The following is a 55,135-nucleotide window of genomic DNA, read 5'->3' on the forward strand; positions in this document are numbered from 1 at the left end:
CAGCGCGCCGGCGACACCGATTTCCAGTCGCGCGGCCAGGCCCAGCAGGGCGACAAGGTCGAAGGCGAAGGCAGCTACAGCGCTTCGCGCGACTACCAGAAGAACATCAAGGAATACCTCGACAAGGCCGACGTGCAGGCCGACGGCGAAGCCGCCAAGCCGCGTTCCGAATCGGAAGCGCGCGAGCTGGAACAGGCCGAGCGCGAGGGCAAGTCGCACTCCAAGGGCGAGCGCTGAACGAACGCCGGGCGTTCGCTGCGCGAAGCCCGGCCAACGGTTTGCGGCGCAAGATCCGGCCGACGGAGGGCTGCGCCAAGCCCATCCTGCCGGGCAGACGCGCGCCGATCACCCCTCGCTGAACGCGCGCCGCGCCGCGGCGAGGGCCGCGAGCGCGAGCAGCGCCAGCAGGAGGGCGAGCCCCGGCGCGCCGGCGCCTTCCAGCGCCGAGCCGCTGGCCACCGGCCCCAGCGTCCCGCCCCACGTGTAGCCCGTGATCATCGCGGCCGCGCCGCCCGCGGTGGCGCGGCCCGCGAAGGCGTGCGCCACCTGCACCATGGTCAGCGTGTAGAGCGCGCCCCCCACGCCGCCCCACAGCAGGCCGCAGGCCCACAGCAGCCACGGCGCGCGGCCGGCGAAGGCCATGGCGATGCTCGCCAGCAGCAGGACCAGGGCCGCGCCCGTGAACACGCGCCGCAGCGCGTAGCGGTCCGCCGCCCAGCCGGCGGGATACTGGAACAGGAAGCTGCCGAAGCCGATCGCGCCGGCCACGGTGGTCGCACTGCGCAGGCTGAGCCCCGATGCCGACGCATGCGCGGCGCCCACCGCGCCCAGTCCCGCCTCGAACACGCCGCCGCAGAACGCGAGCAGCGCCAGCCACGGCACCGTGCGCAAGGCATGCAGCGTGCCGGTGTGCGGCCGCGCCACCGCATGCGGCTCGTGCGCCGGCGCCGTCACGGCCAGCAGCAGGCAGCCCGCCACCATCGCCACGGCCAGCCACAGCACCGCCGGCGCGTGCAGCCGCAGCACGCCGGGCAGGAAGGGCCCCACCGCCAGCGCGGCGCCCAGCGAGGTCTGGTACAGGCCCATGACGCGGCCGCGCATCTTCACGGGCGCCTCCTCGGCCAACAGAGCCTCGGTGGTGTTCCACAAGGCGGCCGCGCCGGTGCCGCAGACGATCGAGGCGAAGACCCATACCGCCAGGCTGTCGGAAACAGCGTAGCCCGTGATGCCGGCCAGCTGCAGCACCGAGCCGGCGCGGTACGTCGTCAGCGTGCCCCAGCGCGCCAGCACGCGGGGCATCAGCGGTATCAGCAGGCCGACCATGAGGAAGGGCAGCATCGAGAAGGTGCCGATGAAGGCCGTGCCGTGCCCGGCCTGCTGCAGCAGCACGGCGAGCACCGGCCCCACCATGGCGAAGGCGGTGACGATCAGCGTCGTGGCGGCACCCAGCCGCCATACCAGCGCGAGCTGCGACGGGGCTGCCGTCACGGCTGCTGCGCGGACAGGTCGCGCAAGTCCCGTTGCCAGGCGCGCAGCCGGCGTACCGCCTGCTCGCGCTGCGACGCGTTCGTCACCTGGTGCACGGCCGCGAAGGTGGCGCAGCCCTCCTGCAGCAGCGCCTCCTGGTAGGCGCGGTAGGCGGCGTCCGCGGGGCGCTCCAGCCGCTCGAACCAGCCGCGCAGCAGCGCCCCGCCTTCGGCCGCGGGCAGCCCCTGTGAAATGCGTGTGAGGATCTGCAGCAGGTCCTGCTGGCGCAGCTGCCAGCGGGCGAGCATCTTGTTCGGGTCCCAGCTCGTGGCGGCCAGGCGCTGGCGCAGCACCGCGCGCTGCGGCGCATCGAGCGTGCCGTAGATGGATTCCATGCGGTCCAGCATCTGTTCGTAGCGCTTGGCGAGCTGCTCGTCGGGCGCAAGGGCGATCCATTCCTTGCGGAAGCGCTCGTTGTTGCTGCGGAACTTGCGCGCCAGGTGCCGCAATTGCCGCGGCTTGAGCGTCGCGGCCAGCGCCACGGCGTCCGGTTCGGCCTGCCGCGCGAGCTCCTTCATCCGCGCCTGGGCCTCGGTGACCACGGTGCAGGCCTGCTGCGGCGTGATGTCGCCGCCCGCCATCTGCTCCATGCGCGCCAGCAGCCCGGCCACGCGCGGCAGCTCGCTGCGGCGATGCCAGGCCTGCAGCGCCGCGATCGCATCGTGCACGCGCGGCTCCTGCTCGTCGCTGAAGTCCGCGTAACCGTCGAGCCACCAGTACGCCAGGTGCGGCAGGTTCATGTAGCCCAGCTTGATCGCGCTGCAGGCGGACAGCGCCAGCGCGAGGCCGAGCGCAACGATAATTCCGCCGATGCGGTTGGAGACCAGCCGGTTCATGGACACGAAGGGTACCGAATGAAAGCAGTCGATGTGGTGGTGATGGCCGCCGGCAAGGGAACGCGGATGAAAAGCCGCACGCCCAAGGTATTGCACAAGCTGGGGGGGCGCCCCCTGGTGGCGCACGTGATCGAGACTGCGCAAGCCCTGAACGCGCGCCGCACCATCGTGATCACCGGCCACGGTGCCGAGGGCGTGGAGGCGTGGCTGCGCGAATCCGCCACGGCCGCTGGCCGTCCCGTGCCCAATTTCGTGCGGCAGGAGCCGCAGCTGGGCACCGGCCACGCCGTGCAGCAGGTGGTGCCCGTGCTGCCCGACGACGGCATCGCGCTGATCCTCAATGGCGACGTGCCGCTGGTGCGGCCGGAAACGCTGCAGGCGCTGGTGGACAAGTGCGGCGGCGAGCGGCTGGCGCTGCTGACGATCGAGATGGCGGACCCGACGGGCTACGGCCGCATCGTGCGTTCCGGCGACGCCGTGCAGGCGATCGTGGAGCACAAGGACGCCACCCATGCCCAGCGCGCGATCCGCGAGGTCTATACCGGCTTCATGGCGGTGCCCTCGCAGCGCCTGAAGCAGTGGCTCGCGCGCCTGACCAACGACAACGCCCAGGGCGAGTACTACCTGACGGACGTCGTGCAGCTCGCCGTGCAGGACGGCTGCCCCGTGGTGGCCGCGCAGGCCTCCGAGCAGGTGGAGGTCGAAGGCGTGAACAGCCCGCTGCAGCTCGCCCAGCTGGAGCGGGCGTACCAGCTGCGGCAGGCGCGCGCGCTGATGGAGCAGGGCGTGCGGCTGGCGGACCCGGCGCGCTTCGACGTGCGCGGCACGCTGGAATGCGGGCAGGACGTGGAGATCGACATCAACTGCGTGTTCGAGGGCCATGTCGTGCTGGGCGACAACGTGCGCATAGGGCCGAACTGCGTGATCGCCAACGCGCGCATCGCGGCCGGCGCGGTGCTGCAGGCCTTCACGCACATCGAGGGCGAGAGCGCGGGCGTGGAGATCGGCGAAGGCGCGCTGATCGGCCCCTTCGCGCGGCTGCGGCCCGGCGCGAAGCTGGGGCCGGAGGTGCACATCGGCAATTTCGTCGAGGTGAAGAATTCGACGATGGCGCGCGGCTCCAAGGCGAACCACCTGGCCTACCTGGGCGACTCGATCGTGGGCGAGCGCGTGAACTACGGGGCCGGCAGCATCACGGCCAATTACGACGGCGCGAACAAGCACCGCACCGTGATCGAGGCCGACGTGCACGTGGGCAGCAACTGCGTGCTGGTGGCGCCGGTGACGATCGCGGCCGGCGGCACCGTCGGCGCGGGCTCGGTCGTGAACAAGGACACCGAGCCGGGCATGCTGACGGTGGCCCGCGCGCGGCAGGTGAGCATCACGAGCTGGACGCGGCCGAAGAAGCCGGCCAAGTGACCGTCTTCCTCCCTCCCCCTCCGGCGGAGGGGTGGGGTGGGGGCGCTCCCGCGCTCACTCCCTCGCCGGCTTGCCCACCGGAATCCGCGGCCGGAACTTCGCCCTCTTCACCGAAAAGAACGCCTTCACGTTGCGCACGTTCGCATCGCTGGTGAACAGCCGCTGCGCCAGTGCCAGGTAATCCGGCATGTCGCGCGCATACACGATCAGGATGAAGTCGGGCCCGGGCGACACGCGGTAGCACTGCTGCACGGCCGCGTCGGCGATGACGCGCGCCTCGAACGCCTCCTGCTCCGCGCTGCCCTGGCGATCGAGCGACACCTCCACCACCGCTTCCAGCCCGTGGCCCAGCGTCGCGGCCAGGCGCTCCGGATTCAGGATCGCCATCTCGCGCTCGATCAGCCCTGCCTCGCGCAGGCGCTTGACACGCCGCAGGCAGGTGGCCGGGGAGATGTGGACCCGGCCCGCCAAGTCCTGGTTGCTGAGGGAACTGTCGCTTTGGAGCTGCTCTAGCAGGGCCAAATCGATGGAGTCTATGCTTGAGGATTCCAAGATACCAGGGCGAATGAAAGGAAATTTCCAGCAACTGATTTGCGGAAATTGTATTTCATTTGATCATGTATTTAGCACGCATATTGCATGCGCCTCCCCCTAAAGTCGCTCCATCCAGTCCAACAAGGTGGTCCCATGTGCGGCATCGTCGGCGCGGTCTCCGCGCGCAATATCGTCCCCATCCTCGTTCAGGGCCTGCAGCGGCTCGAATACCGCGGCTATGACTCCTGCGGCGTCGCCGTCTATGCCGACGGCCTGAAGCGCGCGCGCAGCACGGCCCGGGTCGCCGAACTGATGGAGCAGGTGGCCGGCGAGCACATCGAGGGCGGCACGGGCATCGCGCACACGCGCTGGGCGACGCACGGCGCGCCGGCGGTGCACAACGCGCACCCCCACTTCAGCCACGGGCCCGGCGAAGCCGCCGCATCGGCGCCGGGCCGCGTGGCCATCGTGCACAACGGGATCATCGAGAACCACGACGACCTGCGTGCCGCGCTCAAGGCCAGGGGCTACCGCTTCAACAGCCAGACCGACACCGAGGTGATCGTGCACCTGGTCGACAGCCTCTACGAGGGCGACCTGTTCGAGGCCGTGAAGGCGGCGGTGCAGCAGCTGCACGGCGCCTATGCGATCGCGGCCTTCTGCAAGGACGAACCGCACCGCGTGGTGGGCGCGCGGGCCGGCTCGCCGCTGGTGCTGGGCGTGGGCAAGGACGAGAACTTCCTCGCCAGCGACGCGATGGCGCTGGCCGGCGTGACCGACCAGATCGTCTACCTGGAAGAGGGCGACGTGGTCGACCTGCAGCTGGGTCGCTACTGGATCGTGGACCGCAACCACAAGCCGGTGCAGCGGCCCGTGAAGACGGTGCACGCGCACAGCGGCGCGGCCGAACTGGGCCCCTACCGCCACTTCATGCAGAAGGAGATCTTCGAGCAGCCGCGCGCGATCTCCGACACGCTGGAAGGCGTGGAGCACATCATGCCGGAGCTGTTCGGCGACAAGGCGCTGTCGGTCTTCAAGCAGATCGACCGCGTCCTGATCCTCGCCTGCGGCACCAGCTACTACAGCGGCTGCACGGCCAAGTACTGGCTGGAAAGCATCGCGCGCATCCCCACGCAGGTGGAGATCGCGAGCGAGTACCGCTACCGCGAGAGCGTGCCCGATCCGCGCACGCTGATCGTGACCATCAGCCAGTCGGGCGAGACGGCCGACACGCTGGCGGCGCTGCGTCATGCACGCGAGCTGGGCATGGAGCATTCGCTGACGGTCTGCAACGTGGGCACGTCCGCCATGGTGCGCGAATGCAAGCTGGCCTACATCACGCGCGCCGGCGTGGAGATCGGCGTGGCCTCCACCAAGGCCTTCACCACGCAGCTCGCGGGCCTGTTCCTGCTGACCCTCACGCTGGCGCAGCTGCGCGGCCACCTCACCGAGGCGGAGGAAGCCGCGCACATGAAGGCCATGCGCCACCTGCCGGCGGCGCTGTCCGCGGTGCTGGCGCTGGAGCCGCAGGTGATCGGCTGGGCCGAGCATTTCGCCAACAAGGAGCACGCGCTGTTCCTCGGGCGCGGCATGCACTACCCGATCGCGCTGGAGGGTGCGCTCAAGCTCAAGGAGATCAGCTACATCCACGCCGAGGCCTATCCGGCCGGCGAGCTGAAGCACGGGCCGCTGGCGCTGGTGACCAGCGAGATGCCGGTGGTGACGGTGGCCCCGAACGACGCGTTGCTGGAGAAGCTCAAGTCCAACATGCAGGAAGTGCGCGCGCGCGGCGGTGTGCTGTACGTGCTGGCCGATGCCGACAGCAAGATCGAGAGCAGCGAGGGCGTGAACGTGATCCGCATGCCGGAGCACTACGGCACGCTGAGCCCGCTGCTGCACGTGGTGCCTCTGCAGCTGCTGGCGTATCACACCGCCTGCGCGCGGGGGACGGATGTGGACAAGCCGCGCAACCTGGCCAAGAGCGTGACGGTCGAGTGACCACATGGCAACCCTTGTGGAGCGGCACTCGCGCTTCGGCTGGCCACTCCTGGGCCCCGAAGGCGCCGCAGGGGCTTGACGGGCGCTGCTAATTCAGGGCCGCATGGCCGGTCTCTGCCGCATGCAGGTCCTGCCGGGCGGGAATCGCCGCAAGGATGCCCCGCCTGGAGAGGAACTGGCGGGCATGGCATTTCGCGCAGTAGTAATGCCGCCGGCCCGGCACCAATCTCATCCAGGAAGATCGATCGAGTCGCACCAGCAGCCGAATGTCACACCCGCACCACGACCACCTCATCGCGCCTCCCATGTTTCGTTCAGTAACATTCTCTCCGAAACGGATGAGCGCGGGCGTGGAGGAGGGCCGTATGGGGAGGCTGCGTGAAGTATTGCGCCCCAAGGTGCTCTGCGCACTACTGTATATTCAGACAGTTATGCGAGTGAGGGTCAGACTTCGGCGCGAGGGAGGGGCACACCGGCCCCCGTACGGCCAAGGCCACACGGCCACCGGCGACCTGCACCTGACGCACCGAACTGCGGACGGTCGACGCATTCCGCTGCTGCAGCTCCTCGGCGCCGAGCGGCGCTGGCCCAGTCTCTACGAGCCTCGCCTAGTCGCCTTGTCGGCCAGGGAATTCGCCTTCATCGGCTTCGAACGCGACGGTCTGGCGTGGGTGCTGCAGCAATGGGACTGCGAGCTTCTGTAGCGCCAACCGCCAGGTGAATGCTCGCCGGCGACGGCCTCGCGGTGGTTCCATGAGGCTGGCGCTTGTGCCGGATACGCTGCCCGAAGCGCAGTGCCCTTGCCCGGGCAAGCCCTAGGGCAGCGCCCCAAGATCCAGGCATGTGCAACCGTTACCGCGGCGATCTAAGGCCCCCACGCCAGATGCGCCCGCCGCGACATGAAGAGCTGAGGGGCTCGCCCGCCACGCCGAACTTGATGCGCATCATGTTCCCGCGCCCGCCGCGGCCTAGATTGAACCCATGCCACCGCCTGCCGGACGGACCGTCGACAGCGGCAGGGTGACGGATAGTGGGCCGCGCATGAAGACGGTCCCTCCACCGAGGCATGATGCGCCGCGGTCGTCACCCGAAGTGCTGGCGGGTCTCGCCTCGAGTGGCGAGTCCGGCGGGCGGGGCACCCCCTGGTCTGGATCGAATCCGCCGCGCTCCTGCGCGCGGCGGCGAACAAGCTGCATCCGCTGACTGGCGCCGCAAGAGATGTGGCTGCGGCGAAGGCGGCTGCGCCCCGCAGGCTCAGGTCCCTTCGCGCGCAGACGGAGCTTTCGCCGTGAGCAGCGCGCGCAGCCGCAGCTCGTACAGGCGCGTGGCGCCGCGGCGATTGAGGTGGTCGCTGTCGAAGAAGAACTCCGGCGCATCGAAGCTGCCCGAGAGGTCCTGCCAGGAGGCGCCGGCGACGAAGGCGGCCCGCCCGAGCGCGGCGTCGAAGGCGGCTTCGTCGGGCAGCGCCTCGCGGTAGCTGCGTGGCACCGGCAGCTTGACGACCGTGGCGCGGGCGCCGGCGGCTGCGGCCATGCGCAGCAGCTCCTCGAGCTGCGCGAGGTAGCGCGCCTGCGCCTGCGGCTGCATGCCTTCGGGGTACAGGTAGGCGATGCGGTTGCGCACGGCACTGGCCGAGGGCCGCCAGGCCTTGTCGAACTGGTCCTCGGCCTCCCACCGGTCCGGCTGGAAGCGCTCGCGGTTGTTGATCCTGGAAAAGCCGGTCGCGTAATCGAGCCAGCCGCGCCAGCTCACGCCGTCGCGCACGACGGATCGCGCCAGCGCGCGTGCGAGTTCGGGATCCCAGGGCGTGCGCGCCAGCAGCTTGGGCTCGACCAGCCGATCCTCGTTCCAGGTGCGCGACTGGAACGCGAAGCCGTCGGCGACGTACAGCACGTTGCGGGTCGTGTGCGTGCGCAGGAACTGCCGCAGCACCAGCCGGCTGTACATGGGCCCCGCGCCCTGCGTGCCCAGGTTCAGGATCACCTGTCCCGTGTCGCGTTCCATCTGCTGGCCGAAGCCGCCGAAGTCCAGCGGCATGGCATGGGAGGAGCCGAGGATCACCCAGTCGACGTCGCGTTCGGCCACGGCGATGCGATGGAAGGGATTCGCATGCGCCCGCTCCTGCAGCAGTCGTTCCGCCGCCGCATGGAGCACGATGTACAGCACGATGGCGAGCGCAACGAAGCCCGCCGCGGCGAGGGCGAGCCGCTGCTGGGGCGAAGTCCTGGGCCTGTCCATCGTTCAGAACTGCATGTAGATGAATTCGCGCGCCTGCCAGCGCCCGAGCACGAGCAGCATGGCGATCGCCGCATAGCCCGCCGACCAGCGCAGCCACGCGGGCGCGACGCGCAGCCGCTCGAACAGCGGGCGGCGTTCGTCGATCCATTCGACGGCCAGCAGCAGCACGACCAGCGCGAGCGCCGTCGCGTGCGCCGAGGTCCACGGGTAGCGCAGGGCCAACTCGGGCAGGTCGGCTGCCGCGGCACCGATGCGCCGCAGCAGCAGCCAGCCGTCCTGCACCGACTTCGCGCGGAAGAACACCCACCCCAGCGCGATCAGGTGGAAGGTGAACACGATGCGCGCTAGCTGCCAGCCCCCGCTGGCGGCCACGCGCGGCAGGCGCGCCGCGGCGCGCTGCCACAGCGGCGCGCTGGCCAGCCCTGCCCAGCGGTAGGCGCCGTTGAGGGCCCCCCAGACGAGGAAGGTGGCACCCAGCCCGCCGTAGCCCAGGCCCGCGTGCCACACGCCGCTGGCCACGAAGACCAGCATCACGTTCAGGTAGGTCCGCGCCGTTCCGGCGCGGCTGCCGCCCAGCGGGACGTACAGGTAGTCGCGGAACCAGCGGGCCAGCGAGATGTGCCAGCGCTGCGACCAGAACTCGCCGACGCTGCGCGCGAGGTAGGGCCGCCGGAAGTTCTCCATCAATTCCAGGCCGAACAGCAGCGAGACGCCGATCGCGATGTCGCTGTAGCCGGAGAAGTCGCAGTAGATCTGGAACGAGAAGAGGTAGACGGCCGCGAGCAGTTCCACCGGCGAGGCGTACGCCACCATCCCGAAGGTGCGGTCCACCAGCGGCGCGAGGTTGTCGGCGATCACGACCTTCTTGACCAGGCCCCAGGCCAGCAACTGCGTGCCGAGCACGACCTGCCGCGGCGTGGGCCGCAGCGCCGCGCGCAGCTGCGGCAACAAGGCGGGTGCGCGTTCGATCGGACCGGCCAGCACCTTGGGGAACCACGCGAGGTACAGCGCCGTCTCGCCCGCGTTGGCACCCAGCGGCAGCGTGCGCCGCCACGCGTCCACCAGGTAGCTCACGCCCGAGAACACGTAGAAGGAGAAGCCCGCGGGCGCGGCCCAGGTGCTGTCCGGCGCGCCGTACTTGAAGGCACCCAGGGCGCCCACCAGCAGGGTGACGCCGAGCGCGAGCCCGGCACCGCGCCAGCGCGGCGCCTGCACCCGCTCGAGCAGCGCGCCGCAAGCGAACACCAGGGCGGTCACGCCGGCGAGCCACAGGAGGTGGCGCGGCTGGCTCCAGCCATAGAAGGCCCAGCTTGCGATCAGCAGCCATGCCGTGCGCGCGCGCGCCGGCAGCAGCGCGAACACCGCGAGCACGGCGGGCAGGAACAGGAAGAAGTCGAGCGAGGTGAACAGCATGGTCACCTCCGCGCGGGCTCAGTAGCTCGCGCCTCCCGCCCGCAGTTCCTTCGGCACGTCGTCGATCGGGATCGCCGCGTTCAGCACCAGGTAGTTCGCCAGGGCCTCGCGCTGATCCTTCGACAGCTTGATCTGCACGTGGCTCGGCTTGTTCATCGTGCCCAGCCAGGCTTCGCGGGTACGGTCCTGCGTGATCACCACCGTGATGATGTGGCAGCCCTGGCACTTGTCCAGCGTCATGTCGCGCCCGTCCATCGGCAGCGCCTTCTCGAGCGCGGCCTGGGCCGCGGAGGGCGCGACCTTGCCGGGCGGCAACGGCAGGTTGAAGGCCATGTAGTCGGCCAGCGTGGCGAGCTCCTTGTCGCTCAGCTTCGCCACCACCGGCATCGGGCCCGCGCGGGAACGCAGCCAGGCCTGCCATTCCTCGCGCGTGCGCTTCGCCGCGAGCAGGGCGTTGACTTCCTGCGCCGGCGGATGCGTGCCCAGCACGCGCGCCAGCAGCGTGCGGCCGCCCGGCGGGATGAAGGCGAAGACGTCTTCGGCCGCGCCGGCGGAAGCGGCGGCCCAGAGGACCGCCGCGATGCACGCGACGGGCAGGATGCGGGCTTTCATGTCAGAACCTCAGTTCGGCCGGGACTTCCTCGGCCTTCATCGGCATGTTGATTTCCGCGTAGCGGGCGAACTCCTCGCGCTCCTGCGCCGTCATGCGGATGTTGCGGTGGAAGGGCGCCAGGAACATGTTGCGCCAGCGGGTGGCGTTGCCGTCCTGGGCCAGGAAGCTGGTGAACAGCGAATGGCAGGACTGGCACTGCTCCCACGCGAGGTCGCGGCCGTCGCGCGGCAGCGCGCCCGGGTCCTGCGCCGCGGCGGGCGCCGGCATGTTCACGGCCAGGTAGGCCGCGAGCGTCGCCTGTTGCTTGTCGCCCAGTGGCTTGCCGCGGGCCGGCTCGCGCACCCATTGCAGCCACTCCTGCTCGGTGCGCCTGGCCTGCACCACCTCGCGCAACTGCGCTGCGCCCGCCGTTTCCAGCAGCAGGGCGCGGCCGCCCTTGGGCATGAAGTCGAAGGTCTCGCCGCCGGCGGCCAGCAGGACCACGGCAGCCGCCGCGATCGCCAGCGGAAGGCCGCGCAGCGGATCGTTCGTCACGGTGCTTCCCCGGCCTCGGCCTCCACGCAGCCGGTGGCGCCGGCCAGCGAGAACACCGCCACGCTCACGTGGCGGCGCGCCGCGGCGGGCTCGAAGCCGCGGCCGCGCAGGAGGTCCAGTGCGACGATGGTCGCATCGTCGTAGTACTGCTCGCCGCAGTGCGCGCACTGCAGCGCCGGGATGTCCTCCACCACCACCAGGCGGTCGTCGTGCCAGAAGGCCGACCGCGCCTGGACTTCATGGACATCGTCGGCACCGCACTGGGTGCACCGCGCAACGGATGCGGCCATCGCGTCCTCCTCAGCCCAGCATCTTCTTGGCCGCGGCCACGACGTGGCCGGCGTTCGGCCGCATCCAGAGGAACATCTCGGGCGAGGCCGGCGGCGCGGCGTCGGGGAACGCCACGCGCTTGTAGCGCGCGCCGTCCACGTTCTCGGCCACCCGCGCGATCACCTCGGCACCCGGGCACAGCGTGTAGTAGCTCTGGTCCACCGTCAGCAGGTACTTGGTCTTCCTGACCGAGTTCACCAGCGTCTCGGTGTCCATCGGCTTGATGCTGCGCAGGTCGATGACTTCCGGCTTCATGCCCTCGGCCTTGAGCTTCTGCGCGGCCTCCAGCACGTCCGGCATGCTGGCGCCCGAGCCCACGATCGTGATGTCGGAGCCCTGCTGGCGCACGATGGCCTTGCCCAGCGGCACGGTGTACTGCTCGTCGGGCACTTCCTCCATCAGCTCGCGCAGGCCGCCGGGGTACAGGTACACCACCGGGTCCGGGTCGCGCAGCGCGGAGACCATCATGCCCTTGGCGTCATAGGGCGTGGACGGCACCACGGTCTTCACGCCGGGGATGTGCGCGTAGTAGGTGTCGATCTCGTAGTCCGAATGCTGTCCCGCGAAGCCCGGCGTCTGTCCCGTCATCTCCAGGATGTAGACGATGGGCATCGACGCCTTGCCGCCCGTCATCAGGTGCAGCTTGCCGGCGTGGTTCTGGATCACCTGGAAGCACATGCAGTTGCCCTGGTAGGGGATGTAGGTGGCGGCCTTGGAGCCCGCGAGCCCCGCGCCGAGGACGGCCGAGGCCATCCAGTTCTCGTCGATGCCGGTGTTCAGCACGCGGTTGCGCGTGAACTCCGTCTCCAGGTTGATGACGGGCTTGCCCGGGTTCGACGCCACCGGCGGCGTGAGCTCGAACAGCCACAGCATGTTCTTGTCCTGCCGCATCTCGTATTGGACGGCCTCGAGGACCGAATACATCCAGCTCTTGCGTGCCATGTTCGTATCTCCTGTGTCTGGTGCGGTGGCGGATCAGCCGAACTGGCGTGGGGGCACGTCGCCCGCGGTGAACACGCGCTTGAGTGCGCCGTCCTCGCGGCAATTGGGCTGCGCGGCGGCCCACTGGAAGGCCTCGACGGCCTCCTGCTTCGCCGCGGCCTCGATCTGGTCGGCGCGCGCGCGATCGAGCACGCCCCAGGTGATCAGGATGTCGCGCGCGATGTTCACCGGGTCGCGCTGCATCCAGGCGCGCACCTCGCGCTCCGGCCGGAAGGAGGTGATCGCCAGCGGGTCGTAGCCGAAGGCGCCGAGCTGCCCGGGCTTCACGCCGGGGGCGCCCCAGTGGTTGTAGTAGCGATAGGTCTTGGCCTCGATCAGGGTCGGGCCCTGGCCGGCACGCGCGCGGTCCACCGCGATCTTCGCGGCGTTGTAGACCTGGAACACGTCCTGCCCGTCCACCACCACGCCGGGGATGCCGTACGGCACCGCCGCATCGGCGATGTCCTTGAGCGGGCAGGAATACGAGTAGTGCGCGTACTGGTGATAGAGGTTGTTCTCCAGCACGTAGATGAAGGGCAGCTTCAGCAGCGCCGCGTTGTTCAGGGTGGCGTGGAAGTGCGGGGTGGCGTAGGTGCCGTCGCCGCCGAAGTTCACCACCACCTGCCGGCTGCCGCGCGCCTTGATCGCGAGCGCCGATCCGGTGGCGATCACCGGGCCGGGGCCGATCATGCCGTCGGCGCCGATGAAGCCCACGTCCGGATCGGACAGGTGCATCTCCCCGGCATAGCCGCCGTTGAGGCCGGTCGCCTTGAACTCGTTTTCCGCCGCCATCTTCTTCATGTCGACGCCCTTGGCGATCGCATGGCCGGTGGGCCGGTGCGTGCTGTACACCAGGTCCGCCTTGAGCACGCCGCCGGCGTTGACCAGCGCGGCGCACACGCCCGCGGCCACGGCTTCCTGGCCGGCGTAGAAGTGGTTGTAGCCGCGGTAGTTCGGGTCGCTGGCCATCTTGTCGGCCATCGTCCGCTCGTGCCAGCGGATGCGCACGATGGTGCGGTACATGTCGACCAGCTTTTCGTTGGGCAGGTCCTTGGCCCAGAAGCCGCTCTCGCCTTCGGCCAGCGCGGCCTGGTTGGCCAGCGAGACGGCAGCGCCGGCCGCGGCGGCGCCCTGCAGGAAAGAGCGGCGGCGCATCGGAGCGCCCACCTCGAGCCGGCCGGCTTCGCGCGTGGCGGCACCGGCGTTCCGTGACGGGTCATTCATGGCGTGTCTCCCGTCCCGTTCGGCCGGGACGTGAACGCAAACTAGGCGATGGAGCGCAGCCCAAGTTGATGGGCATCATGATCCGCAACCGTGCCCCGGGTCACGCCGCGCCAGCCTGGCGACTGACGCACTGCAGCATCCGTGGGCTTCAGCGCCCGAGGATGCCGCGCAGGATCGCGCCCGGCGTCGGCAGCCGCGGTTGCGGCTGCGGCTGCTCCACGACGGGCGCGGGCGCCTGGGCCTCGGCTTCGCTGGCCGGCGCCGGCTGCCGCGCGCCGTTCCTCTCGGCCGGTTCCTGTCCCAGCATGGCCATGGTGTGCGACTTCACGCGCACGCGCACGGCCCACTCGGGCTCCCACGTCGCCTTCGGGTCGGCCGGCCGCGGCGGATGGGCGAAGTTGCTCTCGCCGCCGTACGCCATCATGCGCAGCATCGGCGTCGCGTCCTCGCGCGCACCGGGTGCGGCGGCGAAGATGCCCCTGGGCACGGCGCAGTTCGTCGCCTGCGCACCGAGCAGCACGTGCTCGCGCGTCCACTTCTCGATCGTGGCGTTGGGCAGGTAGTCGAACAGCCCCATGCCCGTGTCCGGCGTCTCGGCACTGGACCACATGACCATGTCGTTGCCCCTGCCGGACATCGCATGCAGGTAGTACGCCCGCGCCTGCGGGACCGGCGACCAGCTCAGGGCGATGCTGTCGCGCAGCGTGCCGCGCGACTGCAGCCGGATCGCGGGCATCACGTCCTGCGCCTCGCCGAGCGTGAACTTCATCGACGCCGGCACGCCGGCGCCCTGGATGCGGTGTTCGCCGGCCAGCGAACTCTCGCGCGCCAGCACCACCGTGTTGCGCTCGTTCGGATACAGCACGTGGTTCGCACCGATCCTGGCGCCGCGGTCGGGCGCGTGGCGGCCCGCGAAGGCGGTGGCGAATTCCGAGGGCGAGCTGCTTGCGAGATCGATCACGCGGGGCTGCCCCGCGCGCACCGTCTCGCCGCAGCCCCAGTAGATCAGGATCCGCCCCCGGGGACGCTCGACGTCCGGCGGCACCTCGCCGGGCTCGCGCTCGCCGGCCGGCGCGGCCGCTTCACGCCGCGGCGGCAGCAGGGGCAGGCTCTCGCCCATGCGCATGCCGGGCGGGATGAGCTGCTGGGCCTCGGCGCCCGGCTTCAGGCTGTTGTAGAAGGCGATGTCCAGCACCCGCGGCGGCATGACGTTCATGCCGCGTGCCAGCCCGTACGCCGTCGGTGCGCCGCCACGGCCGCCGCCGCCCATCATGCCCCCGAGCATGCCGCCCATGCCGCCCATGCCGCCCACACCCGCGGGCATGTCCATCTCGGGCATGCCGGCCATGGAGCCGGTGGACACGTCGATCCAGAGCTGCGCCTTGGGCGGCTTCACGTTCTGCGCCTGCAGCGCGGTGCTGCAGGCGGCGGCCACGATGCAGAGGGACAGGGCGCGGGTGGCAGGCATTCGCTTCGACATGGCAGGGTCCTGGGGGAGGCAGGGTTGCAGGGAAGGCTCAGCGACCGCTGCGCACGCGCGCCAGCGCGGCCAGCACTTCGTCGTCGGTGAGCTGGTGGAAGTCCGCGTAGTGCAGGCCGACGGCGCTGAAGACGGCGGGCCGCGAAAGGCAGACCAGCACGTCCACCTCCGGCGCGACATCGGCCAGTCCCTGGCGCGAGCCCACGGGCACCGCCAGCACCAGCTGCGCCGGCCGCCGCGCGCGCACTGCCCTGAGGGCGGCCCGCGCGGTGGTGCCGGTGGCCAGCCCGTCGTCCACCACGATGGCGGTGCTGCCCGCGAGCGGCAGCGGCGCACGACCGCCGAGATACACGGCGCGGCGGCGCATGATCTCGTCCAGCTCGGCGCGCGCCCGCGCCTCGACATAGGCGCGATAGGTGCCCGTCATCTCCATGGCATCGAGGTCGAGCACGGGCTCGGCGGAGCCTTCCGCCACGGCGCCCACGGCCAGCTCGGGATTGCCGCGCGCGCCGATCTTGCGCACCAGCACGAGGTCGAGCGGCGCCCGCAGCGCGAGCGCCACCTCCACGGCGACGGGCACGCCGCCGCGCGGCAGCGCCAGCACCACCGGGCGCTTCCAGGCGTGCTGCAACAGCTCCCGCGCGAGCAGCCGGCCGGCCTCGGCGCGGTTGGCGAATACGTCGTTCATGGACTCCTCCGTCGCTGCGGATGAAACCAGTCTGGGCGCCCGCCGCCGGGAGGTCTTGACGGCGGTCAAGGTCGGCCCCCAAGCGCGGGCAGCGTGCCTGCGCTCCCACGCTTGACGGCCATCAATTCAACCCCCGTACGCGCGGCTAAGTTGAAGGCCGGCCATCGAGAGGAGCGCCCGCATGCCAATGTCCCTGCGCCAGATCCTGGTCCACCTGGACCCCACCCGCGCCAGCCCGCGCCGGCTGGCGGCGGCCCGCCGGCTCGCGCAGCAGCTCGGCGCCGAGGTCGCGGCGCTGTACGCGATCACGCCCGCCTTCATCGAGCTGCCGTTCGCGCCCGAGATCGGGCCGTCGCTGGCCGCCACGCTGATGGAGCTGGACGACCAGCGGCGCGACAAGGTGCGCCAGGCCTTCGACGAGGCGATGACGCTGCCCGGTCCGCTGTCCACCTGGGCCCAGACCGACGAAGTGCCGACCCCTGCCGCGTTCGCGCAGCAGGCGTTCTATGCCGACCTGATGGTGCTCGGCCAGCGCGATGCGAGCGACGAGGCGGCGGCCTGCGTGCCGCCCGACTTCGTCGAGAGCGTGCTGCTCGAAAGCGGGCGGCCCGCGCTGGTGATTCCGCACACCGGCGAGATCCGCACGCTCGGCGAACAGGTGGCCATCGCCTGGAAGGAAACGCCGGAGGCGGCGCATGCGCTGCAGGCCGCCCTGCCGCTGCTGCGCCAGGCCGCGCGCGTGCACGTGCTGGCCTGGACCGACCACGGCCCCGCGCGCCTGGGCGGCGAGGCGCTGGACCTGGAGCGCTACCTGCGCGTACACGGCCTGCAGGCGACGTGGCACCGCGAAGGCCCGGAGCCGGCCGACCTCGGCGAGCGGCTGCTGTCGCGCGTGTGCGACCTCGGCGCCGACCTGCTGGTCATGGGCTGCTACGGACACAGCCGCGCGCGCGAATGGATGCTGGGGGGCGCCAGCCGCACGGTGCTCGCGTCGATGACCGTGCCCGTGCTGATGGCGCACTGAAGGCAAGGAGCCTGCCCAGGGTGCTCGGCGAGCCGCCCCTGCAGGGCGGCCCATGCCGGCTTACGTCGACGCGGCCTCCTCCGGCGTGCGCACGGCCAGCACCGGCACCGGCGCGAGCCGCAGCACCTGTTCGGCGCCGCTGCCCAGGAGCACGCGGCTCACGCCGCGCCGTCCGTGGGTCCCGATCACGATCAGGTCGGCATCCCAGTTGCGGGCTTCGTCCGCCACCACCTCGCCGAGGCGCTGCCCGGTGACTTCGACCAGCTTGTGGTCGGCCGGCACGCCGCTGGCCGTGGCGATCGCCGCCGCGTCCTCCAGGGTCCTGGCGCCGCCCTTGCGGGCCGCCTCCAGCACCTGGCCGCTGTATTCGAACGCGCTCAGGTAGGCGAGTTCGTCGATGGCGTGCAGCAGCCGCACGCGGCCGCTGGTCTCGCGCGCCATCTGCAGCGCCGCGACGAGCGCGCGGTTCGATGTTTCGCTGCCGTCGACCGGCACCAGAATGCGCTTGTACATGAGTCCTCCTTCACGGCCGCAGCCGCCATCTAGCCGGTGACTTCCAGCCGATCGATCACCCGGGTCACGCCCTTGGCGGCGAACGCGGTGCCCATGACGGCGTCGTGCTCGGCCAGCGAATCGACCTGCCCATGCAGGGTGACGACGCCGCCTTCCACGTCGATGGCGACGCGCCCGGCCTCGCGCTGCGCGTGCCGCACGAGCGCCGCCGTGATATCCGCGCGGATCTGCTGCGGCTTGGCGTGCGGCACCAGGGCGATCTCGTTGCTGACCCCGCGCACGCCCACCAGCGGCCGCACGGCGCTTTCCGCGCTGGCCGACTGGTAGGCCCATTCCAGCTCGCCGCGCAGCGTCACCCAGCCGTTGTCCACTTCCACCTTCACCCGTTCATCGGGCACCAGGGAATGCCAGCGCAACGCATGCAGCGCCGCCTGCGCGATCTCGGCATCGGTGCGGGCGTGCCCCGGGGCGAGCCGCACCTCCAGGCCCACCGCGATGCCGCGCACCCCCGAGACCCGGCGCACCGCGCGCTCCACGGCATGCTTCTGCGCGTAGGTCTCCACGGTGCCGCTCAAGGTGACGATGCCGTCCGCGACGGCAACGCCCACGTTGGTGGCGTTCACCGCCGGATCCCACACGAGCTCGGCGGTGACGTCGGACTTGATCTGCAGGTCGCTTTTCATGGTCTCTCCTGGGCAGGACGGTGCGCCCCCGAGGCGCCCTGGATCCAATCTAGGCGGGCCCGTCGCGGTGACCTTGACGGCCGTCATGTTGGGGCGGCGGCGGGCTCCTAGATTGAATCGGCGGTCCGCCCGCCCTGCGGCCACGCCATCGCGATCCCGGCTGCGCGGCTGGCGGGCGCTCCCCGTGCAAGGAGGCCGTTGTGGACACCATCCTCGTCGTCTGCTACTCGTACACCGGCACCACGCGGCGCCTGGCGGAACTGCTGTCGTCGCACCATGGCTGGCCCCTGGGGCAGGTCAGCGACACCGAGCCGCGCGCCGGCGGCACGGGCACGCTGCGCTGCGTGCTCGATTCGCTGCTGCGCCGGCACCCCGCGATCCGCTACGAAGGGCCCGACCCGGGCGACTACCGCACGGTGGTGCTGCTCGCGCCGGTATGGATGTACCGGCTGGCAGGCCCCATGCGCAGCTTCATCGCGCAGCATCGGGACCAGTTGCGGCACGTCGCGGTGATCTGCACGATGGCCTCCGGCGGCGGCACCAATGCGCTCGGCGAAGTCGCGCGGCTGCTGGGACAGGCACCGCTGGCGAGCGCCTGCTTCCTGCAGCGCGAGGTGGACGATGGCTCCTGCACCGGCCGGCTGCTGGCGTTCGGCGAAGCCCTGAGGCCGGGATCGGGGCGCGCGCATCTTGATGTGCCGCAAGATGGCCGAGCCCATCCTGCATAGCCTGAACACTGTCCATCGTCCCTTCGGGAGAAAGCTTCATGCGCAACCATCGCCTCGCCGGACTTGCAACGCGCCGCAGCATTGCCGCATTGTTCTGCGCGCCCCTGCTGGCGCTCACGGGCTGTGGAGGCGGCGGCGGAGACGGGGCCACGACGCCCGTCGGTCCGCCGGCGCAAGGCTCGCTGGTGATCACCGCGGCCAACGCGAAGCCGGTGGCCGCCGACGCACTGGACAACGCGACCAACATCGATGCCGCCCGCACCAGCAGCAGCTTCGTGCTGAGCGCGCAGGTGGTGCCCGGCGCCGCGGCGCCCAGCCTCGCGCTGCGCGTCGCCCAGGCGGCCGTCACGCTGGCGAACAAGCGCGCCGGTGCCGCGCCGCTGGTGCTCTCCGCGGCGATCAACGAGACGCTGGCCTGCAGCCTCGGCGGTTCCGTGACAGTCAGCGGCAACGTGGCCAGCAGCAACGGCTTCGTCGCCGGCGATTCGGTGACGCTGAATGCTTCGGGCTGCCGGGAGACGATAGCCAACGTCGCGACCACCTTGTCCGGCGGCTTCACCCTGGCGATCACGGCCGGCGGCATCAGCTCCGGTGCGGCCTTCCCGCGCCACGTGGCGATGACCATCCAGGCCTCCGGCCTCACCGTGGCTGCCGGCGGCGAGACCAGCACGAGCAGCGGCGACATGAGCCTGGACGTGACGGAGAACAGCACCGATTCCACCAGCGTGGTGCTGACCGGCAGCTCGCTGGGCAACCAGGTCACGAGCGCGAGCGGCACCCGCTCGTTCACCATGCGCTCCTACCGGCACGTGCTCGCGATCGCGGGAAACACCACCAGCGCCACGGTGACCGCCGACTTCGAGACCAGCAACAGCCGGCTCGGCACCGCCCCCGTGACCTACCACGTGAGCACGCCTTCCGCGCTCGTCACCACCAATGCCGGCGACGTCTCGGCCGGCTCGCTGCGCGTGGACGGCAGCGCCTCGGCTCTCCTGGTCACGGTGACCGGGACCAACACCTTCCAGCTGCAGGTCGATACCAACGGCGACGGCAGCTTCGACGCGAGCAGCACCGCCACGCTGGCGGACCTGCGCGCCCAGCTCTGACGGGGGCCTGCCATGAAACCCGAATGGATCCTGATCGCCAACGCAAGCCGTGCCCGCCTGTTCCAGCAGCAGGACCAAGGCGCGCCCTATGCGCTGCTGCGCTCCTTCGAACATCCGGCCAGCCGGATGCACAGCAGCGAACTGGGCGATGACGAGCGCGGCCGCGCGGGGGCCGACCAGGCCTTCGGCGCCACCGCGTACGAGTCGCGCCTCGAGCCGCAGCGCAAGGAACACCTGCGCTTCGCCGGCGAGCTGGCGGACTGCCTGGAAGACGGCGCGCAGCACGGGCTGTGCCGCAGCGTGCGCCTGTTCGCGGCGAGCCCCTTCCTGGGCGAGCTGAAGGCGCAACTCGGGGAGGGCACGCAGCGGATCCTGGCGGGCGCGCACGACCTCGACCTCTCGGCGGTCGGCCCGGCGGAGATCGGGCGCCGCATCGACAAGGCGCTCAAGCAGCCGGAGTGAAGCGGCGCCGCCGCGGCCGGGCGCGTCACGCGTCCTGCGCGATGTGCACCGTCTCGCCCTGCGCCTGGGCGTACTGCAGTGCGTAGGCGAGTTCGCCGGGCGAATCGGCCTGCACCGTGAACAGCGGCTGGCCGCGCTCGACGAAGTCGCCGCAGCGCACGTGCAGGTCGATGCCGGCGCAGCGGTCCTGCGGCGCGCCGGCGAGCTTGGCGATGCGTGCCAGCCGCCGGTTGTCGATCGAGATCACGCAGCCGCTGCGCGCGGCGGCCACCGGCTGGCTGCAGGCGGGCCGCGGCAGCTCGCGCAGGCCGCCCTGCGCCTCGCAGATGTCCTGGAACTTGCGCCAGGCACGCCCGTCGGCGAGCACCTCGCCCGCGATGCGCATCCCACTGCCGGCGGCCGCGACGCCGCCGAATTCGAGCACTTCACCGGCGAGCAGCAGCGAGCGCTGCCGCAGGTCGGCGGGCGCCTCGGGCTGCCCGCGCAGCACCGCCAGCACGTCGCGCGCCTCCAGCGCGGGACCGATGCCGCGTCCGACCGGGGCGCTGCCATCCGTCTCCAGCACGCGCAGTTGCAGGCCCAGCGCCTGCGCGGTCTGCCGCAGCTGCTGCGCGAGCGACCGTGCCGCCTCCGGGCTGCGGATCTTGGCCGTGGGGCCCACGGGCATGTCGATCACGACGTGGGTGGCGCCTGCCGCGGCCTTCTTCGACAGGATGGAGGCGACCAGCTGCCCCTGGCTGTCCAGGTCGAGCGGGCGCTCCACGCGGATCAGGATGTCGTCGGCCGGGCTCAGGCGCACCGAGCCGCCCCACACGATGCAGCCGCCCGTGCGGTCCACGACGCGGCGGATCTCCGCCAGGTCCAGCGCCACCGGCGCCAGCGTCTCCATCGTGTCGGCGGTGCCCGCGGGCGAGGTGATCGCGCGCGACGAGGTCTTGGGCATGCGCAGGCCGCAGGCTGCCACGACCGGCACCACGATCATGCTGGTGCGGTTGCCGGGCAGCCCGCCCACGCAGTGCTTGTCCATCACGAGGCCTTCGCCCCAGGCTATGCGTTCGCCCGCGTCGAGCATGGCCTGGGTGAGCGCCACGGTCTCGCCCGCGTCCAGGCGGTCGCCGGCACAGGCCGTGACGAACGCCGCCAGCTGCATTTCCGAGTAGAGGCCTGCCGCCACGTCGGCGATCACGGAGCGCAGCGCGGGGGCCGTCAGCTTGCGGCCGTAGATCTTGGCGCGCACGTGCCCCATCGATTCGAGCGGCGCGGGGTGGCGCAGGCGCACCAGGGCGCCCTCGCTGCCGCCGAGGGCGCGCCAGGCGGCCTCGGACACGCCGGCTTCGCCGACGCCGACGAGGTCGCCGGCCACCACGTTGAGCGTCGCCACCACGGAACGGCCATCGAGGACGATCTCGACGCGCGACTGCGCCTCGAAGCCCTCGGAGCGGCACACGGGCTCGTTGCGGTGCAGGTAGAGCACCGGCTCCTGGTAGGTGTCGATGCCGACCCTGCGCAAGCGCAGTCGGCCGGGAACGTCGTCGGTCTCGGACATGGGGGGCCCCGACCCACTCTAGGAGGGCCGGGCCGGCGGACCTTGATGGCGGTCAAGGGAAGTCGGACCGGCCCCGCATGCGTTCGCGCACCGCGGCCAGCCACGCGGCGGCCCGGGCGCGGGCGCTCTCCTGGTCCGCCTCGAGTTGCAGCTCCAGGGCGTTGAACGCCAGCCGCAGGGCGGCCAGCGCATCGTGGCCGTGCGCGTCGCCGCTGAGCGTGCGGTTGCCGACGACCCGCACGCGCACCAGCGCGGCGAAGTGCCCGTCGTTCCCTGCCCGCTGCGGCGCCTCGATCCGCGCGAACCACTCCAGCACGCAGGGATGGATGGCCTCCATGCCGCGCATGCGGCGCCGGGCCGCCGCTTCGACGACATGGGAGTGCGGCATCGCGACGAACTCGATGCGGACCGGGTGGCTGGGCATGGCTCCTCTCTTCTCTCTCCTGCTCGGCTGGTGGGGAAGATGCAATGGGGCGAAGGGCCGCCGCATGACGCAGCGCAAACTCGCCCCCGCGCCGCGGCCATTCAGTTGCCTAAGCGAAGGCGGGGGAGGAATTGCTTAAGCAGGAGGCGCAAGGGACAGCGAACTTGCGCTGGCGCAAATCGCGTGCCGCCCCATGCGCCACAAAGAAGAGGAGGCCACGCGTCCCGCGGGGCCCCGGGAGAATGCCATGAGGACATGCGTCAGCGCCTTGCTGGCGGCCGCCATGCTGGCGGGCTGCGGCACGGCATCCGAGACCCCGAAGGAGCAGGCCGGCACGGTGATCGGTGCCGTGGTCGGCGGCATGCTGGGCCACCAGGTGGGGCGCGGCGGCGGCCGCGCCGCGGCCACCATCGTCGGCGCCATCGCGGGCGGGGTGGTGGGCCAAAGCATCGGCCGTTCGATGGACGAGACCGACCGCATGCGCACCGCGCAGGTGCTGGAGACCAGTCCCACCGGCGCGCCCACGCACTGGCGCAACCCCGATACCGGCGCCGACTACACGGTGGTGCCCACGCGGACGTATGCCTCCGCGCAAGGCCCCTGCCGCGAATACACGATGGACGCGGTGATCGGCGGGCACCCCGAGAAGGTCTACGGCACGGCCTGCCGCCAGTCGGACGGCAGCTGGCAGGCGCAGCGATGAAGAGGCGCCCGATGTCGATCCTTGCGGCCTGTCAAGGTCCGCCGGGCAAGTGCGAGCCATAGTCCGCCGCAGGATCCGAGGCGTTCGGGTCCGCAAAGTCCAACGAGCCCATGCAACCGGAGGTTACCATGAAACAACTGCTCCTCACCCTTGCCGCCACGATCCTGCTGGCTGGCGGCGCGTACGCGCAGACGCCCAGCGAAGACAAGGCGGCGCCGAGCGCTGCTGCCACCGCGACGGAAAAGGCCGCGGCCAAGGCCACCCGCAAGACGCAGGGCGCTGCGGTCGCCAAGAGCGCGCAGCCCGGCGACGACCGCCCCGCGACGGCCGCCAAGGTCGCCAGCAAGTCCGAGCGCAAGCTGGCCAAGGCCCATCGCAAGGCCGAAGGCGCCAAGGTTTCCAAGCAGCCGAAGGAAGTGACCGGCACGAACAACTGACGCGCCAGACGTCGGCCAGGAAAGCGGACCTGCGGGTCCGCTTTTTCGTGGGTCTTCACCGATGTCCGCAAGACCAAAGAGAAGGCGGCCGATGGCCGCCACCGCCAAGTCGAGGTTGGCGAGATGGGTTGTCTGCGACCGGCAAGCGCATGGGGGCCGTATCCCGTGGATGTCGCGCCGCCCGGGCCGGACCAGCCCGTGTCTGTGTCCGTCTCAGCGACTGTCCCCCGGCGCGGATGAGAACCGTTGCTCGTGCGGGCGCCGCGCCCGCGCCTCCTCCTTGATGTCGCTGAGCCGGACACAGACACGGACTGGTCCTGCAGCGTGTCGATCGCAACGGTGTGGCTTCGGTTGGCACAGTCGCCGACGCTCGAGGCGAGCTCACTGAGGAACGGTCACGTCCTGGTCCGGGTCGGAGGCAACCGGCGAACCGTGGCAGCCATCGGCCGCCTTCCCTTTGGTCTCCCCGGAATCGGCGAAGACCTTTTCATTCGGGGCGCGCGCACGCATGCGCGCGGCGGCGGCGACCTTGATGCGCAGCAAGGTGCGCCCGGCGGTGGCGCCTACCTTGAAGGCAGTCCCCATCGCAAGGAGATCGCCATGCGCAGGTTCCCCCACGAGAACATCGGCCCGGTGGACCAGTGGCTGCGGCTGTCCGTCGGCTTCGTGCTGCTGGTGCTGGCGGGCACCGGCATCATCGGCTCCTGGGGCTACATCGGCGTGCTCCCCATGCTGACGGCGATGGTGCGCTACTGCCCGCTGTACCACGTGTTCGGCGTGCACACCGGCCGCCCGCCGCGGCGGCACGGAAGCTAGGCGGGACCATGGCCCGCACCCGGTCCTGGGGGCGCCGGCTGGCCGTCATCGCGGCGCTGGTGCTGTCCGCCGCGGCGGCCGCCGCGGTGTCCTCCCCCGCGGACCTGGCCGAGGCCTTCGCCGAGGACGTGGACCGGCGGCTGCAGGTCCCGCCCCAGGAGGCTGACCGCTACGCCGCGCTCGCCGAGCGCGCGTTCGCGCAGGCGTACATCCGGCCCGAGGGCGCGCAGTACCTGGTGGTGGTGGACCGCGATCCCGAAGTCCAGGCCCTGCTGCTGTTCTGGCGCTCCGCCGAGGGGCAATACCGGCTGGTGGGTTCCGCGCCGGTGTCCACCGGCAACCCCGGCAGCTTCGACCACTTCGCGACGCCCGTGGGCGTGTTCGACCACGGACCGTGGACCCCGGACTTCCGCGCGGAGGGCACCTTCAATTCCAACGGCATCCGTGGCTTCGGCGTGAAGGGCATGCGGGTGTTCGACTTCGGCTGGCAGCGCGCGCCCAAGGGCTGGGGCGACGGCGCCGTGATGGAGATGCGGCTGCTGATGCACGCCACCGACCCGGATGCGCTGGAGCGGCGCCTGGGCAGCGCGCAGTCCAAGGGCTGCGTGCGGATCCCGGCCAGCCTCGATCGCCTGCTCGATCACTACGGCGTGCTCGATGCCGAGTACGAGCGCCTGGTGCGCGAAGGCCACGAGCTGTGGGTGCTCGACCCCGCGCGCCAGCCGGTGGCTGATGCGGGCCGCTACCTGGTGGTGGTGGACAGCGCGCGCGACGAACGCCCGCAGTGGAGCCCGCCGCCGGCGCCACTTCCCCGGAGGGCCCTGCGATGAGCGTCCGCAACCTCGAATCCCTGTTCGCGCCGCGATCGGTGGCGATCGTCGGCGTGTCGGCGCGCCCCGGCAACCTGGGCGCGATCGTGTTGCGCAACCTGCGGCAAGGCGGCTTCCGCGGCCCGCTGTGGCTGGTGGACCGGCAGGAGGGCGAAGTCGACGGGCTGCGCGTCCACGCCGGTGTCGCGGCGCTGCCCGAGGCTCCCGAGCTGGCCGTCGTGTGCACGCCCGCCGAAACGGTGCCCGGGCTGATCGAGGCACTGGCCGCGCGCGGCACCCGCGCCGCCATCGTGCTGTCGGCCGGACTGCGGCAGCCGGGGCCGGACGGCCGCCCGCTGCAACAGGCGATGCTCGATGCGGCGCGGCCCGCGCTGCTGCGCATCCTCGGCCCCAACTGCATCGGCGTGCTGGTGCCGCGCAGCCGGCTGAACGCCAGCTTCGCGCCGGGCCAGGCGCTGCCGGGCGCGATCGCGTTCGTCACGCAGTCCGGCGCGCTGGCCACCTCGATGCTGGACTGGTCGAATGCGCACGGCATCGGGTTCTCGCATTTCGTCTCGCTGGGCGACAGCGCCGACGTCGACTTCGGCGACGTGCTGGACTACCTGGCGAGCGATGGCGGCACGCGCGCGATCCTGATGTACATGGAATCGCTGAAGCACGCGCGCAAGTTCATGTCGGCCGCGCGGGCGGCGGCGCGCAACAAGCCGGTGATCGTGGTGAAGGCCGGCCGCGCGCCGGAAGGCGCCCGCGCGGCCGCATCGCACACCGGTGCGATGGCGGGCTCCGACGCGGTGTTCGATGCCGCGGTGCGGCGCGCGGGCATGCTGCGCGTGGGCACGCTGGAGGCCCTGTTCGATGCTGCGGCGACGCTGGCCCACCCGCCGATCTGGCAGGGCGAGCGGCTGGTGGTGCTCACCAACGGCGGCGGTGCCGGCGTGCTGGCGGCCGACGCGCTCGCGCTGGAAGGCGGGCAACTCGCGACGCTGGGCGATGCGACGCTGCAGGCGCTGGACGCCGCGCTCCCCGCGAACTGGTCGCACGGCAATCCGGTGGACATCGTCGGCGACGCGCCCGTGCAGCGCTACGTGGACGCGCTGCGCACGCTGCTGGCCGCACCCGAGGTGGACGGCATCCTCTTCATGCACGCGCCGACCGCGGTCGTGCCGGCCGCCGTCATCGCGCAGGCCTGCCTGCCGCTGCTGCAGGGTGCCGGCAAGGCGGTGCTCGCCTGCTGGCTGGGAGGCAACACGGTGGACGCGGCCCGGCGCCTGTTCGCCGACGCCGGCTTCCCGTGCCACGGCACGCCCGAACACACGGTCGCCGCCTGGATGCAGCTGGTGCATTACCGGCGCAACCAGCAGGCGCTGCTGCAACTGCCCGATGCCGATCCGGCGGAACTGGCGGTGGACCGCGCCAGCGCGGAGGCGCTGGTGCGGGAAACCCTGCGCCTGGGACGCGAATGGCTGGACGAGGCGGATGCCAAGGAGGTGCTGCAGGCCTACGGGATTCCCACCGTACCCACCCTGCGCGTGCGCGATGCGCAGGAGGCGCTGGATGCGGCCGAGGAACTGGGCTGGCCGGTTGCGCTCAAGGTGATTTCGCCGCAACTGCAGCACAAGTCCGACGTGGGCGGGGTCGCGCTGGGCATCGCCTCGGGCGACGAGCTGCGCAAGGCGATGATAGGCATGCGGCAGCGGCTCGCCGTGGCGGCGCCGCAGGCGCACGTGACCGGCTTCACCGTGCAGAAGATGCTGCACCGCGCGCGCAGCCGCGAACTGATCGCCGGCATCCAGGAGGATGCGGTGTTCGGCCCGGTGCTGCTGTTCGGGGAGGGCGGCACGGCGGTGGAACTGCACCACGACAGCACCCTCGAACTGCCGCCCCTGAACCTGAAGCTCGCGCAGGACATGGTGGCGCGCACGCGCGTCGGCCGCACCCTGGGGGGCTTCCGCGGCGACGCGGGGGTGAACCAGCCGGCCGTCTTCGATGCGCTGCTGCGGCTGTCGCGCCTGGCCTGCGACATCTCCTCGATCGCCGAGCTCGACGTGAATCCGCTGCTGGCCGACGGCGCAGGCGTGATGGCGCTCGATGCTCGCATCCGGGTGCGGCCGCCGGACGCGGATCCGTCGGCGCGGCTGGCGCTGCGCGCCTATCCGTCCGCGCTCGAGGAGCGCGTCGCCATCGACGGCAAGCCACTGTTCGTGCGGCCGATCCGCCCCGAGGACGGGCGGCGCCTGGCCGCGTTCTATGCGCGCGCGCGCCCGGCGGACCTGCGGCTGCGCTTCTTCCTGGCGTGGCGCGAAATGCCCCTCAGCGAGCTGGCCCGCTATTGCCAGATCGACTACGAGCGCGAGATGACCTTCATCGCGCTGGACGGCGACGGCATCGTCGGCGAGGTTCGCGCCGTGTGCGACCCCGACAACGTGCAGGCCGAATTCGCGGTGCAGGTGGACTCCGGCTGGCAGCGCCACGGCCTCGGCCGCGCGCTGCTGGAGAAGATGCTCGCGTGGCTGCGCGAACGCGGCACGCGCGAAGCCACCGGCGTGTGCCGGCGCGAGAACGCCGGCATGACGGCGCTGGCCCACGCGCTGCAGTTCGACGTCAGCGCGCTGGACGAGGAGACGGTGGCGATGCGCCTGCGGCTCACGGCAGGCTAGGTTCGAACTCCGCGCGCAGGGCGTCGATATCGACCAGGTGGATTTCGCGGCGGTGAACGGTGATGAAGCCGCGCCGCGCGAACGACGACAGCGAGCGGCTGACGGTTTCCAGCGTGGTCCCGAGGTAGCTGCCGATCTCCGCGCGCGTCATGCGCAGCAGGAACTGGCTGGGCGAGAAGCCCCGCTCGCGCAGCCGGTCCGACAGGCCGACGAGGAAGGCGGCGACGCGCTGCTCCGAATGGGTGGTGGCGATCAGTGCGAGCAGCCGGTGGTCGCGCACCAGCTCGGCGCCCGCCATGCGGATCACCTGCATGCGCAGGCCGCGCTGGTCGGCGCAGGCGTCGGTGAGTTGCGAATAGGGCAGCACGCAGACCTCGGCGTCCTCCAGCGCCGTCGCCGTGGTGGGATGCTTGCCCGTGACCGTGGCGTCGATGCCCATGAGGTCGCCGGGCAGGTGGAAGCCGGTGACCTGGTCGGCACCGTTGTTCAGCATCACGGTGGACTTGAAGATGCCGAAACGCACCGCGTACATGAAGAGGAAGCGCTCGGTCTCGCGGTAGACGGCCTGGCCCTTGCGCACGCGGCGCCGCCCGATGGTGATGCCCGAGAGGCAGCGCGTCTCGCGATCGCTCATGCCCGCCGGCAGGCACCGGCTGCGGGCGCTGCACTCCATGCATTGCGGTGCGCTGGCGGGCTGCCGCGGCGGCGGGCCCTGCGCGGGAAGCTGCTGCAGCGGTGCCCAGGCGGAGGGCACGCCGCCGCTGCCGGTGGTCGTTGTGGTGAAGTCCATGGTCCCGTCCCTTTTTGTATGACACGGCCATGCTGCGCCCGGACGGGGCGGCGCGGCTATGTACTTGTACCTAGCGCAGGCAGGTAGTTGCCGGGCTTTCGGCGCAGCGGCAAGCGTACGGACCTATAACCGACTGGAAGCGTAGGCGATCAGTTCGGCGCCCGTGCGCAGGCGCAGCTTGCGCTTGATGTTGGCCCGGTGGATGTCCACGGTGCGGATGCTCAGGTCCAGCACCCGCGCGATCTCCTTGGTGGTCCGGCCGGACTTCAGCAGCTGCAGGACCTCGATCTCGCGCGGCGTCAGCTCCATCTCGCCTTCGTGCGCGGGCTCCGTGGCGGCGGGCCGCACGCGCTGCAGGAAACGATTGAGCAGCTTGGCGTTCAGCCGCGGGCTGACCCAGGTGCCGCCGTGCAGCACCGCGAGCGCGGCGGGGATCGCCAGCGCGTGCGCGCTTTCCTTCATCAGGTAGCCGCGCGCGCCCAGCGCCAGCACCTGCTCGCCATACAGCAGTTCATCCTGCATCGACACCACCAGCGTCGCGCGCGGCTGCTGCGCGGCCACCACGGCGCGCACCGTGTCGAGCCCGTGCGAGTCGCCCGTTCCCATGTCCGTGATGACGAGCGCCGGCGCGTGGACACGGATCAGCTCCAGGCCCTCGTGCAGCGAGGGCGCGGAGCCCGCGAAGCGCAGTTCGGGGCATTGCCGGATCAGCGTTTCCAGCCCGAAGCGCACGATGTCGTGGTCGTCGATGACGACCACCGATGCCGGGTTCTGCGCGGAAACCTCGCTGGACATGGATTCCATGCTAGGTGGTCAAGTGCCCACTACGTTGATGCGCAACAAGTCCGCGCATCGCGCTCAGCGCCCCTGTGCCCGGCGGGAATGCCACGTCACGCGCACGCGGCAACCGCCCTCGGGGCCGGCGGCGGCCAGCTGCAGTTCGCCCCCGATCGCCCGCGCGCGGGCCTGCATGGAGCGCAGCCCCAGCCCGGGGTGGGCGCGCGGCAGGTGGTCGAAGTCGCAGCCGCTGCCGTCGTCGGTCACCGAAACGCGCCAGCGCTCGCGCCCTTCGCACAGCACGATGCGCAGCACGGTGGCGTTGCCGTGGCGGATCGCGTTGGCCGCCGCCTCCTGCACGATCCGGAACACGTGCGTGGCGATCTCGGCATCGAAGCCGGTGAAGGCGCCGCGGGCGCGCACCGTGCATTCGATGCCGCTGGTGTCCGACAGGTCGCTGGCGAACTGCTCCAGCGCGTGCAGCAGCCCGCCCGAATCGGTGCCGGCGGGCATCAGCCCGCGCGAGATGCCGCGCACCGCGTCGGCCGTTGTGGCGACCTGCTCCTGGGCCTTGTCCAGCACGGCTTTGGCGCGCGTGTCCGCCGCCAGGCCGCGCGCGGCGCCCACCAGCAGCGAGACGCCCGCGAGCGACGCCCCCACCGAGTCGTGCAGGTCGCGCGCGATGCGCGCCTGCCGCGCCTCGACCGCCGCGATCAGCTCGCGCTGGAAGCCCTGCGTCACGCGGTGCAGTTCCTCGTGCGCCTCGACCAGCGCCTGCCGGTCGTGCAGCCGGGCCGTGATGTCGCGCAGGATCACGGTATAGAAGGTGCCGCCCTCGTCCAGCCGCGACATCGAGCACTCCACCGGGAACAGCTCGCCGCTGGCGCGCCGGGCCTCGCCGGTGGCGCAGGCGCCCGCCTGGCGGGCGCCGGTCTGGATGCCGCAGTTCGCCCAACAGTCGCCGGGGATGAGGAGGGTGAGGCCTTCGCCGATGACCGTCTCGGGCGGGTAGCCGAACATGCGCTGGGCGGCGCCGTTGAACAGCACGATGCGCTGCTCGCCGTCGGCGACGATGATCGCGTCCTGCGCCGTCTCCAGGATCGCGCGCAGCCGCTGTTCGCTGCGCCGCACCAGCGCGGCGGCATGCTCGCGGTCCGCCAGCAGCCGCGCGACGCGTTCCAGCAGCACCTCCTCCGAGAACGGCTTCTGCAGGAAGTCCTGCGCGCCCTTGCGCAGCACGCGCGCCTGCAGGGCGTCGTCGGCGCGCGCGGTGAGCATCAGCACCGGAACGTCGCGCAGGGTCGGCTCGCGCCGCAGGCATTCCAGCAGCGCCTCGCCATCCAGCAGCGGCATCATCATGTCGGCCACGACCAGGTCCGGCGCCGGGGCGCGCAGCGCCACCTCGAGCCCCTCCTGCCCGTCGCGGGCCGTTTCGACGCGGTAGCGCCGCGCCAGCGCGCCGGCGATGAAGGCGTTCATGTCCGGGTGGTCTTCGACGACGAGGACGCGGGGCCGGTCCGCGCCCACGCCGGGCCGCGGCGGCGCGGACGACGCGCCCCGCGGTTCGGGCACGAGCGCCGCGTGCGGCAGGGCGGACTCCGGGGCGTCCAGCACCGTCGCGCCCGGGGGCGCCCGCAGCGGCAGGCGTACGCGGAACAGCGCGCCGCCGCCCGGGGCATCTTCCAGCGCGACCGAGCCGCCGTGCAGCTGCGCGAACTCGCGCACGATCGCCAGGCCGAGGCCGGTGCCGCCGGGACTGCGCCCCGCCGGTTCGCTGCCCTGGCGGAAGCGCTCGAAGACCGCCTGGCGCTGGTGCGGGGGCACGCCCGGCCCCGTGTCCTGCACCGAGATCCACGCCTGGCCGTCCCGCGCGGCCAGGGCCACGCGCACGCGTCCGGGCGGGGGGGTGAACTTGAAGGCGTTGGACAGCAGGTTGAAGAGGATCCGCTCCGCCTTCGGTGCGTCGACCTGGGCCGGCAGCTCGGGGGGCGTGTCGACCTCGAGCGCCACGCCCGTGTCGCGCCCGGCCGATTCGAAGCAGGCGCAGACCATGCGCACCAGCTGCGCCAGGTCCACGCGCGCGTACTCCAGGCGGGCGCTGCCGGCCTCCAGCCGGGCCATGTCCAGCAGGTCGTTCACGCGCCGCAGCAGGGCCTGCGCGCTGCGCTCGATCACCTCCAGCTCGTGGTGTTCCTCGCCGCTGGAGGGGCAGGCCTTCAGCAGCCGCTGCACGGGGCCCAGGATCAGCGCGAGGGGCGTGCGCAATTCGTGGCTGACGTTGGCGAAGAGGCGCGTGCGCGCCGCGTCGGTGTCGCGCAGCTGCTCGACCAGCCGCTCCTCGCTGCGGTAGCGGCGATGCACCAGGGCCGTCATGGCGAGCAGCGCGAGGGCGGCCGAACCGCACACCGCCCCGTAGAGCGCGAGCTGGTGGTACCAGCCGGCCATCACCGCGTCGAGGCTGACCGCGTAGGCGATGGAGACCGGGTAGCCGGCCAGCCGGCGGAAGCCGACGATGCGCTGCCGCCCGTCGATGGCGGAGCCCATCTGCCGGATGCCTTCGGACCCCTGCAGCACGGCCTGCATGTACTCGGGGCCCGCGGTCAGCGGCGCGGTCGGCGCGGGCAGGCCCGGATAGCGCACCAGGATCACGCCGTCGTCGCGCACGAGGGCGGCGCTGGGCGCGAGCTGCGGCGACAGCGCCAGCCAGTGGCGGGTGAAGTAGCCGGCGTACATCGCGGACGTGACGACGCCGAGGAAGGCCCCGTCCGCATCCTGCAGGCGGCGCGTGAGCACGAACTGCGGCTCGCGATCGGTGCGCCCGACCATGGGCCCCGAGACGAAGTAGGCGTTACCGGGATGCGTGCGCTGGTGCACGAAGTAGTCGCGGTCCGGCACCAGGGGGCCGCGCGGCGGCGGCACGGGGCGGCTGGTCGCGACCCCCGTACCGTCGGGCGCGAACACCCACAGCGACTGGATGGACGGGGAGCTCTGCTCCACCTGCGCCAGGAAGTCGTGCAGGCGGGCGGGATAGTGCGGCGCCGAGCGGTCCGGGCTGGCCGCCACGTACTGCGCCGTGCGATCGAGGGCGCCGGCATTGATCTCGAAGACCTTCAGCGCGTGCTCGTGCAGGATGCCGGTGGTCTGTTCCACCCGGCTGCGGGCGTCCGCGAACGCTTCTTCATGGCTTTGCCAGGCCATGAACCCGAACAGGCCGGCGGGGACGGCCAGCGAGGCCGTGAAGAGCAGCAGGGTGACGGGCAGCATCGGAAGACCGGTGTCCCCGAGCCTACGGGGACCTGCGCCTCACGCCTTGACCCGCCTCAAGCTGCGCCCCGAACGCCGCTGGCGCCGCGGCGAAAACGGCATTCGTCGCCGGGGGCGGGTCTTGCGCGCCATCAAGTTGCGGCCCGCCGCAGCGCCAAGAATGGACGCAGGGCACTTCAAGGAGCGAACATGCAAACCCGCAAGACGGCGCCGGTGGCGGCGCAAAGCGCGATGTACGATCCCCTGGCGATGTGGTCCACGGTGCTGGACCTGCCGCGGCAGCAATCCGTGGCGGCCACGCACGCGGCCTGCGCCCTCTTCAGCGGCTTCGAGGCCATGCGCAAGATCCAGGAGAAGGCGGCGCACGACGCCCTGAAGCACTACAACGAGGCGGCACAGCGGCTCGAAAAGCAGTGCGCGCCGCTCGACGTGCTGACGGTGCAGATGAACCTGGCGCGCTTCGACGCCGAGGCGGCGGCGGCCTACTGGCAGCAGCTCGCCGAGACCGTGCTGCAGACCCAGGCCCGGGTGGCGGCCTGCGCGGGCGAACTGGTCGACAGCGACAAGGTGCTGGAGGCGTGCGCGATGTTCGAGCAGCACTGAGCCTGGCGGCCCCGCAGCGCCGGCGCTGCGCGCTCAGTCCATGTGCTGGCCGCCGCACACCGAGAGCGTCGCCCCGGTGATGAAGCCGGCCTCGTCCGCCACCAGGAACAGCACCGCGCGCGCGATTTCCTCCGGCTGCCCCAGCCGGCCGACGGGGATGCGGGCGATGATGCCGTCCAGGATGTTCTGCGGCACCGCCGCCACCATGTCGGTGGCCGTGTAGCCGGGCGCCACGGCATTGACCGTGATGCCCTTGGCGGCTTCCTCGCGCGCGATCGCCTTGGTGAGGCCCAGCATGCCCGCCTTCGCCGCCGCGTAGTTCGCCTGCCCCAGCTGGCCTTCCTGACCGTTGACCGAACTGATGTTCACGATGCGGCCGAAGCCGCGCTCGCGCATCCCCGCAATCACGACGCGGCACATGTTGAAGCAGCCGCCCAGGTCGACGTCGATCACCGACTGCCAGGCGTCGTGCGTCATCTTGTGCAGCATGCCGTCGTGGGTGATGCCGGCGTTGTTCACCAGCACCTCCACCGGGCCGTGCTCCGCGACGATCCGCTCCACGGCGCGCTCGCACGCGGCCAGGTCGGAGACGTCCCAGGCATACGCGGGAATCCCGGTCGCCTCGCGGAAGCGCTGCGCGCTGGTTTCGTTGCCCGCGTAGCTCACGACCACGCGCAAGCCGGAGTCCTTCAGCAGGCGGGCGGTGGCGGCACCGATTCCGCGGGTGCCGCCGGTGACGAGGGCGAGGCGCGACATGGGCATTCCTCCAGGGGCTTTCGGGCCCGAGTGCAAATCTAGGCGCCGCCACCCGGGCGCTGTTGACGCGCATCAAGCAGGCGCCGCGGCCGGCGCGGCACGGCCGCGCTGCGGCGGCCCCCGCGCGCCGGCGAAAGCTGCCAAGCTTCGCATCCTTCCCTCAGCCCCACGCAAGGACCGCCATGAAGACCCGCGCCGCCGTCGCCTGGCAGGCTGGACAGCCGCTCACCGTCGAGGAACTGGATCTCGACGGCCCCCGCGCCGGCGAGGTGCTGGTGGAGGTGAAGGCCACCGGCATCTGCCACACCGACTACTACACGCTGTCCGGGGCGGACCCGGAGGGGTTGTTCCCCGCCGTGCTCGGCCACGAAGGCGCGGGCATCGTGCAGGAGGTGGGCGCGGGGGTGACCTCGCTGCGGCCCGGCGACCACGTGATCCCGCTCTACACGCCGGAATGCCGCCAGTGCAAGTTCTGCCTCTCGCGCAAGACCAACCTGTGCCAGCTCATTCGCGGCACGCAGGGCCAGGGCCTGATGCCGGACGGCACGACGCGCTTCTCGCTGGCCGGCAAGCCGATCCTGCATTACATGGGCACGTCGACCTTCAGCAACTACATCGTCGCGCCCGAGATCGCGCTGGCGAAGATCCGCAGCGACGCGCCCTTCGACAAGGTCTGCTACATCGGCTGCGGCGTGACGACGGGCATCGGCGCCGTGATCTTCACGGCGAAGGTGGAGCCGGGCGCGAACGTGGTGGTGTTCGGCCTCGGCGGCATCGGGCTGAACGTGATCCAGGGCGCGCGCATGGTCGGCGCCGGCAGGATCATCGGCGTCGACCTCAATCCGGCGCGCGAGGCGATGGCGCGCAGGTTCGGCATGACGCACTTCGTGAACCCGAAGGAACACGCCAGCGTGGTCGATGCGATCGTGCAGCTCACCGACGGCGGCGCCGACTACAGCTTCGAGTGCATCGGCAACACGACGACGATGCGCCAGGCGCTGGAGTGCTGCCACAAGGGCTGGGGGCAGAGCGTCATCATCGGCGTGGCGGAGGCCGGCCAGGAGATCAGCACGCGGCCGTTCCAGCTCGTCACCGGCCGCGTGTGGAAGGGCTCCGCCTTCGGCGGCGCGCGCGGCCGCACCGACGTGCCGCGCATCGTCGACTGGTACATGGAAGGCAGGATCAACATCGACGACCTGATCACGCACACGCTGGCGCTCGAGGACATCAACAAGGGCTTCGAGCTGATGAAGTCGGGCGAGTCGATCCGCTCGGTGGTGGTGTACTGAGATGGAAGGCCTCACCACGCTGGAGGAGCACCGGTGCTTCGACGGCCTCCAGGGCTTCTACGAACACGCCTCGCGCGAGGTCGGGCTGCCCATGCGCTTCGGCGTGTACGTGCCGCCGCAGGCCGCGCAGGGCCCGCGCCCGGTGCTGTACTGCCTCGCGGGCCTGACCTGCAACGAGCAGACCTTCGCCATCAAGGCCGGCGCGCAGCAGCACGCGGCGCGGCACGGCCTCGTGCTCGTCACGCCCGACACGAGTCCGCGCAACACCGGCATCGCCGCGGCCGACGCCGACTGGGACTTCGGCACCGGTGCGGGCTTCTACCTCGATGCGACGCGCGAGCCCTACGCCCGCCACTGGCGCATGGAGAGCTGGCTGATGGGCGAACTGCCGCAACTGCTGCAGTCGCAGTTCCCGCTGCGCCAGGACCGCGCGGGCATCCTGGGCCACTCGATGGGGGGCCACGGCGCGCTGACGCTGGCGCTGCGCCATCCGGGGCGCTTCGCGAGCGTTTCCGCCTTCGCGCCGATCTGCGCGCCGGGCGAGGTGCCGTGGGGCCGCAAGGCCTTCGCCGGCTACCTGGGCGAGGACACCGCTGCGTGGGCACGGCACGATGCGGTGCGGCTGCTGGAGGGCGGCGCGCGCGCGCCGGCGCTGCTGGTGGACCAGGGCCTGGAAGACCAGTTCCTCGCCACGCAGCTGCGGCCGCAGCGGCTCGAAGAGGCGTGCGCTGGCACGGGGCAGCCGCTCGAGCTGCGCCGGCACGCGGGCTACGACCACGGCTACTTCTTCATCGCGAGCTTCATCGCCGACCATGTCGAGCATCACGCGCGGACACTGTGCGCCTGACGGGCGCTCCTTCGCGCCTATTTGACGGCACTTTGGTGCCGATCTGGACGTGGCGAATTGCGGAGCTGGAGGCAGCGCCGCAAGATGCCAGCGGCCCTTGCGGACGCAAGGAGGACCGGGCGAGCCGACGGGCGGCTTGGACAGGCAGCGGGGATGCGCGTGGAGCAATTCGCCGGAGTGGCTGTACGCGAGGTGGGCGTGGCGCGTGACGCCGACACGCCTGCCGCGCCCGCATCCGCCCCGGCCGCTGCGTCACCTTCCCCGGCACCCGTGGCCTCGCGCAGCACGACACCTGGCCCGACGGTGCTGGGTTTCGACCTGCTGCGCTGGTTCTCCATCGTCAGCCTGCTGGCGGTGATCCCGGTCGCGGCGCTGATCGGCGCGGTGATCTCGAACTTCATCACGCGGCAGGCGCTGCAGCGCGACGCGCTGCTGACGGCGCAGTTCATCTCCAACTGCCTCGCGGTCGAGGCGGCGCAGATCGGCGCGGTGAGCCTGGTGCCCTTCCTGGACCCCCGGGTCGAGACCTGGCCCGCCGGCCTGGCGCCGCAGGACGTGGCGCGGGCGCGCAACCACGCCTACGAGCACCTCGAGTCGCTGCCCGATGCGCTGCTGGTGAACGTGTACGCCCGGGACGGCCGCATCGTGTGGTCCACCAACGGCAGCCTGATCGGCGACGTGGTGCGCGACAACGAGGAGCTGACCGAGGCCTTCCGCCTGCACGCGGATGTCGCGCTGCATCATCCGTCCAACGTGGCGGCGCGCCCGGAGCAGCGCTTCGTCGTCGAGCCGCAGGAGTTCTTCATCGAGAACTACGTGCCCCTGGTCGGGCCGGGCGGCAAGGTGCTCGCCGTGGTGGAGGTGTACAAGGAGCCGGGTCACCTGATGGACTCGATCCGCGCCGGGCAGAGCCTCGTCTGGTGGACCACGCTCGCCGGCAGCGTGGTGATCTACCTCGGCCTGTTCGGGATCGTGCGGCGCGCCTCGCGGGTGCTGCAGCAGCAGCAGCGGCAGCTGGTGGAGGCGCAGACGCAGCTGTTCGCCGGCGAGATGGCGCGCGCGCTCGCGCACAGCCTGCGCAACCCGCTGGGCAGCGTGCGCTCCAGCGCGGAACTGGCAGGCTGCAGCGACGACGACGCGGTGCGCAAGCACGCCCAGGACATCGTCACCCAGGTGGACTTCCTGTCGCAGTGGGTGCGCGAGCTGCTGCTGTATTCGCATCCCACCAGCGGAGACCGCGAGCCGGTGGACCTGTGCGGCGTGCTGCAAAGCGTGCTCACGTCGTTCCAGCCCACGTTCGAGCGGGCCCGCATCGCCCTGCGCTGGGAGCGCAACCACCTGTGGGGAGCGCGCGTGCAGGGCAACAGCGCGCTGGCGCGCCAGGCGCTGCACAGCGTGATCTCCAACGCCGTGGAGAACATGCCGGCCGGCGGCGAGCTGCGCATCGAGCTGCGGCCGGCCGAGGGCACCGAGGGCCTCGACCTGCTGGTGAGCGACGACGGTTCGCGCGCGGCAGGCATGCCCGGCCGCGCCCTGCAGCTCGCCCGGGGCCCCGGCTTCGGCACCGGCCTGCCGATGCTGAACCGCGCGATGCAGCGCTTCGGCGGTTTCGTTTCGCTCGCCAGCAGCCGCGACGCGGGCACGCAGGTGCGGCTGCGCTTCAAGCTGGTTGGCCCGGGCCCCTGAGCCGGCGCGCTTCAGGCCGGCGGCAGGAACTCGACGCGCAGGCCGCCCGGCGTCACGCGGATCGCCCCGGGTGTCCAGCCCCGGGCCCGGGCGAGGTCCTCGGGCCGGAACGTGTGCAGCACCGTGTCTTCGAGCAGGTTCTCGGCGAAGGCACCGCCGGCGCCCTGCAGGGGCGCGCGCAAGGCCGCCGGCAGGTCGGGCAGCGAAAAGCGCTCGACGCGCACGCTGGTGGCGCGCACGCTCGCATCGGAGGGCTCGTAGCGCAGGCCGAAGCTCACCCCCAGCTCGCCGCGAAACGTGTTGCGCACGATGCGGTCCGAGGCCTCGAGCGGGAAGTCCAGCCGCACGCGGTTGGCCTGCGGCAGCAACTCGAGCTGCGGCAGGCCGACCCGGAACGCGAGCAGGCCTGCCGGCCGCTCCTCGTGGGGAAAGCGCCGCTCCAGCGCCGACTGCAGTTGCTGGCGCGAAACCTCGACGGTCCGCGGGCCGCCGGCGCAGCCGGCCAGCACGACGATGAGCCAGGCGAGCAGGAGCGGCAGCAGCGGTTGCAGGCGGGAACGCATCGACCCATTGTGCGCGCCGCGCGGTGCCCCGGGGCGGCCCGGCTTCCTGCATGATTGGCGGCCTCAGGAGGAAGAACCATGGAACATCCCGATCCCGAAACCCCGTCCGCAACGGCGGAACCGCGCAACGCATTCCTGGAGGAAAAGGCCTTCAAGTCGCGCACCGTGCTGCTGTTCGGTGCCATCACCGACCAGAGCGCGAGCGACATCGCGCGCAGGCTGGTCGCGCTCGACGCCGATTCGGCGGCGCCCATCGACATGCTGGTGAGCTCGCCCGGCGGCCACCTCGAATCCGGTGACGCCATCCACGACATCATCCGTTTCATCGCGGCGCCGGTGAACATGATCGGCACCGGCTGGGTGGGCAGTGCGGCCACGCACCTGTATCTCGCGGTGCCGAGGGAGCGGCGCTTCTGCACGCCCAACACGCGCTTCCTGATCCACCAGCCGTCCGGCGGCGCCGGCGGCCCCGCGAGCGACATCGCGATCCACGCGCAGGAGATCATCAAGGCGCGCGAGCGCGTGGCGCGCACCATCTCGCGCGAAACCGGCCGGCCCCTGGACAAGGTGCTGGAAGACATCGAGCGCGACCGCTGGCTCAGTGCCGAGGAGGCCATCGAGTACGGGCTGGTCGGGCGCATCGTCAAGCACAAGAGCGAGCTCAAGCAGTAGCCGATCGCGTGCATTTTTTGGCGCCCGCAGGGCCCCGCATCGAGTGTCGCCCTGTTGCCATTTTCCGGCGTCCTGGGTACCGTTCAGGCTGCATGGAAAACGCGTAAGCACTGCTCCTGAAGGTGTTCACGCCATGCTTGGAGCCCGCCTTGCGCGGGCTTTTTTTGCGTCCGGCCTGGAAAGAGAAGGCCGATGGCTGCCACGGTTCGCCGGTTGCCCTCGACCCGGACCAGGACGTGACCGTCCGCCTCGTCGACTGTCCCCCGGCGCGGATGAAAAGCGTGCCCCGGCTTGGCGGCGCGCCCGCGCCTCCTCCTTGATGTCGCCGAGTCGGACGATCACGCCCTGGTCCTCCGCCGCGCGGGTGCGAGCGCACCGTCCCTCAATGAGCGCGCCTTGAGCGTCGGCGACCGCGCCAACCGAAGCCACACCGTTACGGTCGACACGCTGCAGGACCAGTCCGTGTCTGTCCGGCTCAGCGACATCAAGGAGGAGGCGCGGGCGCGGTGCCAGCACGGGCAACGGTTCCCATCCGCGCCGGGGGACAGTCGCTGAGACGGACAGACACGGGCTGGTCCGGCCCGAGCGGCGCGACGTCCACCGAACACGGACCAAGTGGTTGCCGGCGCAGATCAACCATCTCGACGACCTCAACTTGGCAGTGGTGGCTGATCTCCCCGCGGACTGGTGAACCAAAAAAAGCGGGTGGACGGGGCCTTGAGCCGCCGTCCACCCCAAACCCCCTCGGGTGCTGGTGTGTCAGGTCACGGCTGCGGGCCCATGCCGTCGCCGGTGCGGAAGCTGGGGATGCCCACCGACGGCGCGTACTCGACGCCGTCCCACGTGGGCAGGGGCGTGGGCATCACCTGGAACTGGCCGGGGTACTCCAGGTCCCAGCGCAGCAGCATGGACGTGTCCTCGTGCTGCGTGTTGTGGCAGTGCTCCACGTAGGTGCCGGCGAACTCGCGGAACTTGATGGCGATCTCCATCTCGTTGGTGCTCTCCGGATCGCCGCCCACGCGGTAGACGTCCTTGCGGGCCCACTTCTCCCACTCCGGCGGCGGCGCCCCGTTGCGGGTGAGGACGATGCCCTCCTCGAAGTGCACGTGCACCGGGTGGCTCCAGCCGCCGCCGGACTTGATCTTCCAGACTTCGGTGGTGCCGTCGCCGGCCGCGCCGGCGTCGGTGGGGCCGGTGGCCAGTTGCGGGGCGGCGCTGATGCGGCGCGGATCCGCGTTGTACGCGATGCCGCCGTCGGTCTTCACCGTCCACGGCATGTCGTCGGTGCCGCTGGAGCGGCCGAACTCGAAGGTGCGGTGGCGCGCCGCCTGCAGCTTCTGCAGGTCCGCCGGGTTGCCCCGGTCCAGCCACAGCGGGATCATCTTCCTGCCCGCCGGCTTGTTCGGCCTGGCCGGCTCGTACTGCGCCGGATCCATGCTCAGGTCGACCCCCGCGTAAGGCTGGACCTTCATCTGCAGGAAGGGGCCGACGACCGGGTCGCCGTCCCGCCACTCCTTGGTGCCGTCGCTCCTGGTCCGCTGTGTCGCCTTGTACTCGCCCGACAGCACCGAGCGCAGCGGGATGATCTTCTTGGCGATGATGCCGGTGTCGTGTTCCATCACGTTGACGAAGTACACCTTGTCGCCCGCCTTCAGGCCGTGCCGGGCGAAGTCCACGACGATGTCGTAGCGCTCCGCGATGGCCTGCGTCGGCAGCACCGCGTTGTGGTCCTGCCGGTCGCCGTCGCCATCGAGGTCCATCGAACCGTCGAAGGGGATCGCGTGTTCCATCAGGTTGCCGTCGTTGGCGACCAGGTGGAACGGGATGCGCTTGTACGACACGCCGGAACCCCTCGGGCCGGGCATCTCGCAGGAGCCGGACTTGCACTCGGCGACCACCGCCACGGCGAAGTAGCGCGACACCGAGCCGTTGAGCAGGCGGAAGCGGTAGCGGCGCGCGCGCACGTCCAGCGTGGGCTGCCACTGCCAGTTCACCGTCATGCGGTCGCCGATGAAGCCGTCGGGGTTGAAGGGGTTGAACCACAGCTGCCCCTGCTGGTCCCAGGCCTTGTCGGCCAGCACCAGGTTGACGTCGTAGTCGCGGTTGCCCCAGGGCATGGCGGAGCCGGAGGGCAGGCGCAGGTTCACGCCGTCGTCCAGGGCCTCGTTGCCGCGATCGAGCGCCGAGTAGTAGTTCATCATCACGGCGTTGCCCTTGTAGACGTTCTGCGCCGTGAAATCGACCATGTGGTCGTGGAACCAGTGCGTCGACATCGTCTCGCGCCAGTCGCCGCGCACGTTGATCCTGCCGTTGTCGCAGCTCTTCACGCCGGGGTTCGCGTCGTTGACCCACAGCGTCTCGCCGGGCGAGCACGGGAAGCCCGCGCGGGGGTCGGTGGCCGCGGTGTTGATCGAGTCGTAGCCGGCGAGCTGCAAGGGCCAGCGGTAGTCGTAGAACTGGCCCGGGAAGAAGAAGGCGTTGGCGAAGCCGTCGCTTTCCGCGGGGTTGTGGCCGTTGTGTTCGTGCGTGCTGATGGTGTGCAGGCCGAAGCCGCGGTTGGCCGACGGGTCGATCGGCAGCGCGTTGTAGTGGCGCATGAGGATCGGCTGGCCGTAGCGCGCCATCAGCAGCTTGGGCGGCAGGGTGCCGTCGAAGGTCCACACCGAGTTGCGGTTCTGCACCGGCATGGCCGGATGGATCTTGATCGGGATCCCCCGGGTCGTGCCGTCGAAGCCGGGCAGGCCGGTGGTGTTGTGGTACAGGCCGCCGGGGCCGAACTCGCCGAACCGGTACTCGTGCAGCTGCTTGCGGTCACGCAGGCCGCCGTTGCTGCGCGAGCCGGCCTGCGCGGTCTTGAAGAAGGCCTGCGGGTAGAACTCGTTCCAGCGCTGGTGCGACCAGCCCTCGCCGGACGGGCGGCCTTCGGCGGGCGGATTCACCAGGAAGCGCTGCAGGAACTGCTCGACGTCCGGCTTCCACGGGTTGGGCAGCGAGGTGTTGGACTCGCGGGTGGGGAAGGGCGCGATGCCGGCCTGGGCCAGGAAGCCGTCGAGTGCCGTGCCGGCCGGGCCGCTGCGCGCGACGCTCGTCGGGTCCAGTTCCGGCGCGGGTCCGGTCACGGGACGCGGGAAGGGTTCGGTGCCGGCCTCCACGTTCGCATCCAGCTTCTCCGGGCCGAACTCCTCGAACATCAGCAGCTTCTGCGTCCAGGGCTGGGCGGCGAAGAGGGGGCTCGGATAGCCGTTGGTGGGGTAGTTGAACGAGCTCTGCGCCTCGCGCTGCACCACGTTCTCGTCGGCGACCTCCTGGCGCTCGAGGTGGGTGTGGTTGGGCATCTCCAGCGCGCCCTCGAAGGCGTGCGGTGCGTCCAGCAGGTCCTGCAGCGCCTGGGTGGGGTCCGCCGGCTGGTCGGTGTGGCGGGACGGATCCGTGGCGGGCGGCGGCCCGAACGGGTCGAGCGCAGCCTGCGCGTTCAGCGTGAGCGCACCGAACGCGGCGATGCACGCCGCGGACAGCACGAACCTCGAAACTGGCCGGACCCCGCTGCTCCTGTGGCGACGACTTGGCTTCATCAACGACTCCTGGTGGTGTTCACTCGTTTCCGTTGCGGTCGCAACGGAGTTCTGCTCCTGCGAGGCCCGCAACGCACCACACATGCCAATGCAAATGAGAATAAGTAGGAATTCTTCAGGCGTTCGCCGGGGTAGCACGAAGGTGCCGCGATGGGGGCCTGAAGGTGTCGGCGGACCGGCCCGATCGGTGGGGAATCTCCCCGCTTTCGGGGGAATGCGAACCCGACCTTGGGGCCATTCCCCGGGGGGCCGCCCCACCTCGGTGGCGTGGCGGAAGGCCGTGGCGCTGCGTGGCGCCGACGGCCCTCAGGTGCTGCCGCGCACCACCAGCTCGAAGCCCACGTCGATGCAGGTCGGGTCGACGGCCACGCCGCGCATCAGCTTCAGGAGCATCTCCGCCGCTGCCGCACCCATCTCCGCGCGCGGGGTGCGGACGGTGGTCAGCGGCGGCAGCATCTGGTCGCTGCCGGTGAGGTCGTTGAAGCCGCACACCGCCACGCGCTCCGGCACGCGGATGCCCAGGCGCAGCGCCGCGAGCAGGGCGCCCTGCGCCAGGTCGTCGTTGCAGAAGAAGATCGCATCGACCGGCGGGTGCTGGCCCATGATCTGTTCGAACAGGATGCCGCCCAGGCCGATGGAGGAGGGCGCAGGGTTGAGCCACTCCAGCGTCGGCGTGTGCAGGCCGTGTTCGCGCATGGTCTGGCGCCAGCCCTCCAGCCGCTGCATCGTGCGGGGATCGAGCTGCGCGGCCGCGAAGGCGATGCGGCGGCGGCCGCGATCGAGCAGGTGCCGCGTCATCGCGATGCTCGCCTGCTGCTGCGAGAAGCCCACGCTGTAGACGCCGGCGGCGCCGGACATCTCCATCAGGTGCACGCAGGGCACGCCGCTGGCGGCGATCAGCGCGCGGCTGGCTTCGCTGTGGTCGAAGCCCGTCACCAGCATGCCCGCCGGCCGGTGCAGCAGCTGGCCACGCAGGATCTGTTCTTCCTCGGCCGGGTCGTAGTGCGTCACGCCGATCAGGGTCTGGTAGCCCGCGCGGGCGAGCGTGCGCTGGGCCGCCTCCACCAGGTCCACGAACAGCGCGTTCGACAGCGCCGGCACCAGCAGCGCCACCTGCGTGCCGTGGCGCGAGGCGAGGGCGCGCGCCGCCGGATCGGGCACGTAGCCCAGGCGCTGCACCGCGGCCTGCACCCGCGCGACGAGTTCGGCCGCGACCGAGCGCTCGCCGCGCAGCGCGCGCGAGGCGGTGATGGGGCTGACGTTCGCCGCCTGGGCGACGTCGGCGAGGGTGACCCGCCCGGTGGCGCGGGATCGCTTGGGTGACATGGACTAGGGTTAACCCGGATTCATAATGCCGGCCAGACACTTAGGATAGCGCTGTCCAGTGGCGTTTGACAAGGCGGGCCTTCCCGGTGTTCAGGGTAACAAGGCCGGTGAAGCCGATGTCGGGCGCCTTTTTGTTTACCGATGAAGATAGCGCTGTCCAGTGGGTGACCGGATCGTGATCATGGGAGTGGCCGGTTGCGGCAAGTCCAGCCTCGGGGCCGCGGTGGCTGCCGCGGAAGGCTTGCCGCTCATCGAAGGCGACGACTTCCACAGCTCCGCCAGCCGCGACAAGATGAGCCGCGGCATCCCGCTCACGGACGATGACCGCGGCCAGTGGCTGCAAGTCCTGGGCGGGCAGCTCGCAGCCCACCCGCAGGGCGTGGTGCTCACCTGCTCCGCCCTCAAGCGCGCCTACCGCGAGCGCCTGCGTGCCGCGGCGCCGGGCCTGCGCTTCGTCTTCCTGGAGATCGACCGGGCCGCGGCGCAGGAGCGCGTGGCCAGCCGCGGCTCGCACTTCTTCTCCGCCAGCCTGGTGGACAGCCAGTTCGCCACCCTGGAGTCGCCGGTCGGCGAAGCCGGCGTGCTGCGCGTCGACGCGCTGGCGCCGCTCGAAGGCCTGCAGCGCGAGGTGGGCGCCTGGCTGCACCGCAAGGAGACCGCATGAACACCCCGCTCGCGCACGGCCGCTTCCAGCGCGTCACGCACTGGCTCATGGCCGCCTGCCTCGGCGTGATGGCCGTCGCGGTGTTCATCAACGTGGTGCTGCGCTACGGCTTCGGCAGCGGCATCGCCGCCAGCGAGGAACTCTCGCGCCTGCTGTTCGTGTGGATGGTGTTCATCGGCGCCACGGCGGCCTACCCGGCGGGCGAGCACATGGCGTTCACCTCGCTGGTGGGCATGCTGCAGAAGCGGCCCGTGGCGATGGCCGTCATGACCGTGCTGATCCGCCTGCTGGTCCTGCTCGCCTGCGTGCTGGTCGCCTGGGGGGCCTGGCAGCAGGTCGTGGTAGGCATGGACAGCACTTCGGTGGTGCTCGGGTATCCCGTCGCGCTGCTACCGCTGCCGGCCTTTCTGAGTTGCTCGGCGATCGGCGTCATGGCCCTGATCGAACTGGTGCGCCGGGATCCGCTGAACCTCGGCCACGAAGCGGAAGTGGAGTGAGCGGAATGTCCCCGGAAGCCCAAGCCTTCGTCGTCTTCTCGCTCGGCATGCTGGTGCTCATGGGCGTCGGCATGAACATGGCCCTGGCCCTGGTGCTCACCGGCGCCGGCATGGCGTACGTGCTCGGCTTCTGGGACACGCAGCTGCTGGCGCAGAACCTGGTGGCCGGCGTCGACAGCTTCCCGCTGCTGGCCGTGCCCTTCTTCATCCTGGCCGGCGAGCTGATGAACTCCGGCGGCATCAGCCGCCGCATCATCGACATGGCGCAGGCCTGGGTCGGCCACATCCGCGGCGGCCTGGGCTTCGTGGCGATCGGCGCGGCGGTGCTCATGGCCTCCATGAGCGGCTCGGCGCTCGCGGATACGGCGGCGCTCGCCACCATCCTGCTGCCGATGATGAAGAAGGAGGGCTACCCGCTCGCCACGTCGGCCGGCCTGCTCGCCTCCGGCGGCATCATCGCGCCCATCATCCCGCCGTCGATGCCCTTCGTGATCTACGGCGTCACGACCAACACCTCGATCTCGCAGCTGTTCCTCTCCGGCATCGTGCCGGGACTGATCATGGGCGTGGGCCTGCTGGTCGCGTGGAAGCTGCTGCTGCGCAGGATCGACCTGCCCGCCGGCGAGCCGCTGCCGATGCGCGAGCGCCTGCGCGCGTCGGCCAAGGCCTTCTGGGCGCTGCTGATGCCGCTGATCATCATCGGCGGCATGAAGAGCGGCGTGTTCACGCCGACCGAGGCCGCGGTGGTCGCCGCCTTCTACGCGCTGGTGGTGTCGCTGTTCGTGCACCGCGAGATGAAGTGGGCCGAGATCGGCCCGGTGCTGGTGCGCGCCGCCAAGACGACCGCGATCGTGATGTTCCTGTGCGCCGGCGCCCAGGTGGCCAGCTACATGATCACGCTGGCCGACCTGCCGGCGGTGCTGAGCGGCTGGCTGGGCCCGCTGGTGAACAGCCCGCGCCTGCTGATGGCCGTGATGATGGTGGTGCTGGTGCTGATCGGCACCGCGCTCGACCTCACGCCCACGATCCTGATCTTCGGGCCGGTGATGCTGCCCATCGCGGTGAAGGCCGGCATCGACCCGGTCTACTTCGGCCTCATGTTCGTGCTCAATGGCGCGATCGGCCTGATCACGCCGCCGGTGGGCACCGTGCTCAACGTGGTGGCCGGCGTCGGCCGCCTGCCCCTGCACCAGGTGATCAAGGGCGTGAACCCGTTCCTCGCGGTCTACGTCGCGATCCTGGCCCTGTTCGTCCTGTTCCCGCAGATCGTCATCGCGCCGGTCGTGTGGATGCGCTGACCCCCGACCCGTTTTCTTTTCTTCATCCTGAGAGAGGCATCACATGCAGTTCCTTCGTCGCACGATCCTCGCCGCCGCCGCCGTCGGCGCGCTGCTGGCCGCCAGCACCGGCTTCGCCGCCGACATCAAGCCCCGCCTGATCCGCTTCGGCTACGGCCTGAACGAGCAGAGCAACCAGGGCCGCGCCGTCAAGTACTTCGCCGAGCAGGTCGAGAAGGCCTCGCAGGGCAAGATGAAGGTGCGCGCGATCGGCGCCGCGGCGCTGGGCTCCGACGTCCAGATGCAGCAGGCCCTGATCGGCGGCGCCCAGGAAATGATGGTGGGCTCCACCGCCACGCTGGTGGGCATCACCAAGGAAATGGCGCTGTGGGACACGCCCTTCCTGTTCAACAACGCCAGGGAAGCCGACGTCATCCTGGACGGCCCGATCGGCACCAAGGTGATCGACAAGCTGCAGGACAAGGGCCTGGTCGGCCTGGCATACTGGGAGAACGGCTTCCGCAACCTCACCAACAGCAAGCGTCCGGTCAACAAGATGGAAGACCTGGACGGCATCAAGCTGCGCGTGATGCAGAACAACGTGTACCTGGACTCCTTCCGCATGCTGGGCGCCAACGCGATCCCGCTGCCCTTCTCGGAGCTGTTCAGCGCGCTCGAGACCAAGACGGTCGACGGCCAGGAGAACCCGTACAACACCATCCTGTCGTCCAAGTTCTACGAGGTGCAGAAGTACCTGACGATCTCCAACCACGTCTACAGCCCGTGGATCGTGCTGGTGTCGAAGAAGTGGTGGGACGGCCTGAGCAAGGACGAACAGAAGGTGCTGGCCGACGCCGCCCGCGCGAGCCGCGACTTCGAGCGCAAGGACACGCGGGAGGAAGGCGCCAAGGCGCTGGCCGACCTGAAGGCCAAGGGCATGCAGATCAACGAGCTGCCGCCCGCCGAAGCCGGCCGCATGCGCGACAAGCTGACCAAGGTGAACGCCTCGATCGCCACCAACGTGGGCATGGATCTCTGGAAGGAGACCCAGGACGCGCTGGGCAAGGTGCGCGGCGCGGCCAAGTAAGGCACTGCGCTCACGACGGAAGCCGCCCGCCCGGGCGGCTTTCTTCATTCCGCGGCGCTGGTAAGCTGCCGCCATGGACGCATTCAAGGCCTACCTGATCGAAGGCTCGCCCGAATCGGTGCGCGCCGGTTTCACGCAACTCACCGAGGCGCAGCTCGATCCGGGCGAGGTCACGGTGCGGCTGCAGTACGCCAGCGTGAACTACAAGGACGCGCTCGCCGCCACCGGCCGCGGCCGGATCATCCGGCGCTTCCCGTGCGTGGGCGGCATCGACGCCGCCGGCGTGGTGGAGTCCTCCACCTCGCCGCGTTTCCGCCAGGGCGATGCGGTGGTGGTGCACAGCCACGGCTTCGGCGTCTCGCACCATGGCGGCTACGCGCAATGGGCGCGCGCGCCCGCGGACTGGGTCAACGCGCTGCCGCCAGGGCTCACGCCCCTGGACGCCGCGGCGATCGGCGTGGCCGGCTACACGGCGGCGCTGGCCGTGGACCTGATGGAGCTGAACGGCATCGCGCCGGCGCGCGGCAAGGTGCTGGTCAACGGCGCCACCGGCGGCGTCGCCAGCATCGCCATCGACATGCTGGCCCGCCTCGGCTACGAGGTGGTGGCGGTCACGGGCAAGCCGGCCGAGGCCGGCTACCTGAAGGAGCTGGGAGCGGCGAGCGTCATCGCTTCCTCGGAGCTGCAGACCGGCTCGCGCCCGCTCGAGAGCGCGCAGTGGCAAGCCGCCGTCGATTCGCTGGGCGGCGAGCCCCTCGCGGGCCTGATCCGCACCACGCAGAAGGACGGCGTGATCGCCAGCATCGGCAATGCGGCCGGCATCGCGTTCTCCAGCACGGTGATGCCCTTCATCCTGCGTGGCGTGCGCCTGATCGGCGTGAACTCGGACAACGACGTGCCCACGCGCGAGCGCCTGTGGCAGCGGCTCGCGACCGACCTGCGCCCGCGCCACCTCGAACGCATCCGCCACGTCGTGCCGTTCGACGCGCTGCCGAAGGTGATCGAGGACGTGATCGCCGGGCGCAGCCGCGGGCGCAACGTGATCTCCGTCACGGACAACGCCTGAGGCGGCGCGTTCATCGGCCGGCGCGCGCCGCCGCGGCAGCAGGCGGGCGGGCCGGACGCACGCGGGATGCTGGTTCCGGCGCGTTGACAGCCCCCGGGCGGCTGGCTACCCTGAGTCCATGCCGGCAGTCCCCACCCACGCGGCCGAAGCGGCCCGCTATGCTTTGCTGCGGCGCCTTGCGCCGTCGTTCCGCCATCACCTGGTCGTCAACCTGCAGCCGATCGGGATGATCTACGAGGTGATGGACCGGCGCCTGCGCGCGGCCGTGCCCGATCTCGCGCACGTGCAGGACAGCGCCAACAAGATCAACGGTTTCGCCAAGGCGGCGCTCAATTCCTGCGTCGACGTGGTCGGCTGGCTGGCGCCGGACGATGCCGTCACGGTGCCGGTGCACGAGGCCGTGCGCGAGTGCGCCGCCCTGCTGGCCACCAGCCTGAGCTTTCGCGGCTACGCGCTGCGCAACGAAGTGCACGAGCTGCCCGGCGCGGTGAGCCGCCCCGGCATCCGCACGCTGCTGACGGCAGTGCTGCTGCATTGCACCGACCGGCTGCCGGCGCCCGCCGACCTGGTGATCACGGCGACGGCCGAAGCCGACGCCGCCCGCCTGCGGGTGGAGGTGCGCGGCAACGACGGCGACAACAACTTCCGCGGCGAGGCCAACTACCGCAAGCTGGAGTGGGAGGACCTCGAGGCGCTGGCCGCCGCCGACGGCGTGCAGCTGGCGCGCGAGGGGCAGCGCATCGAGCTGCGCCTGCCCTGGGTGGCGCCGCAGGGAGGGTGACCAAAGTCACCGACGCGTGGGGGGCGGTTGCGAAGAATGCGAACCCCGCACATCTTCGAGGAGCTTCCCCATGACGTCCCTTTCCCGCATCGCCGCGGCCATCCTGGCGACCAGCGCCGCCGCCTTCCTCTGCACCGCCCCCGCCGCCGCGCAGACGGCGCCCCGCACCCTGTACGACCGCCTGGGCGGCAAGGAGGCGCTGGGCGCCGTGGTGGGCGAGCTGTGGTCCGTGGTCGCTGCGGACGCCCGCATCAACCGCCACTTCGCCAGGACGCGCCCGGAGGCCTTCGCCGGCCAGCTGGTCGACTTCCTCTGCCAGGCCAGCGGCGGTCCCTGCCAGTACAAGGGCAAGGACATGCTGGCCGCCCACACGGGCATGCAGCTCACCGACGGCGACTTCACGGCGCTGGCGGAAGACACGGCGCTGGTGCTCGATCGCTTCAAGGTCCCCGCGCAGGAGAAGGGCGAGGTCATGAACATGCTCGGCGGCCTGAAGCCTGCCGTGGTGGGGCGCTGACGATGAACGCGCGGCGGGCCGCTGCACGCGCTGCCTGGCTGCTGGCGCTGGCGCTGGCGGGCTGCAGCGTGGTGCCGGCCAGCCGCACCGAAACCTACCGCTGCGCGGGCGGCAGGGAGTTCGCGCTGGTGCTGGACGCGCGCCAGGGGCCGCGCCTGCAGCTGGCGGGCATGAGCTTCCCGGTGCACGCCGAGGCCGGGCGCGAGGGCGTCTATGCCTGCGAAGTGCTCACCGTGGGGCGCGACGGCCGCACCGCCTGGCTCGACATGCAGGGCCGCCCGGAACTGCGCGACTGCGTGCGCGTGCCGTAGGCTGGAGGTGGAGCGAAGCGCAAGCCCAGCGCTGGGGTTTCGCTTCGCTCCACCGCCAGCCTACTTTTCGAACCCCAGCTTTTTCATCGCCGCCTGCAGTGTCACGCGGCTGGCTTCGTAATCGGCCCAGGGCTCGTTGCCCTGGTCCAGCCGCTGGTGCGCCGTGACGACCGTCCAGTGCGCACCGCTCTTGAGCGCCCCCAGCTCGTCCCAGCGCACGGGCACCGAAATGCCCAGGCCCGGCCGCGCGCGCGCTGACCAGGCGCAGGCCGTCGTCGCGCCGTAGCCGTTGCGCAGGTAGTCGATGAAGATGCGGCCCACGCGGTTGCTGCCACCGCTCTTGGCGACGAAGCGCTCCGGCAGCGTGCGCGCGAGGTGCTGCACGACGGCCTGCGAGAAGGACTTGACCGTGTCCCAGTCGAACTGCTTCTTCAGCGGCACGACCAGGTGCAGGCCCTTGCCGCCGCTGGTCTTGAGGAAGCAGGGCAGCTGCAGTTCCTCCAGCATCGTGCGCACCAGCTGCGCCGCTTCCTGGATCTGCGGCCAGCCCACGCCTTCGCCGGGGTCGATGTCGAAGGTCATGCGATCGGGCTTGTCGATCGCCGTGCGCACGCCGTTCCAGGTGTGGAACTCGATCACGTTCATCTGCGCGGCCGACAGGATCCCTTCCGGCTTCGCGATGTAGACCATCGGCGGATGGCCCGGGAAGACCGCGGGGTCTAGCGCCTCCACGCCGGCCATCTTGTAGCGGTCCACATGCTTCTGGAAGAACAGCTGGCCTTCGATGCCGTCCGGGGCGCGCACCATGGCGATCGGGCGGTCCTTCAGGTGCGGCATCATCAGCGGCGTGACCAGCGCGTAGTAGCGCACCAGGTCGATCTTCCTCACGCCGCTCTGCGGATCGATCACGCGATCCGCGTTGCTGATGCGCAGCGTGGCGGGCAGGGTGCTCGTCGCTGGTGCCTTCGGTGCGGCCGCCGCCTTCGCGTCCTTGGCGGCCTTCGTGGCCGGCTGGTGCGTCTTTGCCGCCGGCTGGTCGGGCGGGGGCGCGTGCAGCACCGGCTCCTGGCCGATCGCGTCGGCCGGCTTGTCGCTGCGCAGGCCGTGGAACACCGAGTGGCGGATCTTGCCGTCGCGCGTCCACTCGCCGAAGGAGACCTCGCACACCAGTTCGGGCTTGACCCAGTGCGCGCCGCGCGCGATGCCCGTGCCGGCCTCGAAGGGGCTGCGCTGCTGCGCGAGCGCGTCGAGCCGCCGGCGCAGGTCCGCCAGCGTCTGCTCGTTGAAGCCGGTGCCCACGTTGCCCGCATAGCGCAGCTTGCCGCCGTCGTCGTGCACGCCGAGCAGCAGCGAACCCACGCCCGTGCGGGAGCCCTTCGGGTCGGTGAAGCCGCCGATCACGAACTCCTGCCGCAGCTTGCACTTGAGCTTGATCCAGTCGCTGGAGCGCCGGCCCACGTAGGCCGAATGGCGCCGCTTGGCGATGACGCCTTCGAGGCCGAGCCGGCAGGCCGACTCCAGCATCTCCTTCGGCCTGGCGTCGAATTCGGCGCTGAAGCGCACGTTGGGATGCGGCTGGCGTTCGACGATGCGCTGCAGCACCGCGCGCCGCTCCAGCAGCGGCACGTCGCGCAGGTCGTGGCCGGCGCAATAGGGCAGGTCGAACAGGTAGTAGACGATGCGGTCGGTGCGCGCGCTGTCGAAGGCGCCCTGCAGCGCCTGGAAGTCCGCCGGCACGTCCTCGCCCGGCATGATGATCTCGCCGTCGTACCAGCCGTCCGGCAGCTCCATGCCGCGCATCGCCTGGACCAGCCCCGCCAGCCGTGACGTCCAGTCGTTGCCGTTGCGCGTGACGAGCCGGATCGCGCCGTCTTCCACGCGCGCCAGCATGCGGTAGCCGTCGAACTTGATCTCGAAGATCCAGTCGGCGGGGTCCGCGGGCGGCTCGTCGACCAGCACCGCGAGTTCGGGTTGCAGTTCCTTCGGCAGGCTCGCGGGCCGGGCGCCTGCGGGCGGGCCCGAATTCGGGGCCGGCGCCGTGCTGGGTGCAGACTGCGGCGACGTGGCTGCCGCGGGGCGATCTTCCAGGTCCTTCACGCTGTCCGGCATCTCGTCGACGACGCTGAACTGCGCCGCCGGCTGCGCGAACGCGTCGCGCTCCTTGATCAGGAGCCAGGGGTCTTCGCGACCGTTGCCGCGGCCCTTCATGCGCACGAGCGTCCAGTGGCCGTGCATCTTGTGCCCGCGCAGCTCGAACTTCAGCTTGCCGTCACGGTACCCCTGGTGCGGGTCCTCCAGGGGGTGCCAAGTGCCCTTGTCCCAGATGATCACCTTGCCGGCGCCGTAGTTGCCGGCGGGGATCTGGCCCTCGAACCGGTTGTACGCGATGGGATGGTCCTCGGTGGGCATCGCCATGCGCTTGTCGTTGGGGTCGAAGCTGGGGCCCTTGGGGACCGCCCAGCTCTTCATCGTGCCTTCCAGCTCGAGCCGGAAGTCGTAGTGGAGCCGCGTGGCCCAGTGCTTCTGGATCACGAAGCTGCGGGCGTCCTCGTTTGCCTCGCCGCCCTCCGCCGGTTCCGGCGTGGCGTCGAAGTTGCGCTTGTCGCGGTATTTCTGCAGTGCGGTCTTTTCTGGCATCACACGAGAACGAGGGGGCCGCAGCCCCCTCGTCGTCCTTCCTTGCGGTTTACGCGGAACGGAACTGGTCGCGCATCATCTTCACCTGGTCATGGTTGCGCTGCACGCCCTGGTACTGGCGCTCGATGACCGTGCGGACGTTGGCGGGCAGGTTCTTCTGCAGCGCCTTGGCGTAGCGGGCCTTGGCATTGTCCTCGCCGCGCTCGCATTCTTCCAGCACCGCCTTGTCGTCATAGCTGGTCAGCTTGGACTTGATCGAGACCCAGCCGCGGTGCATGGCACCCAGCGCGCTGCCGCCTTCCTCGACGTCGTGGCCGCACTCGCGCAGCAGCCGGTTCAGTTCCTCGGCGCCGCGCCGGCAGTCTTCCGCGCGCTGCAGCAACATCGACTTCAAGTCCTGCCGCTTGGCCTGCTCGGCGCACTCGCGGAAGCCGTACTCGCCGTCCTTGCTGCATTCCACCAGGTCCTTGAGCACGTCGATCACGTCGCCGCGGTCGCCGCCGCTGTTGCCCGCGGTCTGCATCGCGCCGACGGCGCCGGCCGCGCCGGTGCCCGCAGCCGTGCCGCGCAGTCCGGTGTTGCCGCCGTCCGGGGTGCCCATGCCGGCCCGGCCCATGCCCGTGTTGTAGTTGCGATAGTGCTCGTCGGCGCGCTGGTAGGCGGCGCCGGCCGCGGGGGCCGCGCGGTCCCAGTTCAGGGACGAATTGCCGCGGGTGGTTTCCCATTCCGAGGCGAGGCGGGGCTCGACCGAGGTCCACGGGTCCTCGTAGCGCTCGCGGCCCGACAGGCCGAGGCGGTAGGCGGGCCCGTAGTCGTCGAAGCTGCGGCCCTGCTCGTAGTACGGCTCCTTGTCGTAGTTGTCGCGCCAGAAGGCTTCTTCGGCCGTGGGGTTCACGGCTTCGCCCGCGGCCTTGCCCGCGAGGCCGCCGACGACCGCACCGACGACGCCGCCCACGGCAGCGCCGACCGGACCCGCGATCGAGCCGGCGGCGGCGCCGGCGAGCGCTCCGCCGGTGGCGCCGACGCCCGTGCCGATCGGGTGCGCGCCGGGTTCGTCGGTGATGGGGTCTCGGTTCATGTCGCGGTCTTCGCGTTCTTCAGCTGCCATTGTTCGCTCCTTGGATGGGGTGGATGAAAGGTCCTGCCCTCATCTTGGGACGCAGGCCGAGCCACGCCGTGGCGCGCGGGACCACATCCCGTGTAGGACGCGTCGGGCCAGCGGCCACGCGCCTCCTACATGGCTGAGCGCACGCACAGGCGGACACAACAACGTCCTACACGGGCGCCGCGGCCGGTGCCGCACGCTGTGCCGAACCGGGTGACGCCCATGAAATACTCACTGCGCAAGACGCCATCGCACCTCCACCTCACGTACAAGTACGGCGAGGCCAATGGAGGCCTTCTCGGCCGCAACCTCGTGCTCGAAGTGGAGGGCAACGTCCTCACGCTCGAAGTCGACCTCTCCGGCAACCTGCTGGCGCGCAACAAGCAGTCGGCCTGGTACCTGGATGCGGTGGGCCTCTCCACCAACTACCACAAGCTGAAGTCGCTGCAGTGCCCCGACAACCTGGTGCGCGCGCGGCTGATCCGCGTGTGGGAAGGCATGCAGGAGCCGAAGCTGCGCATGCGCCTGGTGCTGAACCCGCGCGGCCGCTACCTCTACGAGGTGGCGCCGCATTCGCTGTTCATGGGCGGCATCCAGCTCGATGTCCAGGCCTTCCTGGAAGAAGAGTCGGAAACCACCCCGACCGAAACCGAAGCCACCTCCCCGGAAACCGAGGCTGCGCCGATGGCGGAAGCCGACCCCCACAGGAAACACGCATGATGCGCACCGACCGACTCGCCCGCCTGCTCGCGGGCCTGGGCACCGCCTGCCTGCTCGCCTTCGCCACCGTGGCGGCCCATGCCGATGCAGGCGCCCTGCGCGCCAAGTACGAGGAGGTGAAGCCGCAGCTGCAAAGCAACTCCTACGGCCGCCAGTTGTTCATCGATTCCTCGCAGGCGAGCAACTCGCTGCAGGGCGACATCTACGCCGTGCTGGACCACCCGTACGAGAAGGTGAAGGACGCGCTGCAGGACCCGAACGCCTGGTGCGACATCATGCTGCTGCCGTTCAACACCAAGGCCTGCCACGCGGGCGGCGGCCGGCTGGCGGTGCGCATCGGCCGCAAGTACGACCAGCCGGTCGACCAGGCGTATCGGCTCGATCTCGGCTTCCAGCGCGCGGCTTCCGGCGCTGACTACCTGGAGACGCGCCTGAGCGCGGGGCAGGGCCCCTTCGGCACGCGCGACTACCGCATCGCAGCGGAGGCGATCCCCCTGGACGGCGGCCACACCTTCATGCACCTGAGCTACGCGTACGGCTATGGCGGCACGGGCAAGTTCGCGATGCAGGCGTACCTGGCGACG

53 protein-coding genes (2 of these 53 cut by a window edge) are annotated in these 55,135 nt (G+C 71.0%); 27 read left to right on the top strand and 26 right to left on the bottom strand.

The genetic code is table 11. The features are described from left to right. Positions 1-237, top strand: the 3' portion of a protein-coding gene (locus WG923_RS15820; RefSeq protein WP_340351931.1) for a hypothetical protein. The gene continues 69 nt to the left of window position 1, outside the view; the window shows 237 of its 306 coding nt (coding positions 70-306); its start codon lies off the left edge, out of view; it ends in the stop codon at positions 235-237. Between the two features lie 108 nt (positions 238-345). Here WG923_RS15820 and WG923_RS15825 read toward each other — a convergent pair whose 3' ends face one another. Beyond that, positions 346-1,488 (bottom strand): MFS transporter, encoded by a 1,143-nt coding sequence (locus tag WG923_RS15825; RefSeq protein ID WP_340351932.1) that lies wholly within the window; start codon positions 1,486-1,488, stop codon positions 346-348. Next, positions 1,485-2,363 (bottom strand): DUF6279 family lipoprotein, encoded by an 879-nt coding sequence (locus WG923_RS15830; protein WP_340351933.1) that lies wholly within the window; start codon positions 2,361-2,363, stop codon positions 1,485-1,487. Before WG923_RS15830 ends, WG923_RS15825 begins: the two co-directional genes overlap by 4 nt. Positions 2,364-2,381: 18 nt before the next feature. Between WG923_RS15830 and glmU the strand changes: the two genes are divergently transcribed. Continuing rightward, positions 2,382-3,782, top strand: coding sequence for a bifunctional UDP-N-acetylglucosamine diphosphorylase/glucosamine-1-phosphate N-acetyltransferase GlmU (glmU, locus tag WG923_RS15835; RefSeq protein ID WP_340351934.1), 1,401 nt, complete (start codon positions 2,382-2,384; stop codon positions 3,780-3,782). Positions 3,783-3,836: 54 nt separating this feature from the next. Here glmU and WG923_RS15840 read toward each other — a convergent pair whose 3' ends face one another. Continuing rightward, on the bottom strand, positions 3,837-4,334 hold the full coding sequence (locus tag WG923_RS15840) for an Lrp/AsnC family transcriptional regulator (protein ID WP_340351935.1): 498 nt from the start codon (positions 4,332-4,334) through the stop codon (positions 3,837-3,839). A 135-nt stretch (positions 4,335-4,469) separates the two neighbouring features. Here WG923_RS15840 and glmS point away from each other — a divergent pair, with 135 nt between their 5' ends. Next, positions 4,470-6,314 carry a glutamine--fructose-6-phosphate transaminase (isomerizing) gene (glmS, locus tag WG923_RS15845; RefSeq protein WP_340351936.1) on the top strand — a complete coding sequence of 615 codons (1,845 nt, stop codon included), beginning with the start codon at positions 4,470-4,472 and terminating at the stop codon, positions 6,312-6,314. A gap of 1,254 nt (positions 6,315-7,568) precedes the next feature. Here the strand turns inward: glmS and WG923_RS15850 are convergent. The 9 genes from WG923_RS15850 to WG923_RS15890 all read right to left on the bottom strand — a co-directional run bounded on the left by WG923_RS15850 (position 7,569) and on the right by WG923_RS15890 (position 15,815). After that, a complete protein-coding gene (locus WG923_RS15850; RefSeq protein ID WP_340351937.1) occupies positions 7,569-8,552 on the bottom strand; it encodes a hypothetical protein in 984 nt (327 codons plus the stop codon). A 3-nt stretch (positions 8,553-8,555) separates the two neighbouring features. Beyond that, positions 8,556-9,965: an MBOAT family O-acyltransferase gene (locus tag WG923_RS15855; protein WP_340351938.1), complete on the bottom strand. Its 1,410-nt coding sequence runs from the start codon at positions 9,963-9,965 to the stop codon at positions 8,556-8,558. Positions 9,966-9,983: 18 nt separating this feature from the next. Continuing rightward, positions 9,984-10,577 carry a hypothetical protein gene (locus WG923_RS15860; protein WP_340351939.1) on the bottom strand — a complete coding sequence of 198 codons (594 nt, stop codon included), beginning with the start codon at positions 10,575-10,577 and terminating at the stop codon, positions 9,984-9,986. Between the two features lies 1 nt (position 10,578). Continuing rightward, on the bottom strand, positions 10,579-11,112 hold the full coding sequence (locus WG923_RS15865; protein ID WP_340351940.1) for a hypothetical protein: 534 nt from the start codon (positions 11,110-11,112) through the stop codon (positions 10,579-10,581). Next, positions 11,109-11,402: a YgiT-type zinc finger protein gene (locus WG923_RS15870; RefSeq protein ID WP_340351941.1), complete on the bottom strand. Its 294-nt coding sequence runs from the start codon at positions 11,400-11,402 to the stop codon at positions 11,109-11,111. Before WG923_RS15870 ends, WG923_RS15865 begins: the two co-directional genes overlap by 4 nt. A gap of 10 nt (positions 11,403-11,412) precedes the next feature. Then, positions 11,413-12,384 (bottom strand): alpha-ketoacid dehydrogenase subunit beta, encoded by a 972-nt coding sequence (locus WG923_RS15875; RefSeq protein WP_340351942.1) that lies wholly within the window; start codon positions 12,382-12,384, stop codon positions 11,413-11,415. A gap of 33 nt (positions 12,385-12,417) precedes the next feature. Continuing rightward, complete coding sequence (locus WG923_RS15880) at positions 12,418-13,647, bottom strand: thiamine pyrophosphate-dependent dehydrogenase E1 component subunit alpha (RefSeq protein ID WP_340351943.1); 1,230 nt, start codon at positions 13,645-13,647, stop codon at positions 12,418-12,420. 148 nt (positions 13,648-13,795) lie between these two features. Next, on the bottom strand, positions 13,796-15,127 hold the full coding sequence (locus tag WG923_RS15885) for a hypothetical protein (protein WP_340351944.1): 1,332 nt from the start codon (positions 15,125-15,127) through the stop codon (positions 13,796-13,798). Between the two features lie 37 nt (positions 15,128-15,164). Further along, positions 15,165-15,815: a phosphoribosyltransferase gene (locus WG923_RS15890; protein ID WP_340351945.1), complete on the bottom strand. Its 651-nt coding sequence runs from the start codon at positions 15,813-15,815 to the stop codon at positions 15,165-15,167. Positions 15,816-15,996: 181 nt separating this feature from the next. Between WG923_RS15890 and WG923_RS15895 the strand changes: the two genes are divergently transcribed. Beyond that, entirely contained in the window at positions 15,997-16,839 is an 843-nt protein-coding gene (locus WG923_RS15895; protein ID WP_340351946.1) for a universal stress protein, read from the top strand. 60 nt (positions 16,840-16,899) lie between these two features. Here the strand turns inward: WG923_RS15895 and WG923_RS15900 are convergent, their stop codons facing one another. After that, entirely contained in the window at positions 16,900-17,352 is a 453-nt protein-coding gene (locus tag WG923_RS15900; RefSeq protein WP_340351947.1) for a universal stress protein, read from the bottom strand. A 29-nt stretch (positions 17,353-17,381) separates the two neighbouring features. Next, a complete protein-coding gene (locus tag WG923_RS15905; RefSeq protein WP_340351948.1) occupies positions 17,382-18,035 on the bottom strand; it encodes a BON domain-containing protein in 654 nt (217 codons plus the stop codon). Between the two features lie 200 nt (positions 18,036-18,235). Between WG923_RS15905 and WG923_RS15910 the strand changes: the two genes are divergently transcribed. The 3 genes from WG923_RS15910 to WG923_RS15920 are packed head-to-tail and all read left to right on the top strand — an operon-like array spanning position 18,236 to position 20,331. Continuing rightward, positions 18,236-18,763 carry a flavodoxin family protein gene (locus WG923_RS15910; RefSeq protein ID WP_340351949.1) on the top strand — a complete coding sequence of 176 codons (528 nt, stop codon included), beginning with the start codon at positions 18,236-18,238 and terminating at the stop codon, positions 18,761-18,763. A gap of 38 nt (positions 18,764-18,801) precedes the next feature. Beyond that, a complete protein-coding gene (locus tag WG923_RS15915; RefSeq protein WP_340351950.1) occupies positions 18,802-19,869 on the top strand; it encodes a hypothetical protein in 1,068 nt (355 codons plus the stop codon). A gap of 12 nt (positions 19,870-19,881) precedes the next feature. Then, positions 19,882-20,331: a host attachment protein gene (locus WG923_RS15920; RefSeq protein WP_340351951.1), complete on the top strand. Its 450-nt coding sequence runs from the start codon at positions 19,882-19,884 to the stop codon at positions 20,329-20,331. 25 nt (positions 20,332-20,356) lie between these two features. Here the strand turns inward: WG923_RS15920 and WG923_RS15925 are convergent, their stop codons facing one another. Continuing rightward, positions 20,357-21,877, bottom strand: coding sequence for a thymidine phosphorylase family protein (locus tag WG923_RS15925; protein ID WP_340351952.1), 1,521 nt, complete (start codon positions 21,875-21,877; stop codon positions 20,357-20,359). A gap of 52 nt (positions 21,878-21,929) precedes the next feature. Further along, a complete protein-coding gene (locus WG923_RS15930; protein WP_340351953.1) occupies positions 21,930-22,301 on the bottom strand; it encodes a hypothetical protein in 372 nt (123 codons plus the stop codon). A gap of 247 nt (positions 22,302-22,548) precedes the next feature. On the opposite strand from WG923_RS15930, the gene WG923_RS15935 reads away from it, so the two are divergent. Beyond that, entirely contained in the window at positions 22,549-23,004 is a 456-nt protein-coding gene (locus tag WG923_RS15935; protein WP_340351954.1) for an RT0821/Lpp0805 family surface protein, read from the top strand. 128 nt (positions 23,005-23,132) lie between these two features. Further along, positions 23,133-23,441, top strand: coding sequence for a hypothetical protein (locus WG923_RS15940; protein ID WP_340351955.1), 309 nt, complete (start codon positions 23,133-23,135; stop codon positions 23,439-23,441). A gap of 381 nt (positions 23,442-23,822) precedes the next feature. Here the strand turns inward: WG923_RS15940 and WG923_RS15945 are convergent, their stop codons facing one another. Then, the gene (locus WG923_RS15945; RefSeq protein ID WP_340351956.1) at positions 23,823-24,026 is read right to left on the bottom strand and encodes a hypothetical protein; all 204 of its coding nucleotides are present in this window, start codon (positions 24,024-24,026) and stop codon (positions 23,823-23,825) included. 15 nt (positions 24,027-24,041) lie between these two features. On the opposite strand from WG923_RS15945, the gene WG923_RS15950 reads away from it, so the two are divergent. From WG923_RS15950 to WG923_RS15960, 3 genes are read left to right on the top strand one after another with little or no spacing between them, the layout of a single operon-like run. After that, positions 24,042-24,257 carry a YgaP family membrane protein gene (locus WG923_RS15950; RefSeq protein ID WP_340351957.1) on the top strand — a complete coding sequence of 72 codons (216 nt, stop codon included), beginning with the start codon at positions 24,042-24,044 and terminating at the stop codon, positions 24,255-24,257. A gap of 8 nt (positions 24,258-24,265) precedes the next feature. Then, positions 24,266-25,087 (top strand): L,D-transpeptidase, encoded by an 822-nt coding sequence (locus tag WG923_RS15955; RefSeq protein WP_340351958.1) that lies wholly within the window; start codon positions 24,266-24,268, stop codon positions 25,085-25,087. Beyond that, positions 25,084-27,744 carry a bifunctional acetate--CoA ligase family protein/GNAT family N-acetyltransferase gene (locus WG923_RS15960; protein ID WP_340351959.1) on the top strand — a complete coding sequence of 887 codons (2,661 nt, stop codon included), beginning with the start codon at positions 25,084-25,086 and terminating at the stop codon, positions 27,742-27,744. The genes WG923_RS15955 and WG923_RS15960 overlap by 4 nt, the downstream gene beginning before the upstream one ends. Here the strand turns inward: WG923_RS15960 and WG923_RS15965 are convergent. From WG923_RS15965 to WG923_RS15975, 3 genes are all read right to left on the bottom strand, one after another. Beyond that, on the bottom strand, positions 27,731-28,534 hold the full coding sequence (locus WG923_RS15965; RefSeq protein WP_340351960.1) for a helix-turn-helix domain-containing protein: 804 nt from the start codon (positions 28,532-28,534) through the stop codon (positions 27,731-27,733). The two genes, WG923_RS15960 and WG923_RS15965, sit on opposite strands and share 14 nt — an antisense overlap. A 123-nt stretch (positions 28,535-28,657) precedes the next feature. Then, positions 28,658-29,329 carry a response regulator transcription factor gene (locus WG923_RS15970; protein ID WP_340351961.1) on the bottom strand — a complete coding sequence of 224 codons (672 nt, stop codon included), beginning with the start codon at positions 29,327-29,329 and terminating at the stop codon, positions 28,658-28,660. 63 nt (positions 29,330-29,392) lie between these two features. Continuing rightward, positions 29,393-32,575, bottom strand: a complete 3,183-nt coding sequence (locus tag WG923_RS15975) for an ATP-binding protein (RefSeq protein WP_340351962.1) — start codon at positions 32,573-32,575, stop codon at positions 29,393-29,395. 189 nt (positions 32,576-32,764) lie between these two features. Here WG923_RS15975 and WG923_RS15980 point away from each other — a divergent pair, with 189 nt between their 5' ends. After that, a complete protein-coding gene (locus WG923_RS15980) occupies positions 32,765-33,178 on the top strand; it encodes a phasin family protein (RefSeq protein WP_340351963.1) in 414 nt (137 codons plus the stop codon). A 33-nt stretch (positions 33,179-33,211) separates the two neighbouring features. On the opposite strand, the gene phbB is transcribed toward WG923_RS15980, so the two are convergent. Further along, positions 33,212-33,934, bottom strand: a complete 723-nt coding sequence (phbB, locus tag WG923_RS15985; RefSeq protein WP_340351964.1) for an acetoacetyl-CoA reductase — start codon at positions 33,932-33,934, stop codon at positions 33,212-33,214. Positions 33,935-34,116: 182 nt separating this feature from the next. On the opposite strand from phbB, the gene WG923_RS15990 reads away from it, so the two are divergent. The 3 genes from WG923_RS15990 to WG923_RS16000 all read left to right on the top strand — a co-directional run bounded on the left by WG923_RS15990 (position 34,117) and on the right by WG923_RS16000 (position 37,756). Further along, complete coding sequence (locus tag WG923_RS15990) at positions 34,117-35,223, top strand: S-(hydroxymethyl)glutathione dehydrogenase/class III alcohol dehydrogenase (RefSeq protein ID WP_340351965.1); 1,107 nt, start codon at positions 34,117-34,119, stop codon at positions 35,221-35,223. Position 35,224: 1 nt separating this feature from the next. Continuing rightward, complete coding sequence (gene fghA, locus WG923_RS15995; RefSeq protein ID WP_340351966.1) at positions 35,225-36,070, top strand: S-formylglutathione hydrolase; 846 nt, start codon at positions 35,225-35,227, stop codon at positions 36,068-36,070. 153 nt (positions 36,071-36,223) lie between these two features. Beyond that, entirely contained in the window at positions 36,224-37,756 is a 1,533-nt protein-coding gene (locus tag WG923_RS16000) for a HAMP domain-containing sensor histidine kinase (RefSeq protein WP_340351967.1), read from the top strand. Between the two features lie 11 nt (positions 37,757-37,767). On the opposite strand, the gene WG923_RS16005 is transcribed toward WG923_RS16000, so the two are convergent. Further along, positions 37,768-38,319 (bottom strand): DUF1439 domain-containing protein, encoded by a 552-nt coding sequence (locus WG923_RS16005; protein WP_340351968.1) that lies wholly within the window; start codon positions 38,317-38,319, stop codon positions 37,768-37,770. Positions 38,320-38,397: 78 nt separating this feature from the next. Between WG923_RS16005 and WG923_RS16010 the strand changes: the two genes are divergently transcribed. Continuing rightward, on the top strand, positions 38,398-38,991 hold the full coding sequence (locus tag WG923_RS16010; RefSeq protein WP_340351969.1) for an ATP-dependent Clp protease proteolytic subunit: 594 nt from the start codon (positions 38,398-38,400) through the stop codon (positions 38,989-38,991). A 764-nt stretch (positions 38,992-39,755) separates the two neighbouring features. Here the strand turns inward: WG923_RS16010 and WG923_RS16015 are convergent. Together WG923_RS16015 and WG923_RS16020 are read right to left on the bottom strand one after the other, a co-directional pair. Further along, positions 39,756-42,563, bottom strand: a complete 2,808-nt coding sequence (locus WG923_RS16015; protein ID WP_340351970.1) for a multicopper oxidase domain-containing protein — start codon at positions 42,561-42,563, stop codon at positions 39,756-39,758. 306 nt (positions 42,564-42,869) lie between these two features. Continuing rightward, complete coding sequence (locus WG923_RS16020) at positions 42,870-43,889, bottom strand: LacI family DNA-binding transcriptional regulator (protein WP_340351971.1); 1,020 nt, start codon at positions 43,887-43,889, stop codon at positions 42,870-42,872. Between the two features lie 181 nt (positions 43,890-44,070). Between WG923_RS16020 and WG923_RS16025 the strand changes: the two genes are divergently transcribed. The 8 genes from WG923_RS16025 to WG923_RS16060 all read left to right on the top strand — a co-directional run bounded on the left by WG923_RS16025 (position 44,071) and on the right by WG923_RS16060 (position 50,089). Continuing rightward, on the top strand, positions 44,071-44,553 hold the full coding sequence (locus WG923_RS16025; protein WP_340352078.1) for a gluconokinase: 483 nt from the start codon (positions 44,071-44,073) through the stop codon (positions 44,551-44,553). Then, the gene (locus WG923_RS16030; RefSeq protein ID WP_340351972.1) at positions 44,550-45,050 is read left to right on the top strand and encodes a TRAP transporter small permease; all 501 of its coding nucleotides are present in this window, start codon (positions 44,550-44,552) and stop codon (positions 45,048-45,050) included. Before WG923_RS16025 ends, WG923_RS16030 begins: the two co-directional genes overlap by 4 nt. 5 nt (positions 45,051-45,055) lie before the next feature. Further along, positions 45,056-46,348, top strand: a complete 1,293-nt coding sequence (locus tag WG923_RS16035) for a TRAP transporter large permease (protein WP_340351973.1) — start codon at positions 45,056-45,058, stop codon at positions 46,346-46,348. Positions 46,349-46,391: 43 nt separating this feature from the next. After that, complete coding sequence (locus WG923_RS16040; RefSeq protein ID WP_340351974.1) at positions 46,392-47,414, top strand: TRAP transporter substrate-binding protein; 1,023 nt, start codon at positions 46,392-46,394, stop codon at positions 47,412-47,414. 73 nt (positions 47,415-47,487) lie between these two features. Further along, complete coding sequence (locus WG923_RS16045; protein ID WP_340351975.1) at positions 47,488-48,480, top strand: acrylyl-CoA reductase family protein; 993 nt, start codon at positions 47,488-47,490, stop codon at positions 48,478-48,480. A 118-nt stretch (positions 48,481-48,598) separates the two neighbouring features. After that, a complete protein-coding gene (locus WG923_RS16050; RefSeq protein WP_340351976.1) occupies positions 48,599-49,261 on the top strand; it encodes a hypothetical protein in 663 nt (220 codons plus the stop codon). Between the two features lie 70 nt (positions 49,262-49,331). Beyond that, positions 49,332-49,778: a group I truncated hemoglobin gene (locus tag WG923_RS16055; protein WP_340351977.1), complete on the top strand. Its 447-nt coding sequence runs from the start codon at positions 49,332-49,334 to the stop codon at positions 49,776-49,778. A 2-nt stretch (positions 49,779-49,780) separates the two neighbouring features. Next, positions 49,781-50,089: a hypothetical protein gene (locus WG923_RS16060; protein WP_340351978.1), complete on the top strand. Its 309-nt coding sequence runs from the start codon at positions 49,781-49,783 to the stop codon at positions 50,087-50,089. A 60-nt stretch (positions 50,090-50,149) separates the two neighbouring features. Here the strand turns inward: WG923_RS16060 and ligD are convergent, their stop codons facing one another. Both ligD and WG923_RS16070 read right to left on the bottom strand, forming a co-directional pair. Continuing rightward, a complete protein-coding gene (gene ligD / locus WG923_RS16065) occupies positions 50,150-52,726 on the bottom strand; it encodes a DNA ligase D (protein WP_340351979.1) in 2,577 nt (858 codons plus the stop codon). 49 nt (positions 52,727-52,775) lie between these two features. Next, entirely contained in the window at positions 52,776-53,834 is a 1,059-nt protein-coding gene (locus WG923_RS16070; RefSeq protein WP_340351980.1) for a ferritin-like domain-containing protein, read from the bottom strand. Between the two features lie 219 nt (positions 53,835-54,053). Here WG923_RS16070 and WG923_RS16075 point away from each other — a divergent pair, with 219 nt between their 5' ends. Together WG923_RS16075 and WG923_RS16080 are read left to right on the top strand one after the other, a co-directional pair. Then, positions 54,054-54,551 carry a hypothetical protein gene (locus WG923_RS16075; protein WP_340351981.1) on the top strand — a complete coding sequence of 166 codons (498 nt, stop codon included), beginning with the start codon at positions 54,054-54,056 and terminating at the stop codon, positions 54,549-54,551. Then, positions 54,548-55,135 carry the 5' portion of a hypothetical protein gene (locus WG923_RS16080; protein ID WP_340351982.1) on the top strand. The gene runs 261 nt beyond the window's last position, so 588 of the gene's 849 nt are visible here — the first part of the coding sequence; its start codon is at positions 54,548-54,550; its stop codon lies beyond the right edge, outside the window. The genes WG923_RS16075 and WG923_RS16080 overlap by 4 nt, the downstream gene beginning before the upstream one ends.

This window comes from Ramlibacter sp. AN1133 (genome assembly GCF_037890035.1).
Lineage (GTDB): Bacteria > Pseudomonadota > Gammaproteobacteria > Burkholderiales > Burkholderiaceae_C > Ramlibacter.

Excerpts from the sequence above, each read along its gene's own strand:
- WG923_RS15990 (WP_340351965.1), top strand. The coding sequence starts at position 34,117 with ATGAAGACCCGCGCCGCCGTCGCCTGGCAGGCTGGACAGCCGCTCACC.
- WG923_RS16020 (WP_340351971.1), bottom strand. The coding sequence starts at position 43,889 with ATGTCACCCAAGCGATCCCGCGCCACCGGGCGGGTCACCCTCGCCGAC.
- WG923_RS16025 (WP_340352078.1), top strand. The coding sequence starts at position 44,071 with ATGGGAGTGGCCGGTTGCGGCAAGTCCAGCCTCGGGGCCGCGGTGGCT.
- WG923_RS16015 (WP_340351970.1), bottom strand. The coding sequence starts at position 42,563 with ATGAAGCCAAGTCGTCGCCACAGGAGCAGCGGGGTCCGGCCAGTTTCG.
- WG923_RS15915 (WP_340351950.1), top strand. The coding sequence starts at position 18,802 with ATGCGCAACCATCGCCTCGCCGGACTTGCAACGCGCCGCAGCATTGCC.
- WG923_RS15905 (WP_340351948.1), bottom strand. The coding sequence starts at position 18,035 with ATGAAAAGCGACCTGCAGATCAAGTCCGACGTCACCGCCGAGCTCGTG.
- WG923_RS16070 (WP_340351980.1), bottom strand. The coding sequence starts at position 53,834 with ATGGCAGCTGAAGAACGCGAAGACCGCGACATGAACCGAGACCCCATC.
- WG923_RS15880 (WP_340351943.1), bottom strand. The coding sequence starts at position 13,647 with ATGAATGACCCGTCACGGAACGCCGGTGCCGCCACGCGCGAAGCCGGC.
- WG923_RS15920 (WP_340351951.1), top strand. The coding sequence starts at position 19,882 with ATGAAACCCGAATGGATCCTGATCGCCAACGCAAGCCGTGCCCGCCTG.
- WG923_RS16055 (WP_340351977.1), top strand. The coding sequence starts at position 49,332 with ATGACGTCCCTTTCCCGCATCGCCGCGGCCATCCTGGCGACCAGCGCC.
- WG923_RS15935 (WP_340351954.1), top strand. The coding sequence starts at position 22,549 with ATGAGGACATGCGTCAGCGCCTTGCTGGCGGCCGCCATGCTGGCGGGC.
- WG923_RS16060 (WP_340351978.1), top strand. The coding sequence starts at position 49,781 with ATGAACGCGCGGCGGGCCGCTGCACGCGCTGCCTGGCTGCTGGCGCTG.
- WG923_RS16035 (WP_340351973.1), top strand. The coding sequence starts at position 45,056 with ATGTCCCCGGAAGCCCAAGCCTTCGTCGTCTTCTCGCTCGGCATGCTG.
- WG923_RS15950 (WP_340351957.1), top strand. The coding sequence starts at position 24,042 with ATGCGCAGGTTCCCCCACGAGAACATCGGCCCGGTGGACCAGTGGCTG.
- WG923_RS16045 (WP_340351975.1), top strand. The coding sequence starts at position 47,488 with ATGGACGCATTCAAGGCCTACCTGATCGAAGGCTCGCCCGAATCGGTG.
- phbB (WP_340351964.1), bottom strand. The coding sequence starts at position 33,934 with ATGTCGCGCCTCGCCCTCGTCACCGGCGGCACCCGCGGAATCGGTGCC.
- WG923_RS15895 (WP_340351946.1), top strand. The coding sequence starts at position 15,997 with ATGCCAATGTCCCTGCGCCAGATCCTGGTCCACCTGGACCCCACCCGC.
- WG923_RS16000 (WP_340351967.1), top strand. The coding sequence starts at position 36,224 with ATGCGCGTGGAGCAATTCGCCGGAGTGGCTGTACGCGAGGTGGGCGTG.
- WG923_RS15940 (WP_340351955.1), top strand. The coding sequence starts at position 23,133 with ATGAAACAACTGCTCCTCACCCTTGCCGCCACGATCCTGCTGGCTGGC.
- WG923_RS16005 (WP_340351968.1), bottom strand. The coding sequence starts at position 38,319 with ATGCGTTCCCGCCTGCAACCGCTGCTGCCGCTCCTGCTCGCCTGGCTC.
- WG923_RS15945 (WP_340351956.1), bottom strand. The coding sequence starts at position 24,026 with ATGGGGACTGCCTTCAAGGTAGGCGCCACCGCCGGGCGCACCTTGCTG.
- WG923_RS15900 (WP_340351947.1), bottom strand. The coding sequence starts at position 17,352 with ATGTACAAGCGCATTCTGGTGCCGGTCGACGGCAGCGAAACATCGAAC.
- ligD (WP_340351979.1), bottom strand. The coding sequence starts at position 52,726 with ATGCCAGAAAAGACCGCACTGCAGAAATACCGCGACAAGCGCAACTTC.
- WG923_RS15885 (WP_340351944.1), bottom strand. The coding sequence starts at position 15,127 with ATGTCGAAGCGAATGCCTGCCACCCGCGCCCTGTCCCTCTGCATCGTG.
- WG923_RS16040 (WP_340351974.1), top strand. The coding sequence starts at position 46,392 with ATGCAGTTCCTTCGTCGCACGATCCTCGCCGCCGCCGCCGTCGGCGCG.
- WG923_RS15980 (WP_340351963.1), top strand. The coding sequence starts at position 32,765 with ATGCAAACCCGCAAGACGGCGCCGGTGGCGGCGCAAAGCGCGATGTAC.
- WG923_RS15850 (WP_340351937.1), bottom strand. The coding sequence starts at position 8,552 with ATGGACAGGCCCAGGACTTCGCCCCAGCAGCGGCTCGCCCTCGCCGCG.
- WG923_RS15830 (WP_340351933.1), bottom strand. The coding sequence starts at position 2,363 with ATGAACCGGCTGGTCTCCAACCGCATCGGCGGAATTATCGTTGCGCTC.
- WG923_RS15890 (WP_340351945.1), bottom strand. The coding sequence starts at position 15,815 with ATGAACGACGTATTCGCCAACCGCGCCGAGGCCGGCCGGCTGCTCGCG.
- WG923_RS15925 (WP_340351952.1), bottom strand. The coding sequence starts at position 21,877 with ATGTCCGAGACCGACGACGTTCCCGGCCGACTGCGCTTGCGCAGGGTC.
- WG923_RS15965 (WP_340351960.1), bottom strand. The coding sequence starts at position 28,534 with ATGGACTTCACCACAACGACCACCGGCAGCGGCGGCGTGCCCTCCGCC.
- WG923_RS15870 (WP_340351941.1), bottom strand. The coding sequence starts at position 11,402 with ATGGCCGCATCCGTTGCGCGGTGCACCCAGTGCGGTGCCGACGATGTC.
- WG923_RS16010 (WP_340351969.1), top strand. The coding sequence starts at position 38,398 with ATGGAACATCCCGATCCCGAAACCCCGTCCGCAACGGCGGAACCGCGC.
- WG923_RS15930 (WP_340351953.1), bottom strand. The coding sequence starts at position 22,301 with ATGCCCAGCCACCCGGTCCGCATCGAGTTCGTCGCGATGCCGCACTCC.
- WG923_RS15970 (WP_340351961.1), bottom strand. The coding sequence starts at position 29,329 with ATGTCCAGCGAGGTTTCCGCGCAGAACCCGGCATCGGTGGTCGTCATC.
- WG923_RS15855 (WP_340351938.1), bottom strand. The coding sequence starts at position 9,965 with ATGCTGTTCACCTCGCTCGACTTCTTCCTGTTCCTGCCCGCCGTGCTC.
- glmS (WP_340351936.1), top strand. The coding sequence starts at position 4,470 with ATGTGCGGCATCGTCGGCGCGGTCTCCGCGCGCAATATCGTCCCCATC.
- WG923_RS15875 (WP_340351942.1), bottom strand. The coding sequence starts at position 12,384 with ATGGCACGCAAGAGCTGGATGTATTCGGTCCTCGAGGCCGTCCAATAC.
- WG923_RS16050 (WP_340351976.1), top strand. The coding sequence starts at position 48,599 with ATGCCGGCAGTCCCCACCCACGCGGCCGAAGCGGCCCGCTATGCTTTG.
- WG923_RS16030 (WP_340351972.1), top strand. The coding sequence starts at position 44,550 with ATGAACACCCCGCTCGCGCACGGCCGCTTCCAGCGCGTCACGCACTGG.
- WG923_RS15860 (WP_340351939.1), bottom strand. The coding sequence starts at position 10,577 with ATGAAAGCCCGCATCCTGCCCGTCGCGTGCATCGCGGCGGTCCTCTGG.
- WG923_RS15960 (WP_340351959.1), top strand. The coding sequence starts at position 25,084 with ATGAGCGTCCGCAACCTCGAATCCCTGTTCGCGCCGCGATCGGTGGCG.
- WG923_RS15955 (WP_340351958.1), top strand. The coding sequence starts at position 24,266 with ATGGCCCGCACCCGGTCCTGGGGGCGCCGGCTGGCCGTCATCGCGGCG.
- WG923_RS15975 (WP_340351962.1), bottom strand. The coding sequence starts at position 32,575 with ATGCTGCCCGTCACCCTGCTGCTCTTCACGGCCTCGCTGGCCGTCCCC.
- WG923_RS16075 (WP_340351981.1), top strand. The coding sequence starts at position 54,054 with ATGAAATACTCACTGCGCAAGACGCCATCGCACCTCCACCTCACGTAC.
- glmU (WP_340351934.1), top strand. The coding sequence starts at position 2,382 with ATGAAAGCAGTCGATGTGGTGGTGATGGCCGCCGGCAAGGGAACGCGG.
- fghA (WP_340351966.1), top strand. The coding sequence starts at position 35,225 with ATGGAAGGCCTCACCACGCTGGAGGAGCACCGGTGCTTCGACGGCCTC.